Here is a 55,400-nt window from a genome sequence, read left to right on the forward strand (position 1 = left end):
CGGCCGGGGGACGGAGGTGCGTGGTCATGTCCCCACGGTCGGCCGGTCGGTGACCGGGCGGTACCCGTCGCGGCGTTGCGGAGTCACAATCAGAGGTTGTGACCCTGTCCCCGCGCGTCGCCGATCTCGTGCCCTACGACCTGCTGGTCTCGGTCGCCACCCTGGGGAGCATGGGCAGGGCTGCCGCGGTCCACGGCATCTCCCAGGCCGCGGTCAGCGCCCGGGTCAGGACGCTGGAGGCCGCACTCGGGCTGACCCTGCTGGAACGGTCGCCGCGCGGTACCCGGCTCACCCCGGACGGGGCGCTCGTCGTCGAACGGGCGCGGGCCGTGCTGGACGCCGCGCACGCCCTGGACGAGGGCGTCGCCGCGCTGCGCACCGACCGGGCGGCCCGGCTGCGGGTGGCCGCCAGCTTCACCGTCGCGGAGTACCTGCTGCCCCGCTGGCTGGTCGCGCTGCGCGCCGAGCTGCCCGGCACCGCGGTCACGCTGACCTCGCACAACACCGCCGAGGTGGTCGACGACGTCCGCTCCGGCGACGCCGACCTCGGATTCGTCGAGGGCCCGGACCTGCCCGCCGACCTCGACGGCCAGGTCGTCGGGCGGGACCGGCTGGTGCTCGTCGTCGCGCCGGACCACCCGTGGGCCCGGCGCCGTGCGGTGGACGCGGCGCGGCTCGCGACGACGCCGCTGGTGGCCCGCGAGCCCGGCTCGGGCACCCGGGAGTTCCTGGAGCGCGCCCTCGGGGACCTCGCGCCGCCGGTGCTGGAGCTCGGCTCGACGACGGCGATCAAGAACGCGGTCGCGGGCGGCGCGGGCCCGGCGGTGATCAGCGGTCTGGCGGTGGCGGCCGAGGTGGCGGCCGGAACGCTGCGGACGGTCCCGGTGCGCGGCGCCGACCTGCAGCGACGCCTGCGCGCCGCCTGGCGGCGGGGCCGCGCGCCGTCCGGGCCCGCGCTGGTCCTGGTGCGGCTCGCGGCTCACCGCTGACCGGTCCCGGGGCACCGCAGGTTCCCGTCCGCGACGGACGGGCGCCGCGGACGGGACCGTCGAGGTGCAGGCTCAGCAGGCAGCCAAGGCCGTGTCGAGGTCCGGGTACCAGGTGATGACCTGGTCCAGCCCGGTCATCCGCACCGGTCGGATCACCGCCCGGTTGTCCGGGCCGGTGACCCCGTCCAGGCGGACCCCGGCCTCGCCGGCCGCGCGCGAGGACCGGACCACCGCCGTCAGACCGTGCGACCCGAGGAACCCGACGCCGGACAGGTCCAGCAGGGCCCGCGCCGGTCGCGTCTGGTGGAGCATCTCCGACATCCGCACCCGGATCGCCTCGGCCTCGGCGAGGTCGACCTCGCCGATCACATCGAGGACGGTCACCCCGGGCGCCGGGGTGTGCTCGCGCAGGCTCACCCGGGAGTGCGGTTCCGGCCAGCTGCCCGTGTGGCCGAGCCGCCGGCGGTCGGGCTCGGCCGCCGTCACGACGGCCGCCCGACGCCGGGCACGCCTGGCCGGCGACCCCGCCTGCCCGATGGGGCGGGGCCGCGTGTCCGGGAACGTGCGGCCGAGTTTCCGATGGGCTCACCGTACCGGGCCCGGGTCGGTTGTCCACCGGTCGACCTGCAGGATCCCGGCCCGAGGGACAGTCTTCACCGGGTGACCACCTCCGCATCACCGCGGCCGGAGGACCCGGCCGGCGACGGCGCCGTGACCGTCGTGCGGCGCGGGCCGACGGGTGTACCGGCACACCGCCGGGTCGATCGTCCGGCTGCCGCAGGAGTGATCCGCCGACCGCCGGGAACCCCGTCGGGGCACACCCGAGGAGAGGACACCCGTCGTGCAGATCGGCTTCAAGCTCTTCGCCGAGGCCTACACACCGCAGGAGATGGTCCGTCAGGCCGTCCGTGCCGAGGAGGCCGGTTTCGACTTCGTCGAGATCTCCGACCACTACCACCCGTGGCTGGAGAGCCACGGCCACTCCGGGTTCGCCTGGTCGATCCTCGCCGCCATCGCGATGCGGACCGAGCGGATCGGCCTGGCCACCGGGGTGACCTGCCCGACGATCCGCTACCACCCGGCGATCATCGCCCAGGCCGCGGCGACGACCGCGCTGCTGTCCGAGGGCCGGTTCACCCTCGGCGTCGGCTCGGGCGAGCAGCTGTCCGAGCACGTCACCGGACATCCGTGGCCGGTCGTCGGCGTGCGGCACGCGATGCTCCGCGAGGCGTTGGAGATCATCCGGCTGCTGTGGACCGGTGGCTACCGGACCTACCGCGGCACCCACCTGTCCGTCGAGGACGCGCGGGTGTTCGACCTGCCGGAGACGCTGCCGGACATCGTCGTCGCCGCGGGTGGGCCGAAGGCGGCCCGGATCGCCGGTGAGCTGGGTGACGGCCTGTTCGCCACCGAGCCCCGCACCGACCTGATCGACGCCTACACCGCCGCCGGCGGCACCGGTTCCCGCTGGGCCGAGGTCCCGCTGGCCTACGCCGGAACCGTCGACGCGGCGCTGGAGTCGGCGCACCGGCTGTTCCGGTTCGGTCCGACCGGCTGGAAGATCCAGGCCGAGCTGCCCAACGTGCGCAACTTCGAGGCGGCGACGGCCTTCGTCCGTCAGGAGGACATGGCCGACGCGTTCGGAGCGGGCCCGGACGTCGAGGCCCACGTCGCGACGGTGCAGGGCTTCGCCGACGCGGGCTACGACCGGCTCGCGCTGATCAGCGCCGGACCGGACGTCGACGAGTTCTTCACCTTCTACGAGGAGCAGCTCGCCGGCCGCCTGCGCGACCTCGCCGACCGGTGACCACGGATCGGGCACCGGACGGGTCGGCGTGCGACGTGTCCGGTGCCCGACCGTGACCACGGCCGGTCGGCCGTACGGTCCCGGTGACCGCGCCGCGGCAGGCACCGGGACGAGCGGGCCCCTCGTCAGCCGTCCAGCTTCGACGGGTCCAGGGTCGCCGTCTTCACCCCGAGGCTGCGGTTGAGCAGCAGGGTGATCCCGTAGAGGACCAGGCCGAGCAGGAGCAGCAGCCCGGCCAGCTCGTACTGGATCGCGTCCCGCCCGGAGAAGGGCAGGACCAGGTACAGGCTCGCGACCGCGCCGACGATCGGCAGTCCGGGCGGAGCCCGGAAGTGGTCCTCGGCGATCCGGTCGCGGCGCAGCACCAGCACCGCGATGTTGACGATCGTGAACACCGCGAGCAGCAGCAGCGACGTGGTGCCGCCGAGCGCGGAGACGACGTCGGAGTCCGAGTCGAGCGACACGTAGCTGATCAGGGCGAACGAGATCAGCGTCGTGAAGATGATCGACACCCACGGCGTGCGGCGGAACGGGTGCACCCTGGCCAGCGGCTTGGGCAGCACGGCCTGGTTGGCCATCCCGTAGAGCAGCCGCGATGCCATCAGCATGTTGATCAGGGCCGAGTTGGCGACGGCGAACATCGAGATGAACGGCAGCACGACGTCGGCCGGGATGCCGGGGGCGCCGGCGCGGACGACCTCGACCAGCGGAGTCTCGCTCGCGGCCAGCGGGCCGACCGGGACCAGCGCCACCGAGCAGATGGCGACGAGCACGTAGATGATCCCGGTGACGGTCAGGCCGGTGATCATGATCTTGGGGAAGATGCGGCGCGGCTCGTGGCACTCCTCGGCCATGTTCACCGAGTCCTCGAAGCCGACCATCGCGAAGAACGCGAGCGAGGTCGCCGAGGTGACGGCGAGGAACACCCCCTTGTCCTCCGGGGTGTCGAAGGCGACCACGCGCGACCAGTCGGCGTCGCCGCCGGCGATGGCGTAGATCCCGATCAGGATCACCAGGAGCAGGCCGGACAGCTCGACCAGGGTGAGCACTACGTTGAGCTTCACGCTCTCGCCGACGCCGCGGAAGTTCACCAGCGCGACCAGCAGCATGAAGCCGAGCGCGATCAGGACGATCCCGCCGTTGCCCAGGTCCAGCCCGAAGCCCTCGTTCAGGTTCGCCGCGAACGCCCGGGACGCCGTCGACGCCGAGGTGATCCCCGAGCTCATCACCACGAAGGTGACCATGAAGGTCAGGAAGTGGATGCCGAACGCCTTGTGCGTGTAGAGCGCCGCGCCCGCCGCCTGCGGGTACTTGGTGACGAGCTCCAGGTAGGAGAACGCGGTGATCATGGCGACGGCGAAGGCGACCAGGAACGGCACCCACGCCGCCCCGCCGACCTCCTCGGCGACCTGACCGACCAGGGCGTAGATCCCGGTACCCAGGATGTCGCCGATGATGAACAGCAGCAGCAGCTTGGGCCCCATGACGCGCTTCAGCCCGGGACCGTCCTCCGCCACCTGCGTCGTGGCTTCCGCCATCGTGCCGTGCTCCCCTCCGCGGCGGCCCGGTGCCGCCCGCGACCGGGCCAGCCTGGTGGGGGGTTCGTGCCGTGTCGAGTCGAAAGGGCGGCGTGTTTCCTCCGGAACGAGTGTGTGTGCCGTCGGCCACGGGACGGCCACCCTCCGATGTCTGCTCGCGGGCCGTCGGGCGGCGCCCCGGAGGAACCGGGCTCAGCCGCGGTGGCGGGGCCGGCGCGGAGTGTCCGGGTAGGGCTCGGGGTGGCCGTCGTCGACCGGGCCGGGCCGGGGTGCCTGCGGCGCGGGCTGCGGAGGCAGCGGACGGCCCTGTGGCTGCCCGGGCGGCACCGGCGGCGCCGGCGCCGTTGGCTGCCCGACGGCACCGGGCGACGGCGCGAGGGTCCGCTCGCGGTCCCGCTCGGCCTGGTCGCGGAGCAGGTCGCGGATCTCCTTGAGCAGGTCCAGGTCGGTCTCCAGGGCCGGGTCCTCCGCGTCGCGCCTGCGGCGGTCCTGGAGCCACTTCATCGGGAAGACGACCAGGAAGTAGATGACCGCGGCGGTGATCAGGAAGGTGATGACGGCGTTGAGGAAGCTCGCGTAGTCGAGCTGCACCTCGTCGGTCAGCGGGATCGTGCCCGGGGGCACGGCGTTCTCCCCGCCGGAGAACAACCGGAGCAGCGGCTCCAGGAACGCCTTGGTGAAGGCGGTGACCACGGACGTGAACGCCGCACCGATGACGACGGCGACGGCCAGGTCGATCACGTTGCCGCGCAGCAGGAATTCCTTGAAGCCCTTCAGCACGCCGGAGCACTCCTCGGGGTCGGGGGCGGGGTGGGTCCGGCGCAGGAGGGTAACCGGACCGGGACCGCCGCGCCGGGCCTGCGGCTGCCCGGTGCCGCACCGGCCCGGGCGGTGGGGGTCAGGCGGTGGGGCCGGCCCCGGCCGCCGGAGCGTCCGTGCGGGCAGAGGCGTCCGGGACGCCCGGGCGGGCGGCGATGAGCCGGTCCAGGAAGTCCCCGGCCTCGCGGGCGGCGCGGTCCACGTCGCCGTCCGCGATGGCATCGACGATCCCGGTGTGCGAGATGTCGTCGTCGGTGCCCGCGGTGCCCGGCATCGTGGTCTTCACGCTGTCCGCGACCGCCTCCACCACGCCCCGGTAGAGCTCGACGAGCAGGCTGTTGCCCGCACAGCGGACGACGGCGACGTGGAAGTCGGTGTCGGCGCGGGCGGCGAGCTCCACGTCCGCGGCGTCCGGCTCCTCCCCGCGACGGCCGCACTCCGCGACGGCGGCGACGGCCCGGTCGCGCTCGGCCAGCGCGGCCCGCAGGACGGTCAGGTCGGCGTCGGTCCGGCGGGCGGCCGCCATCCGGGCCGCCTCGACCTCCAGGGTGCGGCGGACCTCCAGCACCTCGCGCAGCTCCGGGCCGCACAGCGTGCGCAGCGCCCCGGACAGCTCGGTGGTGGCCCGCACGTAGGTGCCGTCGCCCTGGCGCACCTCCAGCAGGCCGCCGTGGGAGAGGGCACGGACGGCCTCGCGGACGGTGTTCCGGCCGACCTCCAACGACGAGGCCAGCTCCGACTCCGGCGGGATCCGGGCGCCGACCGGCCACTCACCGCCGGTGATGGCGGAACGGAGCTGACCGATGACCTGGTCGACCAGGCCACCGCGGCGCGCTGTGACGAGAGGCACCGGAACATCCTTCCATCCGAACATCCTACGTCTGTAACAATACTGTTTCGTGAGCATTGCTGAGCAGGAGACACGCGCGGAGGAGACCATCGCCACCGGACGGGCCGAGGACATCGGGCCGTCGCGCCGTGGCGCGCTCGTCGGGACCCCCCTGCTCGTCGTCGGGGTGGCGCTCGCCGCCGCGAACCTCCGTCCGGCCGTGACCTCGATGTCCTCGGTGCTCGGCGAGGTCCGCGACGGCCTCGGTGCCTCCGCGATCTGGGCCAGCGTGCTCACCGCCGTCCCCACCATCTGCTTCGGTCTCGCCGCGATCGCGGCCCCGCTGCTCGCCCGTCGCCTCGGCACGGCCCGCGCGATCGGCCTGGCGATGGCGGTCCTGACCGCGGGGCTCGTGCTGCGCGTCGTCGACGGCCCGTGGGTCGTGCTCGGCGGCACCTTCGTCGCCGCGGCGGGCATCGCGATCGGCAACGTGCTGATCCCGGTGGTGGTCAAGCAGTCCTTCCCGCACGCCGTCGGCCGGGTCACCGGCATCTACACCGCGGCGCTGGCCGCGGGTGGCGGGATCGGCGCGGCGTTCACCCCGCCGCTGGAGCCACTGCTCGGCGGCTGGCGCGGCGCGGTCGGGGCGTGGGCGCTGCTGTCGCTGGCCGCACTCGTCGTGTGGGCCGCCGGGGCCCGGCACGGCGAGCCGGAGCCGGTCGTGCGCACCGCGGAGGCCGTGGAGCGACGCCCGATGGTGCGCCGCCCGCTGGCCTGGGTGGTCACCGCGTTCTTCGGGCTGCAGGCCTGCGTCGCCTACGTCGCGATGGGCTGGCTGTCGGAGCTGTTCGTCTCGGTCGGGGTGACCCGCACCGACGCCGGCCTGATGCTCGCCCTGATCAACCTCATCGGCATCCCGCTGAGCTTCATCATCCCGCCGATCGCGCTGAACCGGCCGTCGCAGTCGGGCTGGATCGTCGGGCTCGCCTGCTGCTCGCTGGCCGCCGTCGCCGGGCTCGCGATCGCCCCGGCCGCCGCGCCGTGGCTGTGGACGGTCCTGCTCGGCACCGGCATGGCGGTCTTCCCGCTGGGGCTCGGCGTGATCGCGCTGCGCACCCGCGAGTCCGCCGAGACCACCGACCTGTCGGCGATGGCGCAGGGCTTCGGCTACCTCATCGGCGCGGCGGGTCCGTTCCTGTTCGGGGTCCTGCACGGCGCCACCGGTTCCTGGACGCCGTCGCTGGTGCTGCTCGGCGTGGTGATCGTCGTCGAGATGGTGCTGGGCTGGGTCGCGGGACGCCCGCGACTCGTCTGAAGGCCGGCCGCGCGGCACCGTCGCGGTGATATATGAGAGCCCCCGGTGCCGCGTCCGGCGTCGTGGGCCCGGTGTACCGTCGTGGACGTCCGATCTCCCGGCGCATCTCCGCCCGGCGGCGGCCCGAGATCGGGGTCCTCGATCCGTCAGGGAGTACTCGTGACCGACACCGCCCTTCCCCCGGCCGGGGACACGGCGCGGCTGGTCGACCAGACCGGCCCGTACTTCGGCCGCTTCGGCGGCCGCTACGTCCCGGAGGCGCTGGTCGCCGCGCTGGACGAGCTCGAGCAGGCCTACCACGCGGCGATGACCGACGAGGCCTTCCAGGCCGAGCTCGCCGAGCTGCACCGCACCTACTCGGGGCGTCCGAGCCTGCTCACCGAGGCGCCGCGGTTCGCCGCGCACGCGGGCGGTGCACGCATCCTGCTCAAGCGGGAGGATCTGAACCACACCGGCTCGCACAAGATCAACAACGTGCTGGGCCAGGCACTGCTCACCAAGCGGATGGGCAAGACCCGGGTCATCGCGGAGACCGGCGCCGGGCAGCACGGTGTCGCCTCGGCCACCGCCGCCGCCCTGATGGGGCTGGAGTGCGTCGTCTACATGGGCGAGGTCGACACCGAGCGCCAGGCGCTCAACGTCGCCCGGATGCGCATGCTCGGCGCCGAGGTCCGCCCGGTCACCTCGGGCACGCGCACCCTCAAGGACGCGATGAACGAGGCGATGCGCGACTGGGTCACCAACGTGGCCGACACGCACTACCTCATCGGCTCGGTCGCCGGTCCGCACCCGTTCCCGGCGATGGTGCGCGACTTCCAGCGGATCATCGGGGTCGAGGCCCGCCAGCAGGTCCAGGACCTGACCGGTGCGCTGCCCGACCTGGTGTGCGCCTGTGTCGGCGGCGGCTCCAACGCGATGGGCATCTTCCACGCCTTCCTCGACGACACCTCGGTCGAGCTGGTCGGGTTCGAGGCGGGCGGCGACGGCGTCGACACCCCGCGGCACGCGTCGTCGATCGGCGGCGGCGACGTCGGGGTCCTGCACGGCTCGCGCAGCTTCATCCTCCAGGACGAGGACGGCCAGACCCGCGACTCGCACTCCATCTCCGCCGGTCTGGACTACCCGGGCGTCGGCCCGGAGCACTCCTGGCTGCACGACATGAAGCGCGCCCGCTACGAGTCGGTCACCGACGCCGAGGCGATGGACGCCTTCCGCCTGCTCTGCCGCACCGAGGGCATCATCCCGGCCATCGAGAGCGCGCACGCGCTGGCCGGTGCGCTGCGCGAGGCGAAGCGCCTGGGCGAGGGCAAGGTCGTGCTGGTCAACCTGTCCGGCCGTGGCGACAAGGACGTCGACACCGCGGCGAAGTACTTCCAGCTCATCGACGAAGAGGGCAACGCCGTGACGGACGGAGCGGTCTGATGGCCAGCGTGGCGCAGCGGATCGAGGCGGTCCGGGCCGAGGGCCGCGCCGCACTGGTCGGGTACCTGCCGGTCGGCTTCCCGACCGTCGAGGGCTCGGTCGAGGCGATGCGGGCGATGGTCGCGGGCGGCGTCGACGTCGTCGAGGTCGGGCTGCCCTACTCCGACCCGCTGATGGACGGCCCGGTCATCCAGCGCGCCACCCAGCAGGCGCTGGACAACGGCGCCCGCTCCCGCGACGCGTTCACCGCCGTCCGCGGGGTCGTCGACGCCGGCGCGCCGGCGCTGGTCATGACCTACTGGAACCTCGTCGACCGCTACGGCATCGAGCGGTTCGCCGCCGACCTCGCCGAGGCGGGCGGTTCCGGTCTGATCACGCCCGACCTGCTGCCCGACGACTGCGACGAGTGGCTCGCCGCGTCGGAGAAGCACGACCTCGACCGGATCTTCCTGGTCGCCCAGACCACCACCCCCGAGCGGATGCGGATGACCGTCGGCGCGAGCCGTGGCTTCCTCTACGCCGCGTCCCTGATGGGCGTCACCGGCGTCCGCTCGGTCGGCGTCGAGGCTCGTGACCTGGTCACCCGTGCGCGGGAGCACGCGACCCTGCCGGTGTGCGTCGGCCTGGGTGTGCGGACCGCGGAGCAGGCGGCCGACGTCGCCTCCTACGCCGACGGCGTCATCGTCGGCACGGCGTTCGTGCAGGCCCTGGAGTCCGGTGGGCCGTCCGCGGTCGAGTCGCTCGCCCGCGAGCTCGCCGAGGGCGTCCGGGCCGCGGAGCGCGTCTCCGCCTGACGGAGTCACCCGGCCGCGCCTCCGACCAGGGGCGCTGCCGTCCGACCTGCCGTGCGACCGCGGCGCCACGAGGGTGCGTCGTGGTCGACCGCCGGGCTCGGGCCCGCCGCGGCCGGGCGCAGACGCGTCGCCGCCGTCGGCCCTGTCCGCGGGCCGGTGCGTGCCGTCGGGGGCCGATCGGACGGGACCAGCGGTGGTCGCGCGCGGTGAGCGTGAGGTCCCTGAGAGTCGTCGCGGCGGTCGGCCGTAGGTCGGTAGGCCGACCGGAGCGATCGGACCCCGCCCGCCGGACGGCGACGACCGGACGGCGGTGGGTGCTCTCAGGAACGCAACCCCGCCGCGGTGGGGTTCCTATGTTCGTGTCACCGCACCGCGGCCCGCTCCCCCTCGGACGCCGTGGCGGTGGCCGGGGCTCCCCACCCGGCCGGTTCCACGAACCGGAGTGATCCGATGACCCGCCCCGCCCTGCGCGGACGCACCCCCGGCGTCCGCGCGACCGCAGCGTCGCACCCACGACCGGCCCGAGGCCGGTCGGTGACGGTCCACCGCTCGCGCACCCACCACCCCCGCCCGCTGCGGGCACCCTCACCGGCCGGGCGCACGCCCGGCGACCGGTGAACCGCCCGGTTCCGCATCCGGTCACCGCACCCCTGCGGCGGGACACCCCGCCGCCCGCCGACGCCTGGCTGGCGCACCGCCGCGCTCGCACGGTGTGGGGATCCGTGCTGGTCACGGTCCTCGTCGGCCCGTCGCTGATCTGGATGCTCCGTTCCGGGCCGCAGCCGCTGCTGCACCAGCTCTCGGTCCTGACCGGGCTGCTCGCGCTGTCGGCGATGGTGATCGTCGCGGTGCTGCCGTCCCGGGTGCGCGGACTCTCCGGAGCCCTCGGCCTGGAGACCCTGCTCGGCCTGCACCGCAGGCTCGGTGTGCTGGCCGGGGTGCTCGTCGCCCTGCACCTGGCCTGTGTGGTGGCCGACCACCCGGAACGCGTCGGGCTGCTCGTGCCGTTCGCCGCACCGGCCCGCGGCCAGGCCGCCACCCTCGCGACGGTCGCGGTCGTCGTGCTGCTGGTGCTCGCGCTGCGCGGGGTCCGGACCGGCTCGCACGAGGTGTGGCGCTGGCTGCACCTGAGCCTGGCCGCGGTCGTCGTCGGCGCGTCGTCGCTGCACGTGCTGTGGCTGAACAACCTGGTCGGCGACGCCGTCATGGGGCCGGTGCTCGGCGGGCTCGGCCTGCTGCTGGTCGCGGTGCTGGTGCTCCGCTGGGGTGCCCGCGCGGCGACCGGCGAGTTCCGGGTGCACGTCGTGCGCCCGGAGAGCCCGACCGTGTCGACGCTCGTGCTCGCCCGGCCCGGCCGGCACGCCGGGCCGTGGTTCCGGCCCGGCCAGTTCGCCTGGCTGCGGCTGGAGCGGATGTCGGTGGAGGAGCACCCGTTCACCATCGCGTCGTCGGCGGCCGACGGTGGGCGGGTCGAGTTCACCGTCCGGCACACCGGCGACTTCGCCGGGCGGCTGCGTGAGCTGCGCCGCGGCGACCCGGTCTGGGTGGACGGCCCGTACGGCTCGTTCACCCCGGACTCGGTGCCGTCGACCGGGCTCGTGCTGATCGCGGGCGGCGTCGGGATCACGCCGATGATGAGCATGCTGCGCACCGCCGCCGACCGCGGCGACCGGCGGCCGTACCGGCTGGTCGTGCACGCCCGCGACCGCGCCGACCTGCTGTTCCGGGCCGAGCTCGCGCACCTGCGCACACTGATCGACCTGCAGGTCACCGAGGTGCTGCGCCGCCCGTCCGCGGACTGGGCCGGGGCCACCGGGCCGATCGACACCGCGCTGCTCGCCGCCGTCCTGACCGATCTCGACGACCCGGCCCGCCGCCTCGACTACTTCGTCTGCGGCCGGCCGCAGCTCGTCGGCGACGTCCTCGCCACCCTCACCGCGCTCGGTGTCCCGGACGACCGGGTGCACACCGAGCAGTTCGCCCAGGTCTGAGAAGGGGAGAGCCCATGTCCCGCCGGATCCCCGGCCCGCTCCGCTGGTCGGTGCTCGCCGCGCTGGCCGCGGTCGCCGCGGTCGCGCTCGCCCAGTACTGGGTGGCCACCTCGGCCTCCACCGACCAGCAGCAGGGATGGACGCAGACCCGGTGGGGGCCGCTCGGCCCCGCCGATCGCGACCTGCTGCAGAAGGTGCGCCTCGCCGGTCTCTGGGAGGCACCGACCGGGCAGCAGGGTGAGCAGCAGGCCACCTCGCCGGCGGTCCGCGAGGTTGCGCGCAAGCTCGGCGTCGAGCACCACGATCTCGACGCGCTGGTCCGCTCCACCGCCGAACAGCTCGGGGTCCTGCTGCCCAGCAGACCGAACGACCAGCAGATCGGCTGGATGAACGACCTGTCCGCCCGCACCGGGACCGACTACGACCGCCAGTTCGTGCAGCTCCTGCGCGCCGCGCACGGCTCGGTCCTGCCGGTGATCACCGACGTCAAGGTCGGCACCCGCAACGAGCTCATGCGGCAGTTCGCGAACGAGGCGTCGGTGTACGTCACCCGGCACATCGGCTACCTGGAGTCGACCGGGCTGGTCGACTACGCGGCCCTGCCGGCCCCGCCCGATCCGGTTCCGACCGGCGCCCGCAGCGCGACCGACGTCGTCGTGCCGGCCCTGGTGGTCGGGGTCGCGCTGCTCGCCGCGGGCGGGCTGCTCATGACCCTGCACCGGCGTGGCCGCCCGGCCGCCGGCCCGACCACCGCCCTCGTCCCCGCCCCGCGCCACCCCCGCGTCGGCGCCCGACGGGCCCTGCCGGTCGGACCGCCCGACCCCTGGGACGAGCTGGCGCACGTGCCGCCGGTCCGACCCCGGCCCGACCCCGACGCCGGCCTCGCCGACGCCACCCCCCACTACCTCGACCTGGACACCGACACCGGAGCGCCGCCCTCCCGCACCACCGGCGCGCACCGCACCGCCCCGAGGAGCCGATACCGATGAGACCCACCACCAGTCGCAGCAGGACGATCGCGGTCACCGCGCTCGCACTGGGCCTGCTCGTCGCCGGGCCCGCCGCCTACGCCGCCGGGGCCGCCTCCGTCGACCGGGGGGACCGGCCGGCGAACGTCGCATCCGGGCCGTCCGACTCGTCCGGCTCGTCCGGCTCGTCCGACGGGGCCCGGGACACGTCCGATGCCGCGGGCTCCTCCGGGGGCGGCGGGCACGACCACTCCGGGCACACGGGGTCCGGCTCCTCGGGCCCGGGCACCTCGGACGCGGGCTCGGGCAGCTCGGACGCGGGCTCGGGCGCCGACGGCTCGGGCTCGGGGTCCGGTGCCGCCGACGATCAGGCCTCCGGTGCCGCCGACGGCCGGGGTTCCGACGGCGCGGGGGGCGGAGCCGCCGGGAAGGCCGACGGGAACGGCACGGGCGCGCCGTCGGCGCTCGACATCCTCGCCGTCGACTGCTCCGGCAGCAGGCTCACCGCCCACGACGGGTTCCAAAAGGCGCCCCGCTGCGTGTCCACCGCGTTCGGCGAGGTCGCCGACGCCGGCCGCAGCCCGTCGCTGCTGATCACCCAGGCCCCGACGAAGGTCCGCCCGGGGGAGGCGTTCCGCCTGACCGTCAGCACCCGGAACCTGGTCCGCGACCGGTTCCTGCCCGCGGCCCAGGGCGGCTACTACGCCGAGGCGTCCCTGCTGAACGGCCAGGGGCTCCAGCGCGGCCACTTCCACACCGCCTGCCGGATCCTGCCCGACCCGGGCGAGGCACCGGACTCGGCGCCCGACCCGCTGTTCTTCCTGGCCACCGAGGACGGCGGCGGGGGAGCACGGCCGGACAGCGTCACGATCGACGTGCCCGGGGTCGAGAAGACCGGCGAGCTGCAGTGCTCGTCGTGGGCCGGCGACGGGTCGCACCGCACCCCGATGATGCAGCGGGCCAACCAGACGCCCGCCTTCGACTCGGTCCGGATCGAGGTGGGCTGACATGCGACTCTCCGGACCCCTCCTGACCATGGTCGCCGTCGGCGCGGTCGCCGCCGGGGCCGCGACGGCCAACGTCGTGCTCACCGCAGAACCGGAACCGCTGCCCCCAGCGGCCCCCGCCGCCGTCGACCAGGCGGCGGGCTCGCTCGCCCTCCCGGCGGCGCCCGCTCCGACGGCCGCCCCGGCCCCGGCCGCGACCGGCACGGTCGCCTACACGGGCCGGTCGACGAACGGGACGGTCACCGTCGACATCTGGGTCACCGACGGCGCCGTGAAGGCCTACGTCTGCGACAACCGCGGCATCGAGTCCTGGACGACGGGCACCGCCACCCCCGGCGGCACCACCCGCCTGCCCGGCAAGGACGGCGCGGAGGTCGCGTACAGAGTCGCCGACGGTGTCGCCACCGGCACCGCCCGCGCCGACGGGCGGTCCTGGGAGTTCACCGCGGCCCGGACCGACGCGTCCGACCCGGCACCCGCACCGGCCCCCGCGCCTGCCGAGGCCCCGGCCACCGGCGGCAGCGGCTACGGCGGTGGGTACTGATGTCCCCCCGCGCGCGGCACGAGGACCGCGACCTCACGGACCCGGTCGGGTTCGCCCCGGTCCCCGCGGACATCCCGAACCCCCGCGGCCCCGAGCACAGCGGCGGCTGGGCCGCCGTCCCGGAGCCGTCCCGGGCACCCGACCACGACCCCGACACGGCCGCGGACCGATGGGCGGGCACCGCCGACCGGCGCCGCGACGCCGTCGCGGGGGACCTGTTCACCCCGACCGGCCCGCTCACCTCGCCCCCGGGCGGCGGTTCGGGCGCCCACGGGGTCACCACGCCGCGCCGCCCGGCGCGGGACGCCGGGACCGCGCGTCCCGGCCGCCCGCGCCGGGCCGCCGGTGACGTCCCGCAGTCCGGATGGTCCACGGGCGCCGACGACGCGGCCCGGGCCGGGAGCACCCCCGGCCGTCGCCGGTCCCGCGCGGCGACACCCGACCCGACCCGCGCGCGTCGCCGCCCGGCCGCGGAGGCGGCCCAGGAGGTCGCCGTCCCGGCGGAGGGCCCGTCGTGGCGGGTCGTCGCCGTCCCGGTCGTCGTCGGGTCGCTGGTCGCGGTGGCCCTCGGTGTCTGGGCCCGTCAGCACGTCGGCACCGGCGTCGCGGTGAACCTCGCCGGGTTCTCCAGCGGGGCCGCGGCGAAGGCCTGGCTCGGCTCGGCGGCCCTGGTCCTCGCGATCGTCCAGGGGGTGACAGGTCGGATGATGATGCGCGGCTACGCCGACCCGGCGACCGCGGTCGCGCACCGGTGGTCGGGCCGGGTCGCGGTGCTGGTGACCGTGCCCGTCGCCGTGCAGTGCCTCTACGCGTTCGGCTGGTCCGGCGCGACGACGTCGGCGCTGCTGCACTCCGCGCTCGGCTGCCTGTTCTACGGCGCGTTCGTCACCAAGATGCTGCTCCTGCGGCGTCCGGGCGTGCCCGGATGGCTGCTCGCCGTCGCGGGTGGGGTGCTGCTCGCCGTGCTCGCCGGGGTCTGGCTCACCTCGGCGCTGTGGTTCTTCACCGGCCACGGCCTGTCGTTCTGATCCCCGACCGCTCCCACCGAACCCCGGAGGTCCCCCGTGTCCCCGATCCCGCGCCGCCGGCTCCTCGCCGGCGCCGGTGCCGCCGTGGCCTGCTGTGCCGCGGGCTGCGCCACCTACGGAACCCCGCGTGACACGGCTCCCGCCGCGCCCGCACCGTCCACCCCCACACCGGAGCCGACCACTCCGGCGCCCGCGCCGAGCAGCGCCGCCGCCCCGGTGCCCGCCGGACTCACCGCCGTCGACGACGTCCCGGTCGGCGGCGGGCGGGTCTTCGCCGAGCAGCGGGTCGTCGTGACCCGCCCGGACGCGAACACCGTCCTGGCCTTCGACGCGACCTGCCCGCACCAGGGCTGCCTCGTCGACCAGGTCTCCCGGGCCGGCATCTCCTGCCCCTGCCACGGCAGCCTGTTCGCCGTCTCCGACGGGGCCCCGCTCGACGGACCCGCCCGGGCACCGCTCACCTCGCGACCGGTGCGGGTCGAGAGCGGGCAGGTGGTCCTAGCCTGACAGTGCCGAGGCCGCCGAGGCGCCGGGGTGCCGACCGCCGTCGCCCGGGAGCGGGCTGTCCGGCGGCCGCTGAGAGCCCCGCGCGCGACCGACGGGTCCGACTGCTCCGGACGGCGGAACGCTTTCCCACCCGTCGCGCTCGCGGGTCCGTCCACCGGTCGGGGGTCTCAGTCCGCGAACGGCGGCCGCCGCCGGTCGTAGCGTGCTGTCCGCATCGGTTCCGTGGTCGCTCCCCGACTTCCACGCCGCACGACGTGGCCGCCGGATCCGGCGACGCTCCCCGTCGCCGGGCCCGCGCGTCCCGCCCGCGGCGCCGGAGGACCGCCGTGCCCGGGACCTCGACCCCGGGCACGGCGGTTGCACATCCCCGGAACCGGCGCCCGGCCTCAGCCGAGGGTGAACGGGTCGCGGGTGCCGCCGGTCAGCTCCACCCACACCGACTTGTTCTCCAGGTACTCCTCGACGGCCGCGACGCCGTTCTCCCGGCCGAGCCCGGAGTGTCCGAACCCGCCGAACGGGACGCTCGGCGACACCACCCGGTAGGCGTTGATCCACACCGTCCCGGCGCGGATCCTCCCCGCGACCCGGTGCGCACGGTGCACGTCCTTCGTCCACACCGCACCGGCCAGGCCGTAGGGGGTGTCGTTGGCGAGCGTCACCGCCTCGTCCTCGTCGGTGAACCTCAGCGCCGCGAGCACCGGGCCGAACACCTCCTCCCGGTAGACCGTGGACTCGGGCGTCACCCCGGTGATCACGGTCGGCTGCACGAAGTAGCCGCCCAGGCCGGACTCGGCGGCCCCGCCGTAGGCGACGGTGTTGCCCTCCGCCTTCGCCGTCTCCAGGTAGCCGAGCACCTTCTCGTACTGCGGCCCGTTCGCGACGGGACCCATCTCGGTGTCCTCGGCGTTCGGGTCGCCGAGGGTGATCGTCGCCGCGCGCTCGGCGACGAGCCGGACGAGCTCGTCGTGGACGTCGGCGTGCACGATCAGCCGCGACCCCGCCATGCAGGTCTGGCCGGTCGCGGCGAACACGCCGGCGACGATCCCGTTCGCGGCGGCCTCCAGGTCGGCGTCGGGGAACACGACCTGCGGGGACTTGCCACCCAGCTCCAGGGTGACCGTGTTCAGGTTCTCGGCGGCCGCCTTCGCGATCGACCGTCCGGTCGCCGTGGAGCCGGTGAACGCGACCTTGTCGACGCCCGGGTGCCCGGCCAGGTGCGCGGCGGTGTCCCGGTCGTTCGTGGTGACGACGTTGACCACGCCGGCCGGGATCCCGGCCTTCTCGATCAGCTCGGCCCACTTCAGCGTCGAGGCGGGCGCGTGCTCCGACGGCTTCACGACGATCGTGCAGCCCGCGGCCAGCGCGGGTGCGACCTTCCAGGTCATCAGCAGCAGCGGGGAGTTCCACGGCGTGATCGCCGCGACGACGCCGACCGGTTCCTTGCGCGTGTAGACCAGGTAGTTCGGGTTCGGAGTGGGGATCTGGCGGCCCTCGATCGTCGGGGCGATCCCGGCGTAGTACTGGTACCAGCCGCCGAGACCGCCCAGCTGGCCGATCATCTCCCGGTACAGCTTCCCGGAGTCGCTGACCTCGGTCCGGGCCAGCGCCTCGGCGTTCTCGGTGATCAGGTCGCCCAGCCGACGCAGGCAGGCGGCGCGGCCGAACGGGGTCATCGCGCCCCACTCGCCGTCGAGCGCGCTGCGGGCGGCGGCGACGGCGGCGTCGACGTCGTCGGGGCCGCCGTCCGGCACGGTCGCCCAGGGCGCTCCGGTGAACGGGTTCTGCGTCTCGAAGGTGCGGCCGGACGCCGCGTCGGACGGCTTCCCGCCGATCAGCATCCTGAACGTCTCGAGCTCGGCCATGGACGGTCCTCTCTCCAGCGACTCCGGTGGCGCACACGTCCTCGCCGACGACCCTACGAACCCGGGCCACGATCCGCAGCCGGTGCAGGATGGGCACATGGCACTCGATCTGCACCACGTCGTGGACGGTCCGGCCGACGCACCGGCGGTGCTGTTCGGCCCGTCGCTGGGTACCGACCTGCATCTGTTCGACGCCCAGGTGGCGGCCCTGTCCGACCGCTTCCGCTGCGTCCGGTTCGACCTGCCCGGCCACGGCGACTCGGCCCCCGTCACCGGTGACCTGACGATCGCCGACCTCGGCCGCGGCGCGCTCGCCGCTGCCGACGCCGCCGGGGTCGCGGACTTCCACTACGTCGGCGTCTCGATCGGCGGGGCGATCGGCCAGTGGCTCGGCGTGCACGGCGGGGAGCGGGTGCGCAGCATCGCGGTCCTGGCGACGGCGGCGCGCTTCCCGAACCCGGACTCGTGGCCGCAGCGCGCGGCGACCGTGCGGGCGGACGGCACCGCCGCGATGGTCGGCTCTCGCACCGGGACCTGGTACGTCGAGTCCTGGGCGCAGCGCGACCCGGCCGGAGAGCAGCGGCTGCTGGACATGCTGCGCGCCTCCGACGACGAGAGCTACGCCGCCTGCTGCGCCGCCATCGGCGCCTTCGACATCCGCGCCGAGCTGGGCGAGGTGTCGGTGCCGGCACTCGCCGTGGCAGGGGCGGACGACCCGGCGACGCCGCCGTCGTCCCTGCACGAGATCGCCGACGCGATCCCCGGCGCCCGCTACGCCGAGGTCGCCGACTCGGCCCACCTACTGAACTACGAGCGCCCCGACGAGGTGAACGCCCTGCTCACCGAGCACCTGACGGCCCGGAACTGACCCGCCCCGGCCCGCCCGCGCCGGAGGAAGGGCGCTCGGAGGAACGGGTGGCGCGGCGGGCGCGGTAGGCGGCGACGTGCGCTCGGTTCGCGCAGTTGCCGGTGTCGCAGAAGCGCTTGGAACGGTTGCGGGACAGGTCGACCAGCACGGCGTCGCAGTCCTCGGCGGCGCAGCGGCGCAGCCGGGACAGGTCGTCGCGGCGCACCAGGTCGACGACCGACATCGCGATCTCCGCGCCCATCCGGTCCGCCAGCGGGGCGTCCTGCGGGGTGACGTGCAGGTGCCAGTCCCAGCCGTCGTGCCGCGCGAGGTGCGGGCGCGCATCGGTCTCGGCGAGGATGGCGTTGACCAGGGTGACGGTGCCGTCGCGGTCGGGGCCGTCGTCCTCGCCGTGGGCGGGCCACAGCCCGGCCAGCCGCTCGCGGAGCACCCGGACGGCCCGGCGCTCGTCGTCGGAGCCGGCGCGGCGCCCCGAGTACGGCTGCTCGGCCAGCCACGCGGCGAAGCCCGGCACGTCGTCGAGCGGGTCCGGGTCGGCCCGACGGGTGTTCACCAGCGCCGCGGCCGCCGCGAGCAGCACCTGGGTGTCATGGGCGAATTCCATGTTGACCCCTGACATGGTCGGTTCCTAGTGTCAGGAGTCTATGGGTGCTTCGGTCGTGACACGGGATCACGTGGTCCGCGGGCTGCTGTGGGCGCTGGTCTCGGCCGCCGCGTACGGCTTCTCCAGGCCGCTCGGTGCGGCGTTCCTGGAGGCGGGCTGGTCGCCCGGGCTCACGACGCTGCTGCGCATCGCCGGCGCGGCGGTCCTGCTCCTCCCGGTGACGGTCGTGATGCTGCGCCGGTACCCGCTCAGCGCGCCGAACGCCCGCAAGGTCCTGCTCTACGGCCTGGCCGCCGTCGCGGGTGTCCAGCTGTGCTTCTTCCAGGCGTTGCAGCACCTGTCGGTGGGCGTCGCGCTGCTGCTGGAGTTCCTCGCGCCCGTGCTGCTCGTCGGCTGGACGTGGGCGCGGACCCGGACCGCCCCGGCGGCGGTGACGCTCGTCGGCTGCGTGGTCTCGCTGGTCGGGCTGGTACTGGTCGTCGACCCGTTCGGGCCGCAACGCGTCGACCTGACGGGAATCCTGTGGGGCCTCGGCTCGGCGGCGTGCGTCTGCGTCTACTTCCTCCTCCCCGGCGGCGACGACCGCGATGGCGTCCCACCACTGTTGATGATCTCCGGCGCGATGGTCGTCGGCGCGGTGACGCTCACGGTGACCGGTCTGCTGGGCATCACGCCGTGGCGGGTGGGGGAGTCCAGCGGGAGCCTGGCGGGCGCCGACGTGCCGTGGCCGGTGCTGCTCGGGATGCTGGTCGTGCTCGCGACGGTGCTGCCGTACCTCACGGGGATCATCGCGATCCGACGGCTCGACACGCGGGTCGCCTCGTTCGTGGGGCTGTCCGAGGTGATGTTCGGGGTGCTGGCGGCCTGGATGCTGATCGCGCAGGTCCCGAGCCTGATCCAGGTGGCGGGCGGGGTGCTGATCCTCGGGGGGATCATGCTGATCCGGCGGGCTGAGAACCGGGTCGCGGCGACGCCGGGGGAGATCGCCACCCAGGGCTGAACACCACTCACGCTCCCCGACCGGGACGAACGAGTGAACATCTCCTCGGCCGGGCGCCGGTCACGCCCTTCGCCGGGGACGCTCGTTGTACGGGGTGTCGGTGCCGCTCCCCGCACCGACGGTGCTGCCGGCCCCGACCGGCGTGATGCGGAGCCGAGGTCGACAGTGTCCGACGGTCAGTTCGTCACCAGTTCCTTCTGTGCGAAGGGCGAGTGCGTCGCGGTGGCGGCCGACGCGGCCGGTGTGCGTGTCCGGTCGACGACCGCGGAGGCGACCGTCGTCGGCTTCACCGACGACGAGTGGACGGCCTTCGTCCGCGGGGTCAAGAACGGCGAGTTCGACCTCGACCGTCTGCGCGGCTAGGACCGCCCCGCGAAGCGTCGCTCCAGCATCGCGCGGCTCTCGTCGGGGGACATGGCCCGGTCGAGGAGTCGCCGCCAGATCCGGCGGTAGTCGGCGACGGCCTGCGGGGTGTCGACGAAGACGTCGTTCTCCGTGCCCTCGACATTGACCATCGGCCAGTCCGTCTCGGGACGGCGTGGGGTGAAGACGGAGAACGTGCTGGTCGCGCTCGTCCAGCCGGCGTGGAACGGCAGGATCTGCAGCGTGACGTTGGGCTGGTCGCCCCGGCGGATCAGCTCGCCGATCTGCGCCCGGAGCACCTCCTGGTCGGCGCACCGGTGCAGTGCGACCTCGTCGAGGAGGACGTGGAGCTCCAGGGGCGGGGCCTCGGCCCGGTCGGGCTCGATGACGTTCTGCCGGCCGAGGCGGATCTCCACCATGCGCTCGATCTCGCTCCGGGCCCGACCGGCGAACACCTCGGTCAGGAGCAACCTCGCGTAGTCCTCGGTCTGCAGGAGACCGGAGATCGGGATGCTGAACGTCTCCTTGGCCCGGGACTCCGCCTCCAGCGAGATGAGCATGTCCAGGTCGACGCCCGACGGTGCGGGACCGAAGGGCTCCCACCAGCCCGGAGCCTTCGCGTCGTTCGCCCATCCCAGGATCCGCTCGCGGTCGGCGTCGGATGCCTCGTAGATGTCCAGCAGGTCGCGGACGTCACGGAACTTCGGCTCCACCTGCCCCGTCTCGATGCGGGACAGCTTGGAGGGCGAGACCTCGAGGAGCTTCGCGATCTCGGAGAGCTGCCGGTGGCGCCCCGTGCGGAGCTGCTTGAGGGCCCAGCCCAGCCGTTTGCGGATGACGAGTGGGCCGTGTGCCGCGGTCATGACCACACGTCCTCCGGTGGCTCCTGCCGATGGTCGCCCGCGATGCTACTGCGGATGCACGTGCAGACCCCGATGGTGCGGCCGGTCCGCCGCCGGACCCGCGTGGTCAGCCCGCGGCGACCGCCTGCTGGACTGCCTGCGGGGTCGCGTCGACCTGGGTGCCGTCGACCTTCACGGTCGGGGTGCCGGACACGCCGTCGCGCAGCGCCTGCTGGGTGATCTGGGTGACCCAGGGGGCGTAGCGCTGGTCGTCGACGCACTGGGCGAAGTCGCCGCCCGCGCCGACCTTCTGCCCGAGCGCGACCAGCTGCTCGTTCGGGAGCCCCGCGCCGCCCTCGGCGGGCTGGTTGTCGTAGAGCTCCTTCTCGAACTGCGGGAACACCCCCGCCGCGGCCGCGCACCCCGCCGCGGCGCCCGAACGCGTCGAGTACCGGGTCGACGAGGCCCGGTCCAGGATGGCGATGGGGTGGTAGACGATCTTCGCCTGACCGGAGGAGACGAGCTGGTCGAGGGTCTGCCCGGCCTGCGCCTCGAACTGCTTGCAGATCGGGCACTGGAAGTCGAGGTAGATGTCGATCGTCTTCGGGGCCGCCTCGTTGCCGACGGTCACGCCCTGCGCGGACGCGTTGGCCGGGACCGCGATCCCGCCTCCGGAGTTCTTCCAGTAGACGCCGACACCGACGACGGCCGCGAAGGCCACGACGACGATCACTGCGATCACCGTGAATTGCGACGGTCCCTTCTTCGCGGTGAGCGGGTTCTTCGCCGCCGCCTTCCGCTTCCCGGTGGCCATCAGGGTCTCCTCCTCGGATGTCCGTGTGCCCCGCTCCCGACGACCAGTTGTACGCCCTCTCGTCCCGCAACGGTTCGGCGGGGCATCGGTCCGCCGCAGGTCAGGGGCCCGGGTGGCGGATCTTCGATCGCGTGTAGAACCATGGGGTCGTGAGTACCGACAGCGCCGTGGACCGGCCCGCACCGGAGACGGACGTCCGTACGGTCGAACTCAAGATCGACGGCATGACCTGCGCCGCCTGCGTCGGCCGCGTCGAGCGCAAGCTCGGCAGGCTCGACGGGGTCGACGCGACCGTCAATCTCGCGACCGAGCGCGCGCTGGTCCGGTACCCGTCGGCCACCCCGGTCTCCACGCTGGTCGAGACGGTCCGCAGGGCCGGCTACGGCGCCACCGAGATCCGCCCCACCGACACCGGTGACGAGGCCACCTCCGACGACACCGCGCTGCGCCGGCTGCGGACCAGGATGGCCGTCGCGCTCATCCTGTTCATCCCGCTGGCCGACCTGTCGCTGGCGATGTCGCTGGTGCCGTCGCTGCGCTTCCCGTACTGGCAGTGGGTGGTCGTGGCGCTCGCGCTGCCCGTCGTCGGCTGGGCGGCGTGGCCGTTCCACCGCACCGCGGTGCTGAACCTGCGTCACGGGACGACGTCGATGGACACCCTCGTCTCGCTCGGCGTGATCTCGGCCTCGGCCTGGTCGCTGGGGGAGATGGCCTTCCTCGACACCCGGCAGACCCTCACCGGGTGGGACGCGGTGCTGCACCCCTCCGGGCCGCTCTACATCGAGGTCGCCGCCGGGGTGACGACGTTCGTGCTGGCCGGGCGGTACTTCGAGGCACGGGCCCGCCGTACCGCCGGGCGGGTCATGCGCTCGCTCGCCGCGCTGGAGACCGACGAGGTCACCGTCCTGTCCGGGGGTGTGGAGTCCCGCGTCCCGGTGCGACGCCTGCGGGTCGGCGACCGTTTCCTGGTGCGGCCGGGTGAGCGGGTCGCCGCCGACGGTGTCGTCGAGACCGGGCGGGCCGCCGTCGACACCAGCGCGATGACCGGTGAGCCGGTCCCGGTCGAGGTCGGGCCGGGCGACGCCGTCACCGGCGGCACGATCGCCTCGGGCGGGCGGCTGGTCGTCGTCGCCGAGCAGGTCGGGGCCGACACCCGCCTCGCGCGGATGATCGCGGCCGTCGAGCGGGCGCAGACCGAGAAGTCCGCGACGCAGCGGTTGGTCGACCGGGTGTCGTCGGTGTTCGTGCCGGTGGTGCTGGGGTTGGCGCTGCTCACCCTCGGGGGCTGGCTGCTGGCCGGCGCGGGCTGGGCCGGCGCGCTGGCCCCCGCGATCGCCGTCGTGATCATCGCCTGCCCGTGTGCGCTGGGGCTGGCGACGCCGACCGCGCTGATGGTCGCGACCGGCCGTGGCGCCGAGCTGGGCATCTTCGTGAAGGGGCACCGGGCGCTGGAGACCACCCGGGCCGCCGACACGGTCGTGCTCGACAAGACCGGCACGCTGACGACCGGGCGGATGGCCGTGGTCGAGGTCGCGGCCGTCCCGGGTGGCGACGCGGCGCAGCTGCTGGCCCGCGCCGCCGCCGTCGAGAGCGGGTCCGAGCACGCCATCGCCGTCGCGATCCGGGCCCACGCCGGTTCGGACGTCCCGGCGGTGGAGGACTTCGTCGCGCTGCCCGGGCTCGGGGCCCGCGGCACCGTCGACGGCCGCACCGTCACCGTCGGTCGTCCCCCGGAGGACCCGGGTGCGCTCGCGCCGCGGCTCGCGGAGTGGGAGGCGGCCGGGCACACCGTCGTCGCCGTGCACGTCGACGAGGCTCTCGCCGGGCTGATCGCGCTGGCCGACCCGGTGAAGGAGTCCGCGCCGGTGGCCGTCGCCGAGCTGGTCGCGATGGGGCTGCGCCCGGTGCTGCTGACCGGTGACCGGCCCGCCGCCGCGCACGCCGTCGCCGCCGCCTGTGGGATCACCGAGGTCGTCGCCGGCGCGCTGCCCGACGGCAAGGTCGACCACATCCGTGGGCTGCAGGCCCAGGGCCGCACCGTCGCGATGGTCGGCGACGGGGTGAACGACGCCGCCGCGCTCGTCGCCGCGGACCTGGGCATCGCCGTGGGCTCGGGCACCGACGTCGCCCTGGAGGCCGCCGACGTCGTGCTCGTGCGCGACGACCTGCGCGTGCTCCCGGCGACCGTCGAGCTGGCCCGCGCCACGATGGGCACCATCCGCGGCAACCTCTGGTGGGCGTTCGGCTACAACACCGCGGCGATCCCCGTCGCGATGGCGGGGCTGCTGAACCCCCTGCTCGCCGGGGCCGCGATGGCGCTCTCGTCGTTCCTGGTGGTCACCAACAGCCTGCGGCTGCGGAAGGCCGCGAGCTGGGCCGACGGGGCGCTGGGCGGGACACGCACCCCGGTCGGCGAGGAGAGCACCGATTACGTCGAGGCGCGGGACTGACTCCTGTCCGGGGCGGGCCGGTGGGGGAATCCCGCATCGGGGCCGCGGGACTAGCTTCCACTGCCGTGAGCAGCTACCTCGTCGAGCGCCGGACCGTCGTGGACGCACCGGCCGACCGCGTCCACCCACTGGTCGCGGACCTGCACGCGTGGCGGGGCTGGTCGCCCTGGGAGGGCCTCGACCCGGACCTGCACCGGGAGTACTCCGGGCCCGAGCGCGGCCTCGGCGCGCGGTACTCGTGGTCGGGCAACCGCCGGGCCGGCCGCGGGACGATGGAGGTCGTCGGTGACGCCGCGGACCAGGTCGACGTCGCGGTGACCTTCGAGAAGCCGTTCCGCTCCACCGCCACCTCGACCTTCCTGTTCGTCCCCGCCGACGGTGCCCGGACCGAGGTCGTCTGGCGGATGACCGGCGAGCAGCGGGGGATCGCCGCGCTGCTGGGCCGCGTCGTGCCGATGGACCGGATCCTCGGCGGCGATCTGGAGAAGGGCCTGACGCGGCTGGGCGTCGCGGCTCGCCCCTGAACGGGCCGACCGATCATGTCGAGGCGCTGACCGCCGCGATCATCAGATGTGACGATCCGGGGGTTTCGGGCGATACGGTCCTGCTCATCCTGGCGATGGGACGGTCGTGACCACCTCGCAGCGCCCGCAGGGCGACCCCTACCGTCCCGGGCCGGGCCACGGCGCTCCGCCGTGGCACCAGGCAGCACCCGTGCCCGGGCAGTTCCAGCGCCCCGGGCCGCAGCCCGCCGTGCCACAGCAATGGATGCCGCCTGCCGGAGCGGTCCCGCAGCAACCTCACGGCTGGGCTCCTGTCGCGCCGGCTGCGCCCCGGAACGGGCTCGGTATCGCCGCGCTGTGCCTCGGCATCGTCGGGCTCCTGTTCGGGCTGGTTCCCTTCACCGGCTTCCTGGCGTTCGCGCTCGGCGCCGTGGGCGTGATCCTGGGGCTGGTCGGGTTCGGTCGAGCCCGTCGTCGGACTGCCAGCAACCTGAAGACGGCGATCACCGGGACCGTTCTCTCCGTGATCGCGATCGCCCTCGGTGTCTGGGGCATGGTCATCGTCTTCACCGGCCTGAACCAGCTGTCGGAGGATCTCGGCAACCTGTCTGCGGCATCGTCGCCGGCCGCCACGTCCGGGACGGGGACGACGCCGGCGGACGTGACGAACCCCTTTGTCGCCGGTCCGGTCACCTACACGCTGGAGATCACCGGTGATGCCGAGAAGATGATGGTCTCCTACGGCACCGGCAGCGCCACCAGCTCGTCGTCGGACTACCAGGCGCTGCCGTGGAGCAAGACCGTCGAGGTGACGGGGGACTACAAGTTTGCCCAGGTCAACGCAGTGAGTTCCGGGCCCGGCACTATCACCTGCACCATCACCGACGTCGCGACGGGTCAGGTCGTCGACACCCAGACCTCGGAATCGCTGGACGACAACCAGTACAGCTCGGCGAACGTCGGCTGCACCACTGTCGGCTGATCCCGGCGCACCCTCGGGCCGTGTCCGGCACGAGGTGGTCACGCACGATCGAGCCGGACACCCCAGGGGCCCTGCCGGGACGCCGGCCGGGCCCCTCCTCCTGTCTCGGCGGGGTCCGCCGCACGACGCAGCGGTGGTCCCGCACCGCGGCCGTGACGAGCCGCGGCGCATCGACCGGAATAGCCGGTCGGGCAGCGTGGCTGATCACGGTGTGACCGCACCTCTACCCGATGCGATCGACTCCCGTCTCGACCGGATGCTCGCCGGCATGGAGTGGGAGCTGCGCCGGTCCCGCCGATCCCGGGTGACCGACGGCGCCGTGTCCACGGTGCTCCGCGACACCGCCGGGTTCGTGTTCCTGCACGACGGCCGCGCCGCGGTCCGGGCGGCGGCCGAGCAGGGCTGGACCCCGGTCGCGGCGGGCGACCTCGTCCTGGTCCCGCGGCGCGCCGACCTGACCGTCCGCGGCGACGGCGGCGCCGAGGCCACCGTCGTCGAGCTGACGCGGCCCCCGGCCGCGCGGCCCGACGAGGGCCCGCTCCCGGACGCGGTGGTCGCCCGGTCGTTCGGGGCCGCCGAGCCGGGCATGGCGGTCCTGGTCCGCGGCATGGCGTGCGGGTGGAGCACCGTCGGCGGGGCGGTCCGCAGCGGCGACACGGTGATCTGTTCGCGGATCGCGACCACGATCGCGGTGACCGCGGTGCGCATGTGGGTCGAGCAGCAGCCCTGCTGCGCGGACCGGTGGCTGTCCTCCGCGCTGGACCCGCGCATCGGGCGGGCCCTGCGCGCCGTGCACGCCGACCTCACCCGCGCCTGGACGGTGGCCGACATGGCCCGGGAGGCGACCATGTCCCGGGCCGCCTTCGCCGAACGCTTCACCGAGCTGGTCGGGCGCAGCCCCGCCGGGTACCTGACCGCCGTCCGGGTCGGGGTGGGGCGGGAGCTGCTCGCCGACGACACGGCCACCGTCGCGGAGGTCGCGCACCGGGTCGGCTACCGCTCCGAGCTCGGGTTCGCCCGCGCCTTCCGGCGGGAAGCAGGCATGTCGCCGTCCCAGTGGCGCGCCTCGGCCCGGGCGGTCCGGGCCCGCTGACCCGGCCTACGACCGGCTCGGCTCCTGCGGCGCGGACCCGAACGCCAGCCCACCCACCGTCGCCACCACGGCCGCCGCCGCCAGCGTGACGCGGACCCCGACGCCGTCGACGAGCAGCCCGCCGACGACGGCGCCGACGGTGATGCCGAGCTGGAAGCCCGCGACGAGCAGCCCGCCGCCCGCCTCCATCCGGTCCGGCACCACCCGGGCCATCCACGTCGACACGACCGTCAGCCAGGCACCGAACGACAGCCCCCACACCGCGACACCCGCGACGACGACCGGCAGCACCGCGGGGAACGTCGCCACCGACGCGACCCCGGCGGCCAGCACCAGCGGGACGGCGTACCGCACCAGCCGCAGGTACCGGTCCACCAGCATCCCGACGACGAGGTTGCCCACCACCCCACCGGCGCCGAACACCGCGAGCAGCACGGCCACCCCGCCGGCGTCGAGCCCCGGGACGGTCCCGAGCGCGGGCCGGACGTAGGTGAACGCGGCGAAGTGCCCCAGGACGGTCAGTACGTGACCGGCCAGTCCACGCGGCATCCCGGGGGCGCGCAGCGTGTCGACCAGCGGGCGCAGCCCGTCGGCGGCGTCCGGCGCGACCGGGGGCAGCACGGTGCGGATCGTGAGCGCGGTCAGCGCGGACAGGACCGCGACACCGACGAACACGGCCTGCCACCCCGCCAGCGCACCGAGGTAGACGGCCACCGGCACCCCGGCGACCGTCGCGAGGGTGGTGCCGGTGTTGACCAGCATCATCGACCGTCCGAGCCGGCCCGGCGTGCTCAGCCGGGACGCCACCGCCAGCGACATCGCCCAGAACCCGCCGATCGCCGCACCCAGCAGGAGCCTGGCGGCCAGCAGCACGACGAAGCTCGGCGCGATCGCGACCAGGATGTTCGACACCGCGGCGCCCGCCGCGAGCACGGTCAGCAGGGCGCGGCGGTCGACCCGCGGGAGCAGCGCGCCGATCGTCGGGGCCACGAGGAGCCCCACGAACGCCGTCGCCGACACCGCCTGGCCCGCCTGCCCCTCGGTGATGCCGAGCGTGGTGGCCATCGGGGTGAGCAGACCTGGCGGGAGGAACTCCGCGAGGACCAGGACGAAGCTCGTGAGGGCCATGACGCCGACGGCGCCCCAGGCGGTGCGGTCCGGACGGGTGGAGGTGGATGTGGTGGATGTGTCGGTCACGCTGTCAGCCTTCGCCGTGGTGCGGCCGGGTACCCGTCCGATCGTCCGGCGTGACAGACCGGTCGTCCGGATCGGGGCCGTTGGTCAGAGCACGGGTTGCACCGGCAACTCCCCTTGTGCCGCGAACGAGGTGGCGACGACGTGGCCCGCCGCGCCGAGGTCGAGGAACCGGGGCGGCGGGCCGCCGTCGGTGACGTGCCGGCGCCTGGGATGACGGCCGGGCACCACGTCCGCGGTGACCCCGGCTTCGGTGAGCAGCCGGGCGATGCCGTCGATGAGACCGCGCGGCCCCCGCGCGAGCAGGCCCCGACCACCCGCCAGGTGCACGGGGAGGTCGTCGAGCCGGTGGAAGCACTCCGCCGGCGGGTACCAGCCGCCGGTCTCGGACTCGACCAGCATGCGGAGCCGGTACGCCAGCAGCTCCGGCTCCGGCGGCGCACCGCGGACGTACACCGAGTCCGAGATCTCGGTGTGCAGGCGGAGCACCGGGTGCTCGCCGTGGAGCCCGACGTGCGTGACGTCCGGCCCCGGGGTACCGGCGAGCTCCCAACCGAGGACGCCGTCGGCGTCGATCCGGACGTGCGTCCGCGCCAGCTCCTCGACGTCCTCCTGCCATGGCTGGTCGAGGACGAGGTCGACGGACAGCCGCTCGCCCGCGATCCGCACGGCACCGACCCGTGCCTCGACCTGGTACTCCGCGACGACCGTCCCGAGGAGCTCCAGGTCGAGCGGCTGCTCCGCCACGCTCACCCGCCCCGCCGCATCTGCTCCAGCATCGCGTTGTACGCCTTCAGCTCCGCGTCGTCGTCCCGCTCGGCCTGCCGGTCCTTGCGGGCGGCCTCCCGGGAGTCGTCGCGCGACCACTGCACCACGAGCGTGACCATCACCAGCAGCATCGGGATCTCACCGGTCGCCCAGGCGATCCCGCCGCCGGTGCGCTGGTCGTCGAGCAGGTCCACCCAGGGCAGCCCGACCTGGCGGTAGAAGTTCTCGCCGAGCACCGTGGAGGAGCTCATCACCGCGACGCCGAAGAACGCGTGGAACGGCATCGTCGCGAGCATGACGGCCAGCCGCCCCAGGTGCGGCAGCCGGTGCGGGGCGGCGTCGACGCCGATCAGCGGCCAGAAGAACAGGTAGCCGACGAGCACGAAGTGCAGGTTCATCAGCTGGTGGGTCCAGTGGAACCGCAGCGCCCCGTCGAACAGCGGGGTGAAGTACAGGACGTAGAACGAGCCGACGAACAGCACCGCCGCGAACGCCGGGTGCGTCACGACCTTCGCGACGCGCGAGTGCACCGCCGCGAGCAGCCACTCCCGCGGGCCGGGCGGGTTGCCGCGGCCCGCCGGGCGCAGCACCCGCAGCGCGAGCGTGACCGCGCCGCCGAGGCTCAGCAGGATCGGCGCGAGCATGTTCAGCGTCATGTGGCTGATCATGTGGACGCTGAACATGGACGGGGAGTAGAAGCCCAGCCCCGACGACGTCGCCAGCAGCAGCGTCGCGCAGCCCAGCAGCCACGCGACGGTGCGTCCGACCGGCCACGTCACCCCGCGGGCCGCCAGCCGTCGCACGGCGGCCAGGTACAGCCCGGCGAGCACCAGCGCGCCGGTGCCGAACAGCAGGTTCCAGCGCCAGTCGACGAGCACCGCGAGCGCCGAGAACGGCCGGGTGATGTCCCAGCCGATCAGGGTCTGCAGTGCCGAGTCGTCGGCGACGACGAACCGCGGCGGCACCAGCCGGATGCTCGCGACACCCAGCGTCGCCACCGTCGCCCCCAGCACCGCGACGACCGGCAGCAACCGCCCGGGGGGCACCGGTCCGGCCGGGTCGGCGACGAGCCCGCGGGCGAGCAGCGCGGTCAGCGGGACCAGGGCCGCGAGCAGCACCGCGACGACGACGGCGACCCGTACGTAGGGCGACCCGCCGAGCGGCCCGGCGTCGGTCACCACCAGCTGGAAGACGACCTCACCGAGCAGGTACACGACCCCGCCGACGGCGAGCAGCCCGCGGACCCGGCCCGCGGCCCGTCCCTCGACGACGCCGCCGTGCGCGCGGAACGCGACCAGCCCGGCGACCAGCCCCAGCCAGGCGGTGCCGGCGGCGGCGCGCAGCACGTTCGCGTCGCCGCTCCAGTCGTGCCCGGCCCCGGTCGCGGCCGGGTGCACCGCGGCGGGCACCGCCATCGCGCACGCGGCGAGCAGCCCGAGCGCGGCGGCGGCCTTCCAGCTCAGCGAGAACGCCGACCCGAGGGCGACGAGCAGCAGCAGGGCCCCGGCGAGCGCCCAGCCCAGCGGCTCCTCGATCGTCGCGGCGTCGCCGAGCCACCCGAACGGGCCCACCGACGCCAGGACGCCGGGGGAGTTGCCGGTCATGTCGGCCACCGACAGCCAGCCCGCGGCGATCGCCGACACCCCGGCGACGGTGGAGGCCAGGGTGCCCCGGCGCAGCGCGCGGTAGCCGTGGACGTCGACCGTCCCGGACGTCTGCGGGGCCGCGACCAGCCCGCCGACCAGCAGCGACCCGGCGGCAAGCGCGGTGGCGGCCACGGCCAGGACCTTCGCGACGACCGTCGCCGCCTTCAGCCCCGGCTCGGGCACCGGCAGCCCGCTCTGCCGCCAGAAGCCGTCGTCGCCGATCGAGACGGCGACCGCGGCACCGGCGCACAGCAGCACCAGGGCGACCGTGAGCGCGGTCAGGAGCCCACGGCGGTCGCGCCGCGCCGGCACCGCCGGTGCGGGCGGCGCACCGCCGGCCGCGTCGGTCGTCGCCTGCTCCGTGCTCGCGCTCACCGAGAACTCCTCCGCAGGTGGTCACCGGGCACCGACCGCGCCCGTGTCACCTCCGATGGTCCCCGTCCGGCCCGGCGCGCGCCGCACCGGGTCGGACGGGACTGCTCAGTTCCCGGTGATCCCGGACCACCAGCGCTGGATCGCCTCCCAGAAGCCCTGCGCGTCCTGCCCGATCTGGCCCGGGTCGGGCAGGTTCGAGGGCAGCGACGGCAACGACGGCAGCTCGGTCGGCAGCGACGGCAGGTTCGACGGGAGCGACGGCAGGTTCGTCGGCAGACCCGGGATGTTGCTGGGGATCTGGATGCCGCCGCCGTTCTCGCTGCTCGGGGCCTCGGTCGTCTCGGTCGTCGTCTCGGTGGTGGGCGGTGCGCTGGTCTCGGTGGTCGGCGGCGCCTGGGTGTCGGAGTCATCGTTGCCGAACAGCAGGAACCCGAGCAGCAGCACCAGCAGCGCGACGACGAGTGCGCCGATCGCGATCCACTTCCCGATCCCCGACGAGCCGAGGTCGCGCGGCTCGGGTTCCGGCTCCGGTGCGACGACCGGCGTCGCGACGGCAGCCGGCTCGGCCAGGATCTCGGCGACGCGCTGGGCGTCCGGGCGCCGCGCCGGGTCGGTGGCGGTGGACTGCGCGATCGCCGTCCGCAGCGGCTCGGGCACGTCCGCGGGCACGACCGGGGCGCGGTTCACGCGCTCGGCGGCGCCCTGGAGTCCCTGTCCCTGGTACTCCCGCCGCCCGGTCCAGGCCTCCAGCAGGACGAGGCCGAGCGCGTACACGTCGGTCGGCGGTCCGACCGGGCGGCCCTGGACCTGCTCCGGCGACAGGTACGCCGGCGTCCCGATGATCTCGCCGGCCGCGGTGTGGCCGTCGGCCCCGAGCAGGGCGGCGATGCCGAAGTCGGCGAGCCGGGCCCGGCCGTCGGAGTCGATCAGGATGTTCGACGGCTTGACGTCGCGGTGCGTGACGCCCTGGGAGTGGACGTAGGCCAGGGTCTGGGCGACCTCGGCGCCGATCCGCCGGATGTCCTCGGGCGGCAGGTCCTCGGACGCGATGACGTCCTTGAGCGTCGGCCCGTCGACGAGCTCCATCACCAGGTAGGCGCGGTCGGCCTCGACGGCGAAGTCGTGCACGGCGACCAGGCCGGGGTGGCGCAGGTTCGCCATGACCTGCGCCTCCTGCTCGAAACGCTGGTCGGCACTCGGGTCGTCGGCCGCACCGAAGATCTTCACCGCGACCGGCCGGTTGAGCCGGGTGTCGGTGGCCCGGTGGACGTCGGACATCCCGCCCTGGCCGATCAGCCCTTCCAGCCGGTACCGGCCGCCGAGCAGCTCGGGCTCGGTGATGGGGGCGGGCATCATCCGGGTCGCGTCCGGCCGCGACGGCCGCGGGGCGCCGTAGGCCGCGGTCGGCGGGGCACCGAGGTGGTGGGTCGGGGCCTCCCCGGGCCCGAGGCGCCGGGTGCCGTCCGGGGGACCACCGGGACCGCCGGGGCCCGGACGGCCGGGGCCGGGGGGCGGGCCGACCCGGCGGGTGGCGTCCGGTGCGTTGCTGCGGGTCGCCGGGTCCTCGTCGGCGTGCCGCGGTGCGGGCCGGGACCCGCCGACGCGACGGGTGGGGTCGGGCGCGGGACCGCCGCTCGGCGGCCGCTGCCGGCGGTTCCCCGTCCGCCACGGGTCGGACGCGTCCCTGCGGGTGCGCTCCGGATCGTCGCCGCGGGTCACGGGCCCTCCCGGTCTGCTGGTGCGGCCGGACCGCGGGCGCGCGCACCGGCCGTCCGCCGTCGCGGCGGACCTCCTGGCGGGGACCGTACCGTCCGGAACCGGTCACCCGGGTGGACGGCGCGCCAGCACCACCCGGTGATCCTGCGCCGCGGCGCGGTCAGCGTGCCGCGACCGGTGTGCGCAGGTCGGCGGCGGGGAACGGGGGCCGGTCGTCGAGGCGGACCGACAGCTTCCCGGCGGCCCGCCAGGCGCGAGCGGTGAGGTCGCGGTCGGCGTCGGTGACGAGGTTGCCCATCACCCGCAGCGCCACCGTCATCAGCGCCCGCGACCGCATCCCGATCGGCCCGGCCAGCGGCAGCAGCCGGGGGATCGTGATCAGCCCGGCGAGCCGCCGCGCGATGGAGAACGCCAGGCCGTAGTGCGAGCGCAGGGTCGCGGGCCAGGCGCGGTCCAGGTCCGCGCCCGAGGCGAGCAGCTCCGCGACCAGGCGTCCGGTCTCCAGGCCGTAGTCGATGCCCTCGCCGTTGAGCGGGTTCACGCAGCCCGCCGCGTCGCCGACCAGCGCCCAGTTCGGCCCGGCGACGCCGGACACCGCCCCGCCCATCGGCAGCAGCGCGGAGCGGACCAGCTCGACCTTCGGGCCGAGCTCCCACTCGGCGCGGCGCGCGTTCGCGTAATGGTCGATCAGGCCGCGCAGCTTGATGTTGGCCGGGCGCCGGTCGGTGGCGAGCGTGCCGACGCCGATATTGACCCGGCCGTCGTTCAGCGGGAACAGCCAGCCGTACCCGGCCAGGACCTCGTCGGCCTCGCCACGCAGCTCCAGGTGCGAGCTGATCCACGGGTCGTCGTGCCGGCCGGAGGTGACGTAGCCGCGGGCGGCGACGCCGTAGGCGGTGTCCTGGTGCCACTCGCGGCCCAGCACCCGCCCGAGCGTGGAGCGCGCGCCGTCGGCGACGACGAGCCTGCGGCACCGGACGGAGCGGCCGTCCTCGAACACCACGGAGTCGACCCGGCCCCCGGAGAACGTCACGTCGACGGCCTTGGCGTCCTCCATCGGGGTCGCGCCGGCCTCCAGCGCGACCCGGCGGATGCCCGCGTCGAGCTCGGTGCGCGGGATCGCCGAGCCGTGCGCCGGCAGCGATCCGCCCGGCCACGGCAGCTCCAGGACCTGCCCGAACCCGTGCGCGCGCAGCCCCCGGTTGGTGCCGTGGGAGTCCACCCAGGCATCGAGGCCCAGGTGCCCCAGCTCGGCGATCGCGCGCGGGGTCAGCCCGTCACCGCAGGCCTTGTCCCGGGGGAAGGTCGCGGAGTCGGCGAGGACGACGTCGAGACCGTGCCGCGCCGCCCACGCCGCCGCCGCCGACCCGGCCGGTCCCGCCCCGACGACGAGCACGTCGGTGGAGTCCGGGGTGGCGGCGGGCGGGACGGGACCGGTGCTCATGACCACAGTGTCGCAACCCGGCCGGGCGACCGCCGCCGAGCGTGCCCCCGGTCACGACCGGGTCAGGTGCCAGAGGATCACGTCGTGGGCGTGGCGGGCCTTGTCGTCGCCGCGGAAGGCGACCTCGTGCACAGCCGTCCCGACGGTGACCGCGATCTGGCTCGAGCTCGCGAACCGGCCCAGCAGGTTCCGGTCGGCGACGAAGGAGACCGAGGAGATCCGGCCGTAGGGGATCGAGGTGATCGCCGTGCGCTTGCCGACGAAGGAGTTGTCCTGCAGGACCACCCGCAGGTCGGTCAGGCCGAGGAATCCGGTGCCGGCGCCGATCGCGTCGTACACGGCGATGATCCGCTCGCCCTCCAGCAGGCCGGCGGCGACCTTGTCGAGCTGGTCGCGCTTGTCGAAGACGGGTTCGCTCATGCCCTCGATACTGCCCGGCGGGCGAGCAGTGTCCGCACCGTCCAGACCAGCGCGGAGACGGCGAACAGCACGACGGTCAGCCACACCCACCGCATCCGGTACGGCTCCTGGTCGAGCCCGGTCGCGTTCAGCGTGCTCAGCGCGCCCTGCCCGATGATCCCGGGCAGGAACATCAGCAGCGCGAGCCCGGAGCCGAGCACCGGGATCCGGACGTGGTTGACCAGTGGTACCCGGGTGCGGGGCAGCGTGAGCAGCAGCAGCCGGTCCCCGGCGGCGTAGAGCGGGAACAGCACGAGGTCGTGCAGCAGGACCGCGCCGGCGAACCACCAGGCCATCCTGACCAGGTCCGGGGACCCGGAGACGATCGCGTACACCGCCCATCCGGCGAGCGCGAAGCAGCCGAGGGCGGCGAGCAGGCGGCTACCGGACAGCAGCACGGGAGAATCCGATCGTCGCGACCCACTTGGTGTTGTGCACCCCGGGCAGCGCCGGGACGATCAGCCGCGCCGGGTACCCGTGGTCGGGCGACAGGTCGGCGCCGTTGACCCGCAGCGCGAGCAGCGAGTCCGGCGACAGCGTCTGGGCGCGGTTGAGCAGTGACCGGGAGAACGGGCTCCCCACCTCGACCGACCGCACCTCCGCGGTCACCGGGTCGGTCACCCCCGCCGCGCGGGCCAGGTCGGTCAGCCGTACGCCCGTCCACACCTGGGAGGTCGACCAGCCCTCGACGCAGGCGAGCGGCAGTTCCGCGGTGTGCTGGGGCAGCGCGGCCAGCGCCGCGCGGTCGAGCACCACCGGTGCCGCGCCGCCGGTCAGGGTCAGCGTCCAGGCGCTCCCGACCGCGGCCGGGGCGATCCCGGAGGCGACGAACGTGCGGTTGACCGGGAAGTCGTTCGGCCCGCCCCGCTCGGTGCTGTCGGGTGCCGTCGTCCGACCCCGGGGCAGCAGCAGCGCGGTCGACCGGAGCTGGTCGGTGAACTGTCCGACGGTCAGCGCCGCGACGAACAGCATCCCTCCGCCGACCAGGGCGATCGCGCCGCGCCGCGACATCGTCGGCGGGTCCGGGTCCGGCGCGACGAGCGGGTGCGCCGGCTCGGGACGGGTGTCGGCGAGCGGCGTCGCGAGCTCGGCGCGCAGCGACCGGCTCCGCAGCGAGCGGACCATCGTCGGGAGCTTCGTGACCACGTGCAGCGCGAACGAGGCCAGGAACACCCAGGCCGCGGCGTAGTGGCCGTCGTAGAAGGAGAAGCCGAAGACGTAGTCGTACTGGACGTTCAGCAGGCCGGTGACGATCAGGAACAGGATCGAACCGACCAGGAGCACCAGGGACAGCCGTTCCAGCAGCTTCACCGGGTTCCGCTCGGGGGCGGTGAACAGCTTCGGGATGACCGACCACAGCTTCGCCAGGACCAGCGGCACCAGCACGATGCCGAGTCCGACGTGCAGTCCCTCGGTGAGCCGGAACAGCCAGGCCGGCGACACCGGCCAGTCCACCCAGGGTAGCTGCAGACCGCCGACGGCGTCGGCGGCCGGGATCGCCTGCTCCCGGCCGTAGGCGAGCCGGTCGAGGAGCCCGGTGAACGCGACTACCGGCAGACCCACCAGCAGCGGGAGGGCGAACATCGAGGTCAGCCAGGGTCCCCGGATCGGGCTGCGCCATCGCATCACGCGTCTCACGATCGGGTCAGCTCCAGGAACACTCGGGCGCCGAGGTGCACGTCGGTCACGCGCAGACCGGCGCGGCCGGCGGTCACCGCGAGGGGGACCGCGCCCTGCACCGCCCACGGGATCGGCTCGCCCGCCCCGCCGCCGCAGAGAACCCGGGCGGTGCCGCGCCAGGCGTGCTCGGGACGCGGGTCGGCCTCCACCAGCACCGTCCCGCCGCGGGCGAGCAGCCGCGCGGCGCGGGTGAGCAGGGCGGCCGGGTCGCCGCCGATGCCGAGGTTGCCGTCGGCGAGCAGCACATGGGACCAGCTGCTCTCCCCGGGCAGCGGGCCGAACAGGTCGGCCTGGACCATCGCGACGCCCCGGTGGCGGCAGAGCACCCGGGAGACCGCGGAGCCGTCGACGCCGAGGGCGGCGATCCCGCGCGCGGCGAGTGCGGCGAGCAGCCGGCCGGGCCCGCAGCCGAGGTCGACGGTGGGGCCGGTGCAGTGGCGGACCAGCCAGTCGTCGCAGCCACCGGCCGCGTCGGCCCAGCGGTCGACGTCCAGGGCGATCTCGGTGCCGTCGTCGCAGAGCAGGCGCGAGGGTGCGCCGGACAGCGGCATGTCGAAGCCTTCGGCGGTCACGGTCACACCGACACCTCCGGACATCGCAGGGTCAGCTCGGCGACGGCGCGGGCGAAGCGGCTGCCCGGGACCTGCGCGGCGACGGCGACGGCCTCCGCGGCCGTGTCGACATCGGTCAGCGGCTCGGCGAGGACCACCCGCAGCCCGGCGGCCCGCAGCGCGTCCAGCGTCCGGTCGCCGGTCTCGGCGGTCGACATCGGCACGCCGTGCAGCGCGGCGGCGGCGAGCGGGTCGCGCAGTCCCAGCACCCACCACCCGCCGTCGGTCGCGGGGCCCAGGACGGCGTCCACCCCCGGTTCGGCGAGCCGGTCCGCACAGCGGGACAGCAGCTCGGTCGACGCCTGCGGGGTGTCCATCCCGACCTGCAGGGTCGGGCGTCCGGGGTGGCGCGCGAGGGCGTCGGCGTGCGCGGCGGCGATCCGTGCGGCCAGACCGTCCCCCCGCTGCGCGACAACGCCGAGCCCGTCCAGCGCGGCCGCCAGCTCGGCGGCCCCGGTGGCGGCGGCCCGGTCCCCGGTCAACGCGACGACGGTGTCGCCGGGCACCCCGGCGGCGGCGCCGAGGGTGTCGAGCAGCGCCGCCGAGGCGATCGCCGCGGCGAGCTCCGGCGTCGCGGGCGGGCACAGCCGGGTCTTGACCCGGCCCGGCTCGGGGGCCTTCGCGAGGACGACGGTGGTCACGGGGCCGGTCATCGCAGCAGCCGGATCATGTCGCGCCCGGCCCGGACGGTGCCCGTGACGGAGCCGGAGACCTTGGACCGCCCGCCGGCGCGGCGGGAGTAGGCGACCGGGATCTCGTCGAACCGCCAGCCCGCGCGCCCCGCCCGCAGGAGCAGCTCCAGCGGGTAGCCGAAGGCCCGGTCCTCGATCTGCAGGTCCAGCAGTGCCTGCCGGCGTGCGACCCGGATCGGGGCGATGTCGTGCACCGGGACCCCGCGGGCGCGCAGCATCCCGGCGATCACCGCGTTCGCCGCGCGGGCGTGCCAGGGCCACACACCGACCGTGTCCGGCACCCGCCGTCCGACGGCGATGTCGGCACGGCCGGACGCGACGGTCTCGGCCATGCCGGGCAGCACGTCGGGGTCGAGGGAGCCGTCGCCGTCGAGGAAGGCCACGAGCTCACCGGTGGCCGCCTCCAGCCCGGCGTGCACGGCGGCGCCGTAGCCGCGTCGCGGTTCGACGACCACGCGTGCCCCGTGCCCACGTGCGACCGCGGCGGTGTCGTCGGTCGACCCGTTGTCGACGACGATCACCGGCCAGTCGTCGGGCATTCGCTTGAGGACATACGGCAGCGCCTCCGCCTCGTCGAGGCACGGCAGCACGATCTCCGGGTGCACGTCGCGATCCTCACCTCTCTGCCGGACCACCGCCCGCCGAATGCGGGACGGTCCCGCAGGGGGTTCGGACGGCGTCCCTCAGCGGCTCGGGGCGATCGGTGAACGGAGCGGGTCGGTCGCGAAGGCCGTCACCCCGTCGGTGAAGCTGGTCCGGGCGCGGAAGCCCAGCCGGGAGGCGGCGTAGGCCGGGTCGGCGACGACGTGGCGCACGTCGCCGGGCCGGGCGCCGCCGACGATCTCGGGCTCGGGACCGTCCATCGCGCGGGCCAGCTCGGCGGCGAGGTCACCGATGGTGTGCGGCTCGCCGGAGCAGACGTTCGCGGCGCCGAAACCGGTCGGCTCCGGATCGGCGACGAGTGCGGCCGCGTTGGCCGCGGCGACGTCGGTGACGTGGACGAAGTCCCGGCGCTGCCGGCCGTCCTCCATCACCCGCGGCGCCTCACCCCGCTCCAGCGAGGACCGGAAGATCGACGCCACGCCCGCGTAGGGGGTGTCGCGGGGCATCCGGGGGCCGTACACGTTGTGGTAGCGCAGCGACCACACGGTGCCGCCGGTCTGGCGGGCCCAGGCGCTCGCGAGGTGCTCCTGGGCGAGCTTGGTCGCGGCGTAGGTGCTGCGCGGGTCGACCGGCGCGGACTCCGGGACGAGGCCGGACTCGAGGTCCTTGCCGCACTCCGGGCAGCGGGGCTCGTAGCGGCCGGCCTCGATGTCGTCGAGCGCGCGCGGCCCGGGCCGGACGACGCCGTGGTCGGCACAGTCGTAGCGGCCCTCGCCGTAGACGACCATCGACCCGGCCAGCACGAGCCGGTCCACCTTGGCGGCGTGCATCTGCGCCAGCAGCACCGCGGTGCCGAAGTCGTTGTGGGAGGCGTAGTCGGGGGCGTCGGCGGCGGAGACGCCGTGCCCGACCATCGCGGCCTGGTGGCAGACCGCGTCCATCCCCGGCAGGAGCCGGGACAGGGTCTCGCCGTCGCGGACGTCGCCCCGGACCAGCTCGTGGTCCAGCTCCGGGGCCTCGCCGCCGTGGGCCTGCGGCAGCAGCGCGTCGAGCAGGACGACCTCGTGGCCGTCGGCGACGAAGCGGTCGGCGACGTGGGACCCGATGAATCCGGCACCGCCGGTGACGAGAACACGCATGTCCGCAGACGCTAGGGCGTGCCGGCCCCGCCCGCCGGGTGCACGTCCGGCCCGGCAGCGCTGTCCTCGGGCCCGGTCGCGCTGCCCTCGGGCCCGGTCGCGCGGTCGGCGGGCCCGGCCGTGCGGTCGGTGTCCCAGGCCTCGGCGGCGGCCAGCGCCAGGCCGAACAGGCCGGCCCGGGCCTCGCGGGCATCGGTCCAGCCGCGGTGCTCCCACTCCGGCCCGGCGAGCGAGTCCGCGGCGAGGAACACCTGGCCGTAGCCGACCCCGATCCGGCGCGCGGCCGCGACCAGCGCGGACGCCTCCATGTCGACCACCGCGCAGCCCTCGTCGCGGCGTCGCGCGACCCGCGCCGGGGTCTCCCGGAACACCGCGTCGGTGGTCCAGCACCGCCCGACGACGTACGGCACCCCGGCCCCCGCCAGGGTCCGGGCCACCGCGTCGACGCCGTCCGGGTCGGCGTCGATCGTGCGCGACGGCGGCTGGTAGTGGAACGAGGTGCCCTCGTCGCGCAGTGCGCTGCCCAGGACGACGGCGTGCCCCAGCGTCAGCTCGTGCCGCAGCGCCCCGGCACCCCCGACCCCGACGACGGTGCGGACGCCCAGCGCCGCGAGGTGCTCCAGGAACATCGCCGCCAGCGGCGCGCCGACGCCCGGGTGCAGCACCGCGACCGGTGTCCCGCCGGGCCCGGTCGTGCGCCAGACCGGGCTGCGGCCGAGCTCGCTGCGCAGCACGGTCACCGCCGCGGAGCGTGTCCCGACGTCGGCGACGACCTCGGGGAACCAGCACAGCACCGCCGCGGACGGCATGTCCGGGCGGTGCGGGGTGATCGCCGACGCCCGGATCACGCCCTCGGCGTCCAGGTCGTCCTCGTGCAGGGGGAGGTCCATCGGCGACGATCATCCCCCGCGGACCCGGTCGGGTGGAACCGCAGGTCGACGGGGTGCCCCTCGCGTCCGGCGTCCCCGAAACGCCGGTGCGCAGTATCGTCGGCGACCAGCGCCCTGACCCCGGGCGGATCGGAGGGTGGGACAGGCATGGCCGGAGACTTCCGCGGCCCGCCCCCCGCGGGCGGGCGTCCGCCGCAGGGCGAGCCACCGCGCGGTGGCCGTCCCGCCCGGCCCGGCAGTCCCGGCTGGACGAACCAGCCCCGCAACCCGCTGCCCGGTCACGGGGGCCGTCCGCTCCCGCCGCCGTCCCCGCCGCAGCAGCAGCCCGGGTCACCGCCCTCGCGCGGGGGCCGCGGACCGCTGCGCAAGCCGCCGCCCGGCCGCGCCGCCGGGGCACCGCCGCCGACCCGGGCCGCCGCGCCGGCGCGCCCGGTCATGCCGCGCCCCGCCGGATCCGGAGCCGGAGGAGCCGGGGCCGGGGTGCATCCCGCGTCGCAGGCGCCCCGCGACGGCCGGGTCACCCGTGGCCCGTCGATGCCGGACTGGCGCCGCGTCGGCCGGGCCACCCGCGGGCGCTGGAAGGCCGTACTGATCCTGTTGCTGGTCGCGATCGTCGGGTTCGGCGTCTACCTCGACCAGAACATGACCCGGGTGCAGGCGCTGCCCGCGGACTCCCAGGCGTCGTCGTCGGGGACGAACTACCTGATCGTGGGCTCGGACAGCCGCGAGGGACTCTCCGCCGAGGACGAGGAGCGCCTCGCCACCGGCGATGCGGCGGGCCAGCGCACCGACACGATCATGCTGCTGCACACCGGGAGCTCCGGGAGCGTGCTCGTCTCCATCCCGCGCGACTCCTACCTGCCCATCCCCGGGAAGGGCAGCAACAAGGTCAACGCGGCGTTCGCGTTCGGCGGGCCGGAGCTGCTGGTCGCGACGGTCGAGGGTGCCACCGGCCTGCACATCGACCACTACGTCGAGGTCGGCTTCGGCGGGTTCGTCGGCGCGGTCGACGCCGTCGGCGGGGTGGACATGTGCGTCCCCCGCGCGATCGACGACCCGAAGGCCGGGCTGAACATCCAGGCCGGCTGCCAGGAACTCGACGGGACGACCGCGCTCGGCTACGTCCGCACCCGCGCGACGCCCGGTTCGGACTTCGACCGGGTCAAGCGGCAGCGCGAGTTCCTCTCCGCGCTGCTCGGCAAGGCCACCAGCCCGCTCACCCTGATCAACCCGTTCCGGATGGTCCCGCTGGCGTCCGCGGTGACCGGGACGATCACCGTCGACGACTCCGACCACATCTGGAACCTCGCCGGCCTGGCCTGGGGGATGAAGGGCGTCTCCGGTGGCGACGGCGTGCAGACGACCGTCCCGATCGGCGGCAGTGCGGGCGGGTCGAACCTGCGCTGGGACCGCACCCGGGCCCAGGCGCTGTTCGGCGCCCTGCAGAACGACCAGACCCCGCCGGAGTCCAGCTTCGGCCCGTGAGGGACGCCGGTCAGGCGGTCTTCTTCGTCGACCGCCGACGCGTGGTGGTCGACTTCGCGGGCGTCGCGTCGTCGGTGCCGGTGGCGTCGCCGCTCGTGTCCGTGTCCTTGTCCGCGGTCTTCTTCGGCCGGGAGGAGGACCGCCGGGCCGGGGTCTTCTTCTCCGTTGATCCGGAACCCGATCCTGAACCCGGCCCGGAACCCGATCCGGAACCGGAGTCCGACTTCGTCGACCGTGCCGCGTCCACACTGGCCTGCAGCGCGGACAGCAGGTCGCTCATCGAGTCCCCGCCGTCGTCGGCGGCCTCCGCGGCGGGCGCCGGGCGGGCCTCGCCGTCGGACTTCTTCGCCTCGATCAGGTCGGCCATCGCGTCGCGGTACTCGTCGTGGAACTCCGACGGGTCGAAGTCCGCGCCCATGCTCTCGACCAGCGACGAGGCCATCTTCAGTTCCTGCGGCTTGGTTCCTGCGGCTTGAGGTCGACGTCGTTGTCCAGGATGTCGAAGTCCGGCTCACGGATCTCGTCCTGCCAGATGAGGGTCTGGAGCACGATCGCCTTGCCGCGCACCCGCAGCAGGGCGAGGGTCTCGCGCTGGCGCAGCGCCACCTTCACCACGGCGGTGCGGTCGGTCTCCTCGAGCGCCTCGCGCAGCAGCGCGTAGGGCTTGGCGGCCTTGGTCTCCGGTTCGAGGTAGTAGCTCTTGTCGAAGAGCATCGGGTCGATCTGGTCGTTCGGCACGAACTCGATCACGTCGATCTCGTGCCCCGTCTTCACGGGCAGCGACGCGAGGTCGGCGTCGTCGAGGGTGATCAGCTCGCCGTCGGGGGTCTCGAAGCCCTTCACGATGTCGGCGTAGGTGACCTCCTCGCCGCACACCTCGCAGGTCCGCTTGTAGCGGATGCGGCCACCGTCCTCGCCGTGGACCTGGTGGAACCGGACGTCGTGGTTGGTCGTCGCCGAATAGACCTTGATCGGGACGCTGACCAGCCCGAAGGACACGGCCCCGCTCCAGATCGCGCGCATGCGGTCCCCCCTCGCGTGCCGTCGATGGTGACAGCATGACGGTGTGCAGCCCATGCTCGCCACCCCCGGACCCCTCCCGACCGGCACCGGTTGGTCGTTCGAGGTCAAGTGGGACGGCATGCGCGTGCTGGCCGAGGTCACCGATGGCGGTGGCGAGCCAGCACTGCGTCTGCGTACCCGTTCCGGCCGCGATGTCACCGCGAACTTCCCCGAGCTCGCCGGTCTGGTGGACCTCGCCCCGGACGTGCTCCTCGACGGCGAGGTGGTGCTGCTCGACGGCGGTGTCCCCAGCTTCGCCGCGCTGGCCCACCGGATCCACGGTCCCGCGGGCGGGCGTCCGGTCACCTTCATGGTGTTCGACGTGCTGCGCCTGTACGGGGTGCCGCTGCTCGACCGCCCGCTGTCCGAGCGCCGGGCCACCCTGGAGCGGCTCGACCTCGCCGCCACCCCGCACGTCGAGGCGTCCCCGCTCTACCCGGACGGGGCCGCCCTGCTGGAGGTGACGGCGTCGCGCGGGCTGGAGGGCGTCGTCGCCAAGCGGGAGGACTCGCGGTACCGGCCGGGCCGGCGCAGCCCGGACTGGGTGAAGATCGCCCACCGGCAGTCGCAGTCCTGTGTGGTGGGCGGGTGGAAGCCCGAGCGCGGCGGCGGTGGCGGTCGGGTCGGGGCGCTGCTGCTCGGTGTCCCCGGCCCGGACGGTCTGGAGTTCGCCGGCCGGGTCGGGTCCGGGCTGGCCGGGGCGGCGGTGCAGGACCTGCTCGCCGCCCGGCTGACCGAGGTGCCGGAGTCGCCGTTCGCGCAGCTCCCGCCCCGGCCCGACGCCGCGGACGCCCACTGGTGCTCCCCGACGGTCGTCGTCGAGGTCGCCCACCTCGGGTGGACGGCGGCGGGCCGGCTGCGGCAGCCGGTGTTCCGCGGGATCCGCGACGACGTCGAGGCCGTCGACGTGCGCCGGGAGCCGGGCTGAGGGGCATCCGATCATCACCCGTTCGTATGGTCCGGGCGGCGGTGTGGTTCGGTGTGCGGCGACATCGATGATCCGGAGGCGACCTGCGTGGCGGTCATGCTGACCTGGCGATCCGACCCCGAGACCGACGGCGCCGCGGGCACGGAGTCGGCGCGCATCACGACCACTGCCGGCGGCTTCCGTGCCGTCGGCCGGATCATCCGTGGCGGGGAGGGCGGGGTGCTCACCGCGTCCTACCGGCTCGTCGTCGCGGGTGACGGGACGCTGTCACGGCTCGCCGTCGACGTCGCCACCGCCGAGGGGGAGCAGCAGCTCACGCTCTCGCGCAGCACCGACGGCGTCTGGCTGGTCGACGACGGCTCCGTCGGCAGCCGCGGCCACTTCGGCGGCGCCCGCGACGTCGACCTGGCCTTCAGCCCGGTGTTCAACGCGCTGCCGCTCCGGCGCCTCGCCCTGCACCGCGAGCCCGCCGAGCACGTGCTGCCGATGGTGTTCGTCGACCTCCCGACGCTGACGGTCGAGAACACCGAGCAGACCTACCGCACCGTGACGGCCGGGTCCCCCGGCACACCCGGTGTCGTCCGCTTCGCCGCCGGGTCGTTCGTCGCCGACATGACCGTCGACGACGACGGGTTCGTCCTGGACTACCCGGGCGTCGCGTCCCGGGTGAGCCTCTAGCGCTTCACCGGCTCGACGACGTCGCCGCGGCGGCCGAGCTCGCGCAGCTCGGCGAACACGTCCGGGGCGTCGAGGTCGACCGGCACCTCCAGCGGCTCGCGGGTGGAGGCCCACCGCATCCGCGCCTCGTGCCCGGAGCGGACGGTCGCGGCCAGCCCGCCGGTGGAGGCCAGCGCCCCGCGCATCGCGCCGAGCCGGCCCAGCGCGTCGTCGACGGCGGCGAGCAGCGCGCCCCGGTTGCCCTCGCACATCGCCAGCACCAGCTCGGGGCGGGTCCCGGCGACCCGGGTGCCGTCGGCGAACGAGCTCGCGGACAGGGCGAGGGCGAGATCGTCACCCTGCTCCCCGGCACCGACGGAGGCGAGCACCGCGGCGAACAGGTGCGGCAGGTGCGAGATCCGCGCGACGGCGACGTCGTGCTCGTCGACGGCCGCGGGCACCACCCGGGACCCGCAGTCCCAGGCCAGCTCGGCGACGTCGCGCCACACGTCGACGTCGAGACCGTCGTCGGCGGCGACCACCCAGGCGGCGTCGGTGAACAGCTCCGCGGACCCGGCGGACCAGCCGGACTCGGCCGTGCCGGCCATCGGGTGCCCGCCCACGAACCGGGTGCGCGGCGCGAACTGGGCGACCGCGTCCGCGACGGGCACCTTCACGCTGACCGCGTCGGTGAGCCGGCAGGTGGGGGCGACCGCGTCGACCCGGCGCAGCACCGTCTCCAGCGCGGTCAGCGGGACGCACACGACGACCAGCGCGTCGGCCTCGGCGGCCCGGGCCAGCGCGGCGTCGGTGTCGGTGGTGACGTCGAACCCGTCGGCGACGGCGGCGGCCGCGGTCGGCTCGGACGCGGCCGTGCCCCAGACCTCACGCCCGGCGCGGGCCGCGGCCCGCATTAGCGACCCACCGATCAGTCCGGTCCCCAGCACGCACACCGCTCGCATGCGTCACGAGGGTAGAGACCACCCGTTCCCGGCCCCGCGCGGACTCCACCCTCTCGCACCTCCCGGCCCGGTGATCACCGTGTGGGGAGTGCCGGGGCGAGGGACCTGCGCTGCACGCTCCACAGTCGGCGATCATCGACGGGCGAGCAGCGCGGCCCCGCGGGGGGACAGCCGGTAGCCGGTCTCCAGGCTCTCGGTCAGGCCCAGCTCCTTGAGCGCGCGGACGTCGCGCTTGAAGGCGAGGGTGTCCCGTCCGGCCCGCTCCGCGAGCTCGGCGGCCCGGACCCCGGGCAGCTCGGCGACCAGCCGCAGCGTGGGCCGGGTCCAGGGCCCGCGCCGCGACCGGCGGTCCATCCGGTCCAGGGTCGCGACGACGTCGTCGAGGTCCCCGGTCGCCTCTCGCAGCGACTCCCGCGGGTCGGTCCCGGCGAAGCGCAGCCGGATGCGGAACACCGGGTCCGAGGGAGCCCCGCGGAACGCGCGGCGCACCCGGTCGGCCGACTGCTCACCGGCGGCGCGGGCGTCGTCGTCGGTGATGGCGGCCGGGTCCACCTCCTCCACGGCGACGACCTCGACGACCCCGGCCGCGGTCCGCAGCGTCGAGCCGGCGACAATCCGGGAGCGCGCCCACCGGCGGTAGACACGATCGACGTCGCCCTCGGCCACTCCGCGGGCCACGGCCACCGGCAGGATCACCGCAGAGCCCCCTCCAGCGCCCGCGCCAGCCCCAGCAGCACGTCCTCGCCGACGGTGATCCCCACCAGCTGCACCCCGGCCGGCAGCCCCGGCACCGGCACCGGCAGCGCGACGACGGGCCGGTCGAGCAGGTTGAACGGCGAGGTCAGCTGCAGCATCGACGGCAGCACCGGCACCCCGTCGTGCTCGGTCGCGCCGATCGGGGTGGCCCGCAGCCGGGTGGTGGGGCAGAGCAGCACGTCGCAGGAGGCCCCGAGCCGGTCGAGCAGGGCGCGCCCGATCCGGCGGCGCTCGCGCCGGGCGTCGACGTAGACGTGCGTGGGCACCTCGGCGTGCGGGGCGAGCCGGGCGGCGGTCGCGGGCTGGTACTCGTCGCGGCGCTCGGTGAACCAGTGCCGGTGCGTCGCGTAGGCCTCCGCGCCGGTGATCACGGGGTAGGTGGCGGCGAGCTCGGCGACGCCGGGGGTGTCCTGGGCAGCGACGGGTGCGCCGAGCGCGGTGAGCGCGTCGGCGGCGGCGCGGACGGCGTCGGCGATCACCGGGTCGTGCGGGCGCCACCAGTCGTCGCCGGCGACGCCGATCCGGGGCAGCACCGCCGCGGCTGACGCGCCGGGCTCCCCGAGCGCGGTGCGGGCGACGGCGAGCGAGGCGGCGTCGGCGGCCAGCAGCCCGACCGTGTCGAACGACTCGGCGAGCGGGAACACCCGCTCGCCCGGGATGGCCCCGCGCCGCGGCTTCAGCCCGGCGACGCCGCACAGCGCGGCCGGGGTCCGCACGCTCGCCCCGGTGTCGGTCCCGACGGTCAGCGCGAGGTGCCCGGCGGCGACGGCCGCGGCGGGCCCGGAGGACGAGCCGCCGGTGATCCGGGACGGGTCGTGCGGGTTGCGGGCCGGGCCCGTGGCCGCGACGTCGCCGGTGGGGCCGTAGGCGAACTCGTGGGTGTGGAGCTTCGCGACGACCACGGCTCCGGCGGCCCGCAGCATCGTCACCACCGGCGCGTCGGCGGCCGCGGGCCCGGCGTCGGCCAGCAGCCGCGAGCCGCACCGGGTCGGCAGCCCGGCGACGTCGACGAGGTCCTTGATCCCGACGGCGACGCCGTGCAGCGGCCCCAGCCGTCGGCCCGCGGCGGACAGCGCGGTCAGCTCGGCGGCGCGTTCCCGGGCCCGGTCGGCGTCGAGGGCGACGACGCTGCCGGTGGTGTCGGACTGCAGCCGGGACAGCACGTCGTCGACGTGCTCGGAGGGCGAGAGCTCCCCGGAGTCGAGGGCCCGCAACAGGTCGGGGAGCGGCAGCACGCGTTCAGCCTGCCGTCGCTCCCCGCCTCCGACAACCGGTGATCAGCAACCGGTGATCAGCGCGCGGCCAGCTCCCTGGCGATCTCGCGGGCCTCCTCCGGCGACGACGCCGACGGCTGCCCGTCGCGCAGCGGGCGCCGCGCCGTCTCGGGCAGGAACAGCAGCGTGACGACCCCGATCACCCCGGCGGCCATCAGGTAGTAGCCCGGCCACAGCAGGTCCCCGGTGGCGAGGACGACCGCGGACATCACCAGCGACACGGTCCCGGCGAACGCGGACACGAAGATGTTGAACGCGATCGACAGACCGCCGTAGCGGATCTGGGTCGGGAACAGCGCCGGCAGGGTCGAGGGGCTGGTGGCGGAGAAGCAGATCAGCAGCAGGCCCATGAGCAGCAGCCCGAGGAACACCGAGGGGATCGAGCCGTTCTGCATCAGCAGGATCATCGGGATGCCGAGCACGATCAGCCCGCCGGCTCCGGTCCACATGATCGGTTTGCGCCCGATCCGGTCGGAGAGCCTCCCGAGCAGCGGGATCACGAACACCGCCAGCCACAGCACGACGATCTGCAGCCACGACGACGTCGTGGAGTCGATCGAGGTGCCGCCGTGCTGGTCGACCGTGGTCTCCAGGTAGGTCGGCATGTAGCTGGTGAGCATGTAGTTCGTGACGTTCCAGGCGACGACGACGCCGCCGACCATGACGAAGGTCGGCAGGTACCTCGTGAAGATCAGCTTGAGGCCGTCCTTCACCTGGGTGCCCTCGCGCTCCTCGGACTCCGAGAGCATGGTCTGGAACGCCGGGGTCTCCTCCAGCCTGACCCGCAGGTACACCCCGACGATGCCCAGCGGCAGCGCGACGAAGAACGGGATCCGCCAGCCCCAGCTGGACATGTTCTCCGGGCTGAGCAGCAGCGGCAGCACCGAGGCGATGGTGGCGCCGAGGGCGTAGCCGACGAACGTGCCGAGCTCGAGGAAGCTGCCGAAGTACCCGCGACGACGGTCGGGCGCGTACTCGGCGATGAAGGTCATGGCACCGGCGTACTCACCGCCGGTGGAGAAGCCCTGCAGGACACGGGCGGCGCCGAGCAGGATCGGCGCGGCCAGCCCGATCGAGGCGTAGGACGGGATGAGGCCGATCAGGAACGTGCCCAGCGCCATCAGGATGACCGTGATCGACAGGACCTTGGTCCGGCCGATGCGGTCGCCCAGCGGGCCGAAGAACAGTCCGCCGAGCGGGCGGAAGAAGAAGGCGACCGCGAAGGTCGCGAACACCGCCACCTGGGACAGCGGCCCGGGCGGGAAGAACTCGGCCTCGATGGTCGTGGCGAGATAGCCGTAGACACCGAAGTCGAACCATTCGGTGATATTGCCGACCGCGGCCGCAGCAACCGCGCGGCGCATGGTCGCGGGGTCGGTGACGGTGACGCCGTCGACCGCCCCGTCTGCTGTGTCGTCCACTCGTTCCCCCTGGCGACTGGGCACGCCACGGTGACGCTTTCGTCGTAGAACTGTCGGTCCGTGGCGTTCTGTCCGATTGCTTGAACAATTCTCCTCGACGTTAACGAGGCGCCGCGTCCATTGCCGGATGGGGCGTCGTCGTGGCTGTGAGCGGAGTCATCCGAATCGGTGCTTCCGCAGGCGGGACAGCGCTTTTTCGACGTGGGACCGTGGTCGACGGGCGCAGATGGCGCCCGTGGGACTCGCAAGCGTCGCGACTCCGCCCGGGTCATCCGGACCCGGTCACCGGACCCGGCGCGTGCCCGTGTGAGGAGGAGCCGTCATGGCTGTGTCGAGCGCCGTTTTCCTGTCGATCATCGCGAGCACGGGGGTGGGCCTGGCGGTCACCTCCGCGCTGGCCGCCTACGCCCAGCGCAACTGGAAGGGCTACGGCCGCGTCTCCGCCGGCTCGGCCGACGAGACCGCCTGAGCGACCGCCCCGACGGCGCCGCGCTCCTTCCGGGGGCGCGGCGCCGTCGCGTGTTCAGCCCGTCGCGGCCAGGGCGAGACCGGCGTACACGGCGACCCCGGCCGGGAACGCCGCCTCGTCGAACACCACCCGGTTCGAATGGTTCGGCGGGGCGAGGGCGGGATCGACCGACGGCGGCCGTGCCCCCAGGAAGGCCAGCGAGCCCGGCACCCGGTCCAGCACGTAGGAGAAGTCCTCCGCGCCCATCAGCGGATCCGGCATGGCGACGCAGGCGCCGCGGCCGAGCACCTTCTCCGCGACGCGCACCAGCCCGGCGGTCGCCCGGTCGTCGTTGCGGGTGACCGGGTAGCCCGGGACGATCTCCACCTCGGCCGTGCAGCCGTAGGCCAGCGCGGTGTGCCGGCAGTGCTCGATGACCGCCTGGTGCAGCAGCGCGCGCACCGGCTCCGACAACGTCCGCAGCGTCCCGGTCAGCAGCGCGGTCTCCGGGATCACGTTGTCGGTGGTGCCCGCCTCGATCCGGGACACGGTGAGCACCGCTGACTCCTGCGGCCCGACCCGGCGGGTCAGCAGGGTCTGCAGGCCCCCGACCATCGCCGCGGCGGCGGGGACCGGGTCGCAGGCGTCCTGCGGGGCCGAGGCGTGCCCGCCGCGGCCGGTCACCCGGACCCGGAGCACGTCCGCGGCCGCCATGATGGGGCCCGGCCGGTGGTGGAGCTGCCCCGTCGGCACGGTCGAGGAGATGTGCAGGGCGTAGGCCAGCTCGGGGTCCTCGTCGAGCACTCCCTCGTCGATCATGTGCTGGGCGCCGTGGAACCCCTCCTCGCCCGGCTGGAACATGAACACCACCCGGCCGGCGATGCGGTCCCGCCGGTCCGCGAGCAGCCGCGCGGCCGAGGCGAGCATCGCGGTGTGGGTGTCGTGCCCGCAGGCGTGCATGACGCCGTCGGTGCCCGAGGCGAAGTCCAGCCCGGTGTCCTCGGGCAGCGGCAGCGCGTCCATGTCACCCCGCAGGAGCACCGTCGGTCCGGGACGGTCGCCGTCGAGGACCGCGGTCACCGACGTGCACGAGCCGCCCGTGCGGATCCGCAACGGCAGCCCGTCGAGGGCGCGCAGCACCGCGTCCCGGGTACGGGGAAGGTGCAGTCCGAGCTCCGGGGCGCGGTGCAGCTCGCGCCGCAGCGCCACCGTCCGCGGCTGCAGGACGCGGGCGGCCTCGAGCAGGCCGCCGGGGAGCCCCGCGACCGAGGCGGGCGTGATGGGCATGGACCGATCGTCGCTGACCGGAGCCCGTCCGGCGCCCGCAGGCCCGGTGTGACCACGCGTACCTGGTCGTGGCGTGACTCACAAGCCCGGAGCGACGTACCGTTGACGCGTGCCCACACAGAGCGTTGAGGCAGCCCCGGACACCCGTGGCGCCGCCCTGCCCGGATTCGCGGTCGCCGCGATCCGGGAGGAGGGTCGTTGGCGCTGTGTCCGGCTGGGCTCCGAGGCGCTCGTGGATCTCGACGCGGCGATCGCCGCGCTGCGCGCGCAGCGTTCCACCGGCGCGGTGCTCGGCCTGCTCGACGTCGACGACGAGTTCTTCGTCCTGATCCGCCCGTCCGCGGGCGGGGTGCGGCTGCTGATCTCCGACGCCGTCGCCGCGCTGGACTACGACATCGCCGCCGACGTGCTCGACCTGCTCCGCGTCGAGCTCTCGCCGGACGACGACGCCCTCGACGACGCCTGGCCCGAGGGTGACCTGGGCATCGTGGCCGACCTCGGTCTGCCCGCCGACGAGCTGGAGATCCTCGTCTCCGACCTCGAGCTCTACCCCGACGAGCAGCTGGACACCATCGCCCGCCGGTGCGGGTTCGCGGCTGCGCTGGACGAGCTCGTCGGCTCCTGAGTGTTCCGCTCGGCCGACCGGCTCGCGCTGGGCCGCGCCCTCGACGTCGCACGCGGCGCCGCGGCGACCGGGGACATCCCGATCGGCGCGGTCGTGCTCGCCGCCGACGGCACCGAGCTCGCCGCGGCCTGCAACGCCCGCGAGGCCACCGGCGACCCGACCGCGCACGCCGAGGTGCTCGCCCTGCGTGCCGCCGCCGCCGTCGTGGGGGAGTGGCGGCTGACCGGGACGACCCTCGCCGTGACCGTCGAGCCGTGCACGATGTGCGCCGGCGCGATCGGGCTGGCCCGGGTCGAGCGCGTCGTGTTCGGGGCGTGGGAGCCGAAGACCGGCGCCGCCGGCTCGCTGTGGGACGTGCTGCGCGACCGTCGGCTCGCGCACCGGCCCGAGGTCGTCGGCGGGGTCCGTGCAGGTGAAGCAGCCGCCCTGCTGCGCGAGTTCTTCGGTCGGACCCCGTCCGTCGACCGTGACTGAGCCTGGAGTAACCTTGTCGGCGGTAGCGTGTCCGAGCGGCCGAAGGAGCGCGCCTCGAAAGCGCGTGAGGTTCACGCCTCCGTGGGTTCAAATCCCACCGCTACCGCCAGGTCAGAGGGCCGGATCCCCGGGTCGGGGGTCCGGCCCTCTGTCGTTGGCGCGATGAGTTCCCGAGGGCCGGGCGGTCCCTGTGGTGGTCGACGATCCGCTCACCACCCGGGAGGCCCCACCGTGACCGATGTCTGGAAGCTCGTCCACGCCGAGCGCGCCGCGCTGCTCGCCGACCTCCGGGACCTCCCCGACGACCGGTGGGACACGCCGTCGCTCTGTCCCGGATGGACCGTCCACGACGTGCTCGCGCACCTCGTCGACACCGCCCGGACCACCCGGACCCGGTTCGTCCTCGGCATGCTGCGCGCCCGCATGGACTTCGACCGGCAGAACGCGGCCGGTGTCGCGCGCGAGCGCGGCGCCACTCCCGAGGAGACCCTGCGGCGGTTCGCGGCCTGCTTGCCGCTGACCGCCACGCCGCCGGCCCCGCTGGCGACCCGCTGGGTCGAGATGGTGGTGCACGGCGAGGACATCCGACGTCCGCTGGGGATCGTCCGGCCCTACGGACCCGCCGCCGACGCCGGTGCCGTGCAGGTGCAGGCCCGCACGTCGGTGTCGTTCGGGGGCGCCCGCGAGACCGTCTCCGGCCTCTGTCTGCGGGCGACCGACGCCGACCTCGTGATCGGGTCCGGCACGGAGGTGACCGGGACGGCGCTGGCCCTGCTCCTCGCGGTCTCGGGGAGGCCGGTCCGGCCGGGGGAGCTCGTGGGGCCCGGCGCGGCCGTGCTCGCGCGGGCGGAGTGATCTCCGCCCACCTCCGACCGTGGTCCGAGGCCGCGGATCATTCCCGGCTCCGATGTGGCCGACCGCTCTCCGCCGCGACAGTGGGTACACACCCCCACACGAGGAGCTGGAGATGACCACGATGACCACCACCCCGGAACCCACCCGCCCCGGTGACCCGGACGCCTACCCCGTTCTCACCGTCCTGATGCTGATGCTGGGTGGTTTCGTACTGCCCGTCGTCGGCTGGCTTGCCGGCGTCGTGATGCTGTGGACCGGTCGCTCCTGGACGGTCGGGGAGAAGTGGCTCGGCACCCTGGTGTGGCCGGGGATCGTCGCCGTGCCGGCGCTGGTGCTGGCCGTAGGCCTCGCGGTGCCCTCGGAGCCGGGCGCCGGGCACTGGGCGATCATCGTCGCCGGGATCGTCGGTGTCCTGGGTGCGCTGGTCGTGCTGCCCTGGACCTTCGTCCGGCTGCTGCGCGCCGCTCGGCCTACCCACTGAAGTTGGTAGTGATGCTCGCTCGAACAGGTGAACGGAATATCCGTCACGCAACCTCCTGATTCGGACTTGTGAGACACATCGCTGCCGCGTATGCGGAGGTAGGTGCACCCAGGGGCGGCGATGTGCGGGTTTCGTCGAGTCGCGTGGGTCACATCGTCGTCCGCATCACGACCACGGCCACCCTCGTTCCGCTCTCCAACGGACTCCGTCGGCCGCTCCCCTCCCGGGCCACGGAGCGAAGGAGAGGACAACGATGTCTGCCCCGACTCGTGCACGCGCCGAACGCCGCGACGTCAGTCGTCGCCGGTTCCTCGGCTACCTGGTCGCCGCCCCCACACTGGTCGTCGCGGCCGAGGTCGGCCGCCAGCAGCTGTTCGCCCCGCCGGGGGCCTCGGCCGCGGCGATCCCGTCGCCGCCCCAGGTCGCCGACGCCTACGACCTGCTCGATGCCATCCGAGACTCGTCCCGCCCGACCTCGGCGCTGGTCCGGGTGGAGGTGAACCGGGACGGCACCGTGTCGTTCGAGCTGCCGCGGTCGGACAACGGGCAGGGGATCATCACCTCGACCGCGATGATCATCGCGGAGGAGATGGACCTCGACCCGGACCAGGTCAGGGTCACCCTGGCCGACTCGCGCCCCGAGCTGGTGTTCAACCAGCTCACCGGCGGCTCCAGCACGACGTTCTCGACCTACACCCCGATCCGGGTCGCCGCGGCGATCGCCAAGGGCAGGCTGCTGGACGCGGCCGCCGCCCTCCTCCAGCAGGACGCGAACACGCTCACCAGCCGTGCCGGGCTCGTCACCGGCGCCGGGGGCAGCGCGATCCCGTTCGGCGAGCTCACCGAGGCCGCGGCCGTCGACGCCACCCGCTCGGTCGAGGTCGTGCTCAAGCCGCGCGAGGAGTTCACGGTCATCGGGACCGACCGGCGCAACGCCCAGGCCCGCGACATCGTCACCGGGCGCAAGCAGTTCATCGCCGACCTGAAGATCCCCGACGCGCTACCGACGGTGATCTGCCGCGGCCCCGGCCTGAACTGCGCCCCGCTGTCGGTCGCGAACGCCGACGAGGTCCGCTCCATGCCGGGCGTCACCGACGTCGTCGACTGCGCCACCGGCGTCGCCGTGCGCGCGCACACCTACGGCCAGGCCGTCGACGGGGTGAACGCGCTGCGCGTGCGGTGGGACGCCGGCACCGTCGAGGGCGAGAGCGACGAGTCCGTGCTGCAGAAGGTGCGGGCGGCCGAGCTGCCGCTGGCGGTCCCGTCGGTGCCGGGGGAGACCGTCGAGGGCGACTTCACCTTCTACTTCCGCAGCAGCTCGGCCCTGGAGACCAACACCGCGATCGCCGATGTCCGGGACGGCAGATGCGAGATCTGGACCTCGCTGAAGATCCCGATCACCGTGCAGCACGACATCGCCGAGCAGCTCGGGCTGCCGGTCAACGCGGTCACCATCCACATCGTCCCGGGCGGCGGCTCGTTCGGTCGTCGTCTCTTCGGCGACGCGGCCAAGGAGGCCGCCGAGATCTCGCAGAAGCTCGGCAAGCCGGTCAAGCTGATCTGGTCGCGCGCCGACGACTCCCGCCAGGGCAGGGTGCACCCGATGGCCACCTCCCGGATCCGGGCGGTCGTCTCGGGGGAGTCCGTCGTCAGCTTCGAGCAGCGCCACACCGGCGTCGCCTGCGACTTCGGGCACGGCTTCGGCGACGCCGTCACCGCGGCCGCCGCGAAGGCCCCGCTGGGGCAGGTCTCGGTCGCGGAGGCGATCTGGGAGCTGACCCAGGCCACGCCGTACGACTTCGGTGTCCAGACCCGGCTGCTCAACGAGGTCGACATGCGGTTCAACACCGGCTCGATGCGCAATGTGTACTCGCCCGACGTCTGCACCGCCCGCGACCTGATCGTCGACCGCATCGCCGAGAAGATGGGCAAGGACTCCTACGAGTTCCGCCGCGAGTTCCTCCGCAACGACGCCATGCGCGCGGTGCTCGACAAGGTCGCGGAGGAGGGCGACTGGGGCCGGTCGATGCCCGACGGCACGGCGCAGGGCATCGGGTTCCACGTCGAGTACAAGGGGTTCGCCGCCTGCCTGGTCGAGATCGACTGCCGCCCGCAGACCGTCGACCGGAAGGTCCGCCAGGCGCGGACCGGTCCGCGCGTGACCAAGGCTGTCTTCGCCGTCGACGGTGGCCTGGTCATCAACCCGCTCGGCTTCAAGGCCCAGATCATGGGTGGGATCAACGACGCGATCGCGATGACGCTGACCGCGGGCCTGCACCTGGTCGACGGGCACTTCGTCGAGGCGAGCTGGGACAACTACTTCTACACCCGGCAGTGGAACACCCCGCTCGACCTGCAGGTCCACCTCGTCGACAACGGTCGGCCGGAGCCCGGCGGGGCCGGGGAGTTCGGCGTCGCCCCGACCTGCGGGGCGATCGCGAACGCCTACGCCAGGGCCACGGGCCGGGTGCCGGACCACTTCCCGATCCTGCACAACGAGCCGCTGCCGTTCGAGCCGTATCCGACCGT

57 protein-coding genes and 1 tRNA gene (2 of these 58 cut by a window edge) are annotated in these 55,400 nt (G+C 74.5%); 29 read left to right on the forward strand and 29 right to left on the reverse strand.

Features of this window, described 5'->3' with window-relative positions; genetic code table 11:
• A protein-coding gene (locus tag Ae505Ps2_RS08350) for a TDT family transporter (RefSeq protein WP_075308968.1) crosses the window boundary here: on the reverse strand, positions 1-28 show its 5' portion. The gene continues 1,124 nt to the left of window position 1, outside the view; 28 of the gene's 1,152 nt are visible here — the first part of the coding sequence; its start codon is at positions 26-28; the stop codon falls past the left edge of the window.
• 70 nt (positions 29-98) lie between these two features.
• Here Ae505Ps2_RS08350 and Ae505Ps2_RS08355 point away from each other — a divergent pair, with 70 nt between their 5' ends.
• Entirely contained in the window at positions 99-989 is an 891-nt protein-coding gene (locus tag Ae505Ps2_RS08355; RefSeq protein WP_075308966.1) for a LysR family transcriptional regulator, read from the forward strand.
• 72 nt (positions 990-1,061) lie between these two features.
• Here Ae505Ps2_RS08355 and Ae505Ps2_RS08360 read toward each other — a convergent pair whose 3' ends face one another.
• Complete coding sequence (locus Ae505Ps2_RS08360) at positions 1,062-1,475, reverse strand: STAS domain-containing protein (RefSeq protein WP_084786234.1); 414 nt, start codon at positions 1,473-1,475, stop codon at positions 1,062-1,064.
• 355 nt (positions 1,476-1,830) lie between these two features.
• Here Ae505Ps2_RS08360 and Ae505Ps2_RS08365 point away from each other — a divergent pair, with 355 nt between their 5' ends.
• Complete coding sequence (locus Ae505Ps2_RS08365) at positions 1,831-2,796, forward strand: TIGR03557 family F420-dependent LLM class oxidoreductase (RefSeq protein ID WP_075308964.1); 966 nt, start codon at positions 1,831-1,833, stop codon at positions 2,794-2,796.
• 125 nt (positions 2,797-2,921) lie between these two features.
• On the opposite strand, the gene Ae505Ps2_RS08370 is transcribed toward Ae505Ps2_RS08365, so the two are convergent.
• From Ae505Ps2_RS08370 to Ae505Ps2_RS08380, 3 genes are all read right to left on the reverse strand, one after another.
• Entirely contained in the window at positions 2,922-4,334 is a 1,413-nt protein-coding gene (locus Ae505Ps2_RS08370; RefSeq protein ID WP_043282049.1) for an APC family permease, read from the reverse strand.
• A 192-nt stretch (positions 4,335-4,526) separates the two neighbouring features.
• Positions 4,527-5,114: a large-conductance mechanosensitive channel protein MscL gene (gene mscL, locus Ae505Ps2_RS34195; protein ID WP_020627732.1), complete on the reverse strand. Its 588-nt coding sequence runs from the start codon at positions 5,112-5,114 to the stop codon at positions 4,527-4,529.
• 118 nt (positions 5,115-5,232) lie between these two features.
• Positions 5,233-6,003, reverse strand: a complete 771-nt coding sequence (locus Ae505Ps2_RS08380) for an FCD domain-containing protein (RefSeq protein WP_083695469.1) — start codon at positions 6,001-6,003, stop codon at positions 5,233-5,235.
• Positions 6,004-6,052: 49 nt separating this feature from the next.
• Here Ae505Ps2_RS08380 and Ae505Ps2_RS08385 point away from each other — a divergent pair, with 49 nt between their 5' ends.
• The 10 genes from Ae505Ps2_RS08385 (at position 6,053) to Ae505Ps2_RS08425 (ending at position 15,558) form a co-directional block, all read left to right on the forward strand.
• Positions 6,053-7,297, forward strand: a complete 1,245-nt coding sequence (locus Ae505Ps2_RS08385) for an MFS transporter (protein WP_020623503.1) — start codon at positions 6,053-6,055, stop codon at positions 7,295-7,297.
• Between the two features lie 159 nt (positions 7,298-7,456).
• Positions 7,457-8,719: a tryptophan synthase subunit beta gene (gene trpB, locus Ae505Ps2_RS08390; RefSeq protein WP_020623504.1), complete on the forward strand. Its 1,263-nt coding sequence runs from the start codon at positions 7,457-7,459 to the stop codon at positions 8,717-8,719.
• Positions 8,719-9,513: a tryptophan synthase subunit alpha gene (trpA, locus tag Ae505Ps2_RS08395; RefSeq protein ID WP_075308960.1), complete on the forward strand. Its 795-nt coding sequence runs from the start codon at positions 8,719-8,721 to the stop codon at positions 9,511-9,513. Before trpB ends, trpA begins: the two co-directional genes overlap by 1 nt.
• A 450-nt stretch (positions 9,514-9,963) precedes the next feature.
• The gene (locus Ae505Ps2_RS31840) at positions 9,964-10,131 is read left to right on the forward strand and encodes a hypothetical protein (RefSeq protein WP_158071556.1); all 168 of its coding nucleotides are present in this window, start codon (positions 9,964-9,966) and stop codon (positions 10,129-10,131) included.
• Between the two features lie 104 nt (positions 10,132-10,235).
• Complete coding sequence (locus Ae505Ps2_RS08400) at positions 10,236-11,504, forward strand: ferric reductase-like transmembrane domain-containing protein (protein WP_139318860.1); 1,269 nt, start codon at positions 10,236-10,238, stop codon at positions 11,502-11,504.
• A gap of 14 nt (positions 11,505-11,518) precedes the next feature.
• Positions 11,519-12,493 carry a DUF4142 domain-containing protein gene (locus Ae505Ps2_RS08405; RefSeq protein WP_075553542.1) on the forward strand — a complete coding sequence of 325 codons (975 nt, stop codon included), beginning with the start codon at positions 11,519-11,521 and terminating at the stop codon, positions 12,491-12,493.
• A complete protein-coding gene (locus Ae505Ps2_RS31055; RefSeq protein WP_075308956.1) occupies positions 12,490-13,479 on the forward strand; it encodes a hypothetical protein in 990 nt (329 codons plus the stop codon). The genes Ae505Ps2_RS08405 and Ae505Ps2_RS31055 overlap by 4 nt, the downstream gene beginning before the upstream one ends.
• A 1-nt stretch (position 13,480) precedes the next feature.
• Positions 13,481-14,023, forward strand: coding sequence for a hypothetical protein (locus Ae505Ps2_RS08415; protein WP_075553543.1), 543 nt, complete (start codon positions 13,481-13,483; stop codon positions 14,021-14,023).
• Entirely contained in the window at positions 14,023-15,051 is a 1,029-nt protein-coding gene (locus Ae505Ps2_RS33235; protein ID WP_233147702.1) for a DUF6529 family protein, read from the forward strand. The genes Ae505Ps2_RS08415 and Ae505Ps2_RS33235 overlap by 1 nt, the downstream gene beginning before the upstream one ends.
• Before the next feature lie 36 nt (positions 15,052-15,087).
• A complete protein-coding gene (locus Ae505Ps2_RS08425; RefSeq protein WP_075308952.1) occupies positions 15,088-15,558 on the forward strand; it encodes a Rieske (2Fe-2S) protein in 471 nt (156 codons plus the stop codon).
• A gap of 386 nt (positions 15,559-15,944) precedes the next feature.
• On the opposite strand, the gene Ae505Ps2_RS08430 is transcribed toward Ae505Ps2_RS08425, so the two are convergent.
• A complete protein-coding gene (locus Ae505Ps2_RS08430; protein ID WP_075308950.1) occupies positions 15,945-17,420 on the reverse strand; it encodes an aldehyde dehydrogenase in 1,476 nt (491 codons plus the stop codon).
• Between the two features lie 97 nt (positions 17,421-17,517).
• Between Ae505Ps2_RS08430 and pcaD the strand changes: the two genes are divergently transcribed.
• On the forward strand, positions 17,518-18,288 hold the full coding sequence (gene pcaD, locus Ae505Ps2_RS08435; protein ID WP_075553544.1) for a 3-oxoadipate enol-lactonase: 771 nt from the start codon (positions 17,518-17,520) through the stop codon (positions 18,286-18,288).
• Here the strand turns inward: pcaD and Ae505Ps2_RS08440 are convergent.
• Entirely contained in the window at positions 18,260-18,892 is a 633-nt protein-coding gene (locus tag Ae505Ps2_RS08440; protein WP_020625334.1) for a CGNR zinc finger domain-containing protein, read from the reverse strand. The two genes, pcaD and Ae505Ps2_RS08440, sit on opposite strands and share 29 nt — an antisense overlap.
• A gap of 55 nt (positions 18,893-18,947) precedes the next feature.
• On the opposite strand from Ae505Ps2_RS08440, the gene Ae505Ps2_RS08445 reads away from it, so the two are divergent.
• Positions 18,948-19,892: an EamA family transporter gene (locus Ae505Ps2_RS08445; RefSeq protein WP_170917020.1), complete on the forward strand. Its 945-nt coding sequence runs from the start codon at positions 18,948-18,950 to the stop codon at positions 19,890-19,892.
• A 165-nt stretch (positions 19,893-20,057) separates the two neighbouring features.
• On the forward strand, positions 20,058-20,255 hold the full coding sequence (locus Ae505Ps2_RS08450) for a DUF397 domain-containing protein (protein ID WP_020625336.1): 198 nt from the start codon (positions 20,058-20,060) through the stop codon (positions 20,253-20,255).
• Here the strand turns inward: Ae505Ps2_RS08450 and Ae505Ps2_RS08455 are convergent.
• The gene (locus Ae505Ps2_RS08455; RefSeq protein WP_139318859.1) at positions 20,252-21,118 is read right to left on the reverse strand and encodes a helix-turn-helix transcriptional regulator; all 867 of its coding nucleotides are present in this window, start codon (positions 21,116-21,118) and stop codon (positions 20,252-20,254) included. The two genes, Ae505Ps2_RS08450 and Ae505Ps2_RS08455, sit on opposite strands and share 4 nt — an antisense overlap.
• 106 nt (positions 21,119-21,224) lie before the next feature.
• Positions 21,225-21,911, reverse strand: coding sequence for a thioredoxin domain-containing protein (locus Ae505Ps2_RS08460; RefSeq protein ID WP_020627125.1), 687 nt, complete (start codon positions 21,909-21,911; stop codon positions 21,225-21,227).
• Positions 21,912-22,060: 149 nt separating this feature from the next.
• On the opposite strand from Ae505Ps2_RS08460, the gene Ae505Ps2_RS08465 reads away from it, so the two are divergent.
• From Ae505Ps2_RS08465 to Ae505Ps2_RS30270, 4 genes are all read left to right on the forward strand, one after another.
• A complete protein-coding gene (locus Ae505Ps2_RS08465) occupies positions 22,061-24,361 on the forward strand; it encodes a heavy metal translocating P-type ATPase (RefSeq protein WP_233147703.1) in 2,301 nt (766 codons plus the stop codon).
• A 65-nt stretch (positions 24,362-24,426) separates the two neighbouring features.
• Positions 24,427-24,885: an SRPBCC family protein gene (locus Ae505Ps2_RS08470; protein ID WP_075308944.1), complete on the forward strand. Its 459-nt coding sequence runs from the start codon at positions 24,427-24,429 to the stop codon at positions 24,883-24,885.
• A gap of 106 nt (positions 24,886-24,991) precedes the next feature.
• On the forward strand, positions 24,992-25,846 hold the full coding sequence (locus Ae505Ps2_RS32545) for a hypothetical protein (protein WP_175581815.1): 855 nt from the start codon (positions 24,992-24,994) through the stop codon (positions 25,844-25,846).
• Between the two features lie 211 nt (positions 25,847-26,057).
• Positions 26,058-26,939, forward strand: coding sequence for an AraC family transcriptional regulator (locus tag Ae505Ps2_RS30270; RefSeq protein ID WP_084797530.1), 882 nt, complete (start codon positions 26,058-26,060; stop codon positions 26,937-26,939).
• Between the two features lie 6 nt (positions 26,940-26,945).
• Here the strand turns inward: Ae505Ps2_RS30270 and Ae505Ps2_RS08485 are convergent, their stop codons facing one another.
• The 13 genes from Ae505Ps2_RS08485 to Ae505Ps2_RS08545 form a co-directional block, all read right to left on the reverse strand.
• On the reverse strand, positions 26,946-28,136 hold the full coding sequence (locus tag Ae505Ps2_RS08485; RefSeq protein WP_075308940.1) for an MFS transporter: 1,191 nt from the start codon (positions 28,134-28,136) through the stop codon (positions 26,946-26,948).
• An 84-nt stretch (positions 28,137-28,220) separates the two neighbouring features.
• Positions 28,221-28,880 (reverse strand): hypothetical protein, encoded by a 660-nt coding sequence (locus Ae505Ps2_RS08490; RefSeq protein ID WP_075308938.1) that lies wholly within the window; start codon positions 28,878-28,880, stop codon positions 28,221-28,223.
• A gap of 2 nt (positions 28,881-28,882) precedes the next feature.
• Complete coding sequence (locus Ae505Ps2_RS08495; RefSeq protein ID WP_084786235.1) at positions 28,883-30,922, reverse strand: cytochrome c oxidase assembly protein; 2,040 nt, start codon at positions 30,920-30,922, stop codon at positions 28,883-28,885.
• Between the two features lie 105 nt (positions 30,923-31,027).
• Positions 31,028-32,641 (reverse strand): serine/threonine-protein kinase, encoded by a 1,614-nt coding sequence (locus tag Ae505Ps2_RS08500; RefSeq protein WP_075308936.1) that lies wholly within the window; start codon positions 32,639-32,641, stop codon positions 31,028-31,030.
• 157 nt (positions 32,642-32,798) lie between these two features.
• Positions 32,799-34,082 carry a geranylgeranyl reductase family protein gene (locus Ae505Ps2_RS08505; RefSeq protein ID WP_075308934.1) on the reverse strand — a complete coding sequence of 428 codons (1,284 nt, stop codon included), beginning with the start codon at positions 34,080-34,082 and terminating at the stop codon, positions 32,799-32,801.
• A gap of 51 nt (positions 34,083-34,133) precedes the next feature.
• On the reverse strand, positions 34,134-34,502 hold the full coding sequence (locus tag Ae505Ps2_RS08510; protein ID WP_020624079.1) for a PH domain-containing protein: 369 nt from the start codon (positions 34,500-34,502) through the stop codon (positions 34,134-34,136).
• Entirely contained in the window at positions 34,499-34,939 is a 441-nt protein-coding gene (locus tag Ae505Ps2_RS08515) for a hypothetical protein (protein WP_020624080.1), read from the reverse strand. Before Ae505Ps2_RS08515 ends, Ae505Ps2_RS08510 begins: the two co-directional genes overlap by 4 nt.
• Positions 34,923-36,167, reverse strand: coding sequence for a molybdopterin-dependent oxidoreductase (locus tag Ae505Ps2_RS08520; protein ID WP_075312515.1), 1,245 nt, complete (start codon positions 36,165-36,167; stop codon positions 34,923-34,925). Before Ae505Ps2_RS08520 ends, Ae505Ps2_RS08515 begins: the two co-directional genes overlap by 17 nt.
• Before the next feature lie 8 nt (positions 36,168-36,175).
• The gene (locus Ae505Ps2_RS08525) at positions 36,176-36,799 is read right to left on the reverse strand and encodes a methyltransferase domain-containing protein (protein WP_020624082.1); all 624 of its coding nucleotides are present in this window, start codon (positions 36,797-36,799) and stop codon (positions 36,176-36,178) included.
• Positions 36,796-37,485 carry a DUF2064 domain-containing protein gene (locus Ae505Ps2_RS08530; protein ID WP_075308932.1) on the reverse strand — a complete coding sequence of 230 codons (690 nt, stop codon included), beginning with the start codon at positions 37,483-37,485 and terminating at the stop codon, positions 36,796-36,798. Before Ae505Ps2_RS08530 ends, Ae505Ps2_RS08525 begins: the two co-directional genes overlap by 4 nt.
• Entirely contained in the window at positions 37,482-38,129 is a 648-nt protein-coding gene (locus tag Ae505Ps2_RS08535; protein ID WP_075308930.1) for a glycosyltransferase family 2 protein, read from the reverse strand. Before Ae505Ps2_RS08535 ends, Ae505Ps2_RS08530 begins: the two co-directional genes overlap by 4 nt.
• A 78-nt stretch (positions 38,130-38,207) precedes the next feature.
• The gene (locus Ae505Ps2_RS08540) at positions 38,208-39,266 is read right to left on the reverse strand and encodes an NAD-dependent epimerase/dehydratase family protein (RefSeq protein ID WP_075308928.1); all 1,059 of its coding nucleotides are present in this window, start codon (positions 39,264-39,266) and stop codon (positions 38,208-38,210) included.
• 11 nt (positions 39,267-39,277) lie between these two features.
• Positions 39,278-40,156 carry a nucleoside phosphorylase gene (locus Ae505Ps2_RS08545; protein ID WP_139318858.1) on the reverse strand — a complete coding sequence of 293 codons (879 nt, stop codon included), beginning with the start codon at positions 40,154-40,156 and terminating at the stop codon, positions 39,278-39,280.
• 147 nt (positions 40,157-40,303) lie between these two features.
• On the opposite strand from Ae505Ps2_RS08545, the gene Ae505Ps2_RS08550 reads away from it, so the two are divergent.
• Positions 40,304-41,641: an LCP family protein gene (locus tag Ae505Ps2_RS08550; RefSeq protein ID WP_075334090.1), complete on the forward strand. Its 1,338-nt coding sequence runs from the start codon at positions 40,304-40,306 to the stop codon at positions 41,639-41,641.
• 10 nt (positions 41,642-41,651) lie between these two features.
• Here Ae505Ps2_RS08550 and Ae505Ps2_RS33240 read toward each other — a convergent pair whose 3' ends face one another.
• Entirely contained in the window at positions 41,652-42,083 is a 432-nt protein-coding gene (locus tag Ae505Ps2_RS33240) for a hypothetical protein (RefSeq protein WP_249265237.1), read from the reverse strand.
• A 2-nt stretch (positions 42,084-42,085) separates the two neighbouring features.
• The gene (locus Ae505Ps2_RS33245; RefSeq protein WP_249265238.1) at positions 42,086-42,664 is read right to left on the reverse strand and encodes a Ku protein; all 579 of its coding nucleotides are present in this window, start codon (positions 42,662-42,664) and stop codon (positions 42,086-42,088) included.
• Positions 42,665-42,716: 52 nt separating this feature from the next.
• Here Ae505Ps2_RS33245 and ligD point away from each other — a divergent pair, with 52 nt between their 5' ends.
• Together ligD and Ae505Ps2_RS08565 are read left to right on the forward strand one after the other, a co-directional pair.
• Positions 42,717-43,631, forward strand: a complete 915-nt coding sequence (gene ligD / locus Ae505Ps2_RS08560; RefSeq protein ID WP_083695481.1) for a non-homologous end-joining DNA ligase — start codon at positions 42,717-42,719, stop codon at positions 43,629-43,631.
• Between the two features lie 96 nt (positions 43,632-43,727).
• On the forward strand, positions 43,728-44,309 hold the full coding sequence (locus tag Ae505Ps2_RS08565; RefSeq protein WP_075554203.1) for a putative glycolipid-binding domain-containing protein: 582 nt from the start codon (positions 43,728-43,730) through the stop codon (positions 44,307-44,309).
• Here Ae505Ps2_RS08565 and Ae505Ps2_RS08570 read toward each other — a convergent pair.
• From Ae505Ps2_RS08570 to Ae505Ps2_RS08585, 4 genes are all read right to left on the reverse strand, one after another.
• Positions 44,306-45,250 carry a prephenate dehydrogenase gene (locus Ae505Ps2_RS08570; RefSeq protein ID WP_075308920.1) on the reverse strand — a complete coding sequence of 315 codons (945 nt, stop codon included), beginning with the start codon at positions 45,248-45,250 and terminating at the stop codon, positions 44,306-44,308. The two genes, Ae505Ps2_RS08565 and Ae505Ps2_RS08570, sit on opposite strands and share 4 nt — an antisense overlap.
• A 132-nt stretch (positions 45,251-45,382) precedes the next feature.
• Positions 45,383-45,946, reverse strand: a complete 564-nt coding sequence (locus tag Ae505Ps2_RS08575; protein WP_020624092.1) for a hypothetical protein — start codon at positions 45,944-45,946, stop codon at positions 45,383-45,385.
• Positions 45,943-47,241, reverse strand: a complete 1,299-nt coding sequence (locus Ae505Ps2_RS08580; protein ID WP_083695483.1) for an amidase — start codon at positions 47,239-47,241, stop codon at positions 45,943-45,945. The genes Ae505Ps2_RS08575 and Ae505Ps2_RS08580 overlap by 4 nt, the downstream gene beginning before the upstream one ends.
• A 56-nt stretch (positions 47,242-47,297) precedes the next feature.
• Positions 47,298-48,644 (reverse strand): MFS transporter, encoded by a 1,347-nt coding sequence (locus Ae505Ps2_RS08585; RefSeq protein WP_084786499.1) that lies wholly within the window; start codon positions 48,642-48,644, stop codon positions 47,298-47,300.
• 379 nt (positions 48,645-49,023) lie between these two features.
• On the opposite strand from Ae505Ps2_RS08585, the gene Ae505Ps2_RS31845 reads away from it, so the two are divergent.
• Positions 49,024-49,170 (forward strand): hypothetical protein, encoded by a 147-nt coding sequence (locus Ae505Ps2_RS31845; protein ID WP_020626980.1) that lies wholly within the window; start codon positions 49,024-49,026, stop codon positions 49,168-49,170.
• A 54-nt stretch (positions 49,171-49,224) separates the two neighbouring features.
• Here Ae505Ps2_RS31845 and Ae505Ps2_RS08590 read toward each other — a convergent pair whose 3' ends face one another.
• A complete protein-coding gene (locus Ae505Ps2_RS08590; RefSeq protein WP_075308914.1) occupies positions 49,225-50,436 on the reverse strand; it encodes a M20 family metallopeptidase in 1,212 nt (403 codons plus the stop codon).
• Positions 50,437-50,545: 109 nt separating this feature from the next.
• Here Ae505Ps2_RS08590 and Ae505Ps2_RS08595 point away from each other — a divergent pair, with 109 nt between their 5' ends.
• The 6 genes from Ae505Ps2_RS08595 to Ae505Ps2_RS08620 all read left to right on the forward strand — a co-directional run.
• Positions 50,546-51,061: a tRNA adenosine deaminase-associated protein gene (locus tag Ae505Ps2_RS08595; RefSeq protein ID WP_170917021.1), complete on the forward strand. Its 516-nt coding sequence runs from the start codon at positions 50,546-50,548 to the stop codon at positions 51,059-51,061.
• The gene (locus tag Ae505Ps2_RS08600) at positions 51,062-51,535 is read left to right on the forward strand and encodes a nucleoside deaminase (protein ID WP_075308912.1); all 474 of its coding nucleotides are present in this window, start codon (positions 51,062-51,064) and stop codon (positions 51,533-51,535) included.
• A gap of 21 nt (positions 51,536-51,556) precedes the next feature.
• A tRNA-Ser gene (locus Ae505Ps2_RS08605) sits at positions 51,557-51,644 on the forward strand.
• 122 nt (positions 51,645-51,766) lie between these two features.
• Positions 51,767-52,390, forward strand: coding sequence for a maleylpyruvate isomerase family mycothiol-dependent enzyme (locus Ae505Ps2_RS08610; RefSeq protein WP_075308910.1), 624 nt, complete (start codon positions 51,767-51,769; stop codon positions 52,388-52,390).
• Between the two features lie 112 nt (positions 52,391-52,502).
• A complete protein-coding gene (locus tag Ae505Ps2_RS08615) occupies positions 52,503-52,871 on the forward strand; it encodes a hypothetical protein (protein WP_020626252.1) in 369 nt (122 codons plus the stop codon).
• A gap of 253 nt (positions 52,872-53,124) precedes the next feature.
• On the forward strand, positions 53,125-55,400 hold the 5' portion of the coding sequence (locus Ae505Ps2_RS08620) for a molybdopterin cofactor-binding domain-containing protein (RefSeq protein WP_075308908.1). Its footprint extends 49 nt past the window's final position; the window shows 2,276 of its 2,325 coding nt (coding positions 1-2,276); the start codon lies at positions 53,125-53,127; its stop codon lies beyond the right edge, outside the window.

Origin of the sequence: Pseudonocardia sp. Ae505_Ps2 (genome assembly GCF_001932425.1) — a bacterium.
Lineage (GTDB): Bacteria > Actinomycetota > Actinomycetes > Mycobacteriales > Pseudonocardiaceae > Pseudonocardia.

Bases quoted from the DNA above. Each gene is read 5' to 3' on its own strand.
- Ae505Ps2_RS08370 (WP_043282049.1), bottom strand. From the start codon at position 4,334: ATGGCGGAAGCCACGACGCAGGTGGCGGAGGACGGTCCCGGGCTGAAG.
- trpA (WP_075308960.1), top strand. From the start codon at position 8,719: ATGGCCAGCGTGGCGCAGCGGATCGAGGCGGTCCGGGCCGAGGGCCGC.
- Ae505Ps2_RS31840 (WP_158071556.1), top strand. From the start codon at position 9,964: ATGACCCGCCCCGCCCTGCGCGGACGCACCCCCGGCGTCCGCGCGACC.
- Ae505Ps2_RS08405 (WP_075553542.1), top strand. From the start codon at position 11,519: ATGTCCCGCCGGATCCCCGGCCCGCTCCGCTGGTCGGTGCTCGCCGCG.
- Ae505Ps2_RS31055 (WP_075308956.1), top strand. From the start codon at position 12,490: ATGAGACCCACCACCAGTCGCAGCAGGACGATCGCGGTCACCGCGCTC.
- Ae505Ps2_RS08415 (WP_075553543.1), top strand. From the start codon at position 13,481: ATGCGACTCTCCGGACCCCTCCTGACCATGGTCGCCGTCGGCGCGGTC.
- Ae505Ps2_RS33235 (WP_233147702.1), top strand. From the start codon at position 14,023: ATGTCCCCCCGCGCGCGGCACGAGGACCGCGACCTCACGGACCCGGTC.
- Ae505Ps2_RS08430 (WP_075308950.1), bottom strand. From the start codon at position 17,420: ATGGCCGAGCTCGAGACGTTCAGGATGCTGATCGGCGGGAAGCCGTCC.
- pcaD (WP_075553544.1), top strand. From the start codon at position 17,518: ATGGCACTCGATCTGCACCACGTCGTGGACGGTCCGGCCGACGCACCG.
- Ae505Ps2_RS08440 (WP_020625334.1), bottom strand. From the start codon at position 18,892: ATGGAATTCGCCCATGACACCCAGGTGCTGCTCGCGGCGGCCGCGGCG.
- Ae505Ps2_RS08455 (WP_139318859.1), bottom strand. From the start codon at position 21,118: ATGACCGCGGCACACGGCCCACTCGTCATCCGCAAACGGCTGGGCTGG.
- Ae505Ps2_RS08460 (WP_020627125.1), bottom strand. From the start codon at position 21,911: ATGGCCACCGGGAAGCGGAAGGCGGCGGCGAAGAACCCGCTCACCGCG.
- Ae505Ps2_RS08505 (WP_075308934.1), bottom strand. From the start codon at position 34,082: ATGAGCACCGGTCCCGTCCCGCCCGCCGCCACCCCGGACTCCACCGAC.
- Ae505Ps2_RS08510 (WP_020624079.1), bottom strand. From the start codon at position 34,502: ATGAGCGAACCCGTCTTCGACAAGCGCGACCAGCTCGACAAGGTCGCC.
- Ae505Ps2_RS08520 (WP_075312515.1), bottom strand. From the start codon at position 36,167: ATGCGATGGCGCAGCCCGATCCGGGGACCCTGGCTGACCTCGATGTTC.
- Ae505Ps2_RS08530 (WP_075308932.1), bottom strand. From the start codon at position 37,485: ATGACCGGCCCCGTGACCACCGTCGTCCTCGCGAAGGCCCCCGAGCCG.
- Ae505Ps2_RS08540 (WP_075308928.1), bottom strand. From the start codon at position 39,266: ATGCGTGTTCTCGTCACCGGCGGTGCCGGATTCATCGGGTCCCACGTC.
- Ae505Ps2_RS08545 (WP_139318858.1), bottom strand. From the start codon at position 40,156: ATGGACCTCCCCCTGCACGAGGACGACCTGGACGCCGAGGGCGTGATC.
- Ae505Ps2_RS08550 (WP_075334090.1), top strand. From the start codon at position 40,304: ATGGCCGGAGACTTCCGCGGCCCGCCCCCCGCGGGCGGGCGTCCGCCG.
- Ae505Ps2_RS33240 (WP_249265237.1), bottom strand. From the start codon at position 42,083: ATGGCCTCGTCGCTGGTCGAGAGCATGGGCGCGGACTTCGACCCGTCG.
- Ae505Ps2_RS33245 (WP_249265238.1), bottom strand. From the start codon at position 42,664: ATGCGCGCGATCTGGAGCGGGGCCGTGTCCTTCGGGCTGGTCAGCGTC.
- ligD (WP_083695481.1), top strand. From the start codon at position 42,717: ATGCTCGCCACCCCCGGACCCCTCCCGACCGGCACCGGTTGGTCGTTC.
- Ae505Ps2_RS08565 (WP_075554203.1), top strand. From the start codon at position 43,728: ATGCTGACCTGGCGATCCGACCCCGAGACCGACGGCGCCGCGGGCACG.
- Ae505Ps2_RS08570 (WP_075308920.1), bottom strand. From the start codon at position 45,250: ATGCGAGCGGTGTGCGTGCTGGGGACCGGACTGATCGGTGGGTCGCTA.
- Ae505Ps2_RS08585 (WP_084786499.1), bottom strand. From the start codon at position 48,644: ATGCGCCGCGCGGTTGCTGCGGCCGCGGTCGGCAATATCACCGAATGG.
- Ae505Ps2_RS31845 (WP_020626980.1), top strand. From the start codon at position 49,024: ATGGCTGTGTCGAGCGCCGTTTTCCTGTCGATCATCGCGAGCACGGGG.
- Ae505Ps2_RS08590 (WP_075308914.1), bottom strand. From the start codon at position 50,436: ATGCCCATCACGCCCGCCTCGGTCGCGGGGCTCCCCGGCGGCCTGCTC.
- Ae505Ps2_RS08615 (WP_020626252.1), top strand. From the start codon at position 52,503: ATGACCACGATGACCACCACCCCGGAACCCACCCGCCCCGGTGACCCG.